54 protein-coding genes (2 of these 54 only partly in view) are annotated in these 55613 nt (G+C 60.9%); 26 read left to right on the plus strand and 28 right to left on the minus strand.

From position 1 onward, the window contains the following. From H7H48_RS17645 to H7H48_RS17655, 3 genes are all read left to right on the plus strand, one after another. Positions 1–2207, plus strand: the 3' portion of a protein-coding gene (locus tag H7H48_RS17645; protein ID WP_229450362.1) for a peptidoglycan-binding protein. Its footprint begins 1510 nt before the window's first position; only the last 2207 of its 3717 coding nucleotides appear in the window; the start codon falls outside the window, past its left edge; it ends in the stop codon at positions 2205–2207. A 313-nt stretch (positions 2208–2520) separates the two neighbouring features. Next, a complete protein-coding gene (locus H7H48_RS17650) occupies positions 2521–3441 on the plus strand; it encodes a sulfite exporter TauE/SafE family protein (protein WP_229450363.1) in 921 nt (306 codons plus the stop codon). 3 nt (positions 3442–3444) lie between these two features. Beyond that, positions 3445–4224: a TIGR02186 family protein gene (locus H7H48_RS17655; protein WP_229450364.1), complete on the plus strand. Its 780-nt coding sequence runs from the start codon at positions 3445–3447 to the stop codon at positions 4222–4224. Here H7H48_RS17655 and pdeM read toward each other — a convergent pair whose 3' ends face one another. From pdeM to phnC, 9 genes are all read right to left on the minus strand, one after another. Beyond that, a complete protein-coding gene (pdeM, locus tag H7H48_RS17660) occupies positions 4225–4932 on the minus strand; it encodes a ligase-associated DNA damage response endonuclease PdeM (RefSeq protein ID WP_229450365.1) in 708 nt (235 codons plus the stop codon). Then, positions 4929–7460: a ligase-associated DNA damage response DEXH box helicase gene (locus tag H7H48_RS17665; RefSeq protein ID WP_229450366.1), complete on the minus strand. Its 2532-nt coding sequence runs from the start codon at positions 7458–7460 to the stop codon at positions 4929–4931. The genes pdeM and H7H48_RS17665 overlap by 4 nt, the downstream gene beginning before the upstream one ends. An 84-nt stretch (positions 7461–7544) precedes the next feature. Beyond that, the gene (phnN, locus tag H7H48_RS17670) at positions 7545–8177 is read right to left on the minus strand and encodes a phosphonate metabolism protein/1,5-bisphosphokinase (PRPP-forming) PhnN (RefSeq protein WP_229450368.1); all 633 of its coding nucleotides are present in this window, start codon (positions 8175–8177) and stop codon (positions 7545–7547) included. Then, positions 8174–9313 carry an alpha-D-ribose 1-methylphosphonate 5-triphosphate diphosphatase gene (locus H7H48_RS17675; protein ID WP_229450370.1) on the minus strand — a complete coding sequence of 380 codons (1140 nt, stop codon included), beginning with the start codon at positions 9311–9313 and terminating at the stop codon, positions 8174–8176. Before H7H48_RS17675 ends, phnN begins: the two co-directional genes overlap by 4 nt. A 2-nt stretch (positions 9314–9315) precedes the next feature. Further along, positions 9316–10023 carry a DUF1045 domain-containing protein gene (locus H7H48_RS17680; RefSeq protein WP_229450371.1) on the minus strand — a complete coding sequence of 236 codons (708 nt, stop codon included), beginning with the start codon at positions 10021–10023 and terminating at the stop codon, positions 9316–9318. Positions 10024–10123: 100 nt separating this feature from the next. Then, positions 10124–11683, minus strand: a complete 1560-nt coding sequence (gene phnE / locus H7H48_RS17685) for a phosphonate ABC transporter, permease protein PhnE (protein ID WP_229450373.1) — start codon at positions 11681–11683, stop codon at positions 10124–10126. A gap of 2 nt (positions 11684–11685) precedes the next feature. Continuing rightward, positions 11686–12654 carry a phosphonate ABC transporter, permease protein PhnE gene (phnE, locus tag H7H48_RS17690; RefSeq protein ID WP_007010501.1) on the minus strand — a complete coding sequence of 323 codons (969 nt, stop codon included), beginning with the start codon at positions 12652–12654 and terminating at the stop codon, positions 11686–11688. Positions 12655–12721: 67 nt separating this feature from the next. Next, positions 12722–13630, minus strand: coding sequence for a phosphonate ABC transporter substrate-binding protein (phnD, locus tag H7H48_RS17695; RefSeq protein WP_229450375.1), 909 nt, complete (start codon positions 13628–13630; stop codon positions 12722–12724). An 87-nt stretch (positions 13631–13717) separates the two neighbouring features. Beyond that, positions 13718–14560: a phosphonate ABC transporter ATP-binding protein gene (phnC, locus tag H7H48_RS17700; RefSeq protein WP_229450376.1), complete on the minus strand. Its 843-nt coding sequence runs from the start codon at positions 14558–14560 to the stop codon at positions 13718–13720. Positions 14561–14771: 211 nt separating this feature from the next. Between phnC and H7H48_RS17705 the strand changes: the two genes are divergently transcribed. Further along, the gene (locus tag H7H48_RS17705; protein WP_229450377.1) at positions 14772–15179 is read left to right on the plus strand and encodes a GFA family protein; all 408 of its coding nucleotides are present in this window, start codon (positions 14772–14774) and stop codon (positions 15177–15179) included. A 12-nt stretch (positions 15180–15191) separates the two neighbouring features. Here the strand turns inward: H7H48_RS17705 and H7H48_RS17710 are convergent, their stop codons facing one another. Next, positions 15192–16148 (minus strand): nitronate monooxygenase family protein, encoded by a 957-nt coding sequence (locus H7H48_RS17710; RefSeq protein WP_229450379.1) that lies wholly within the window; start codon positions 16146–16148, stop codon positions 15192–15194. A gap of 101 nt (positions 16149–16249) precedes the next feature. Continuing rightward, complete coding sequence (locus tag H7H48_RS17715) at positions 16250–17392, minus strand: aminotransferase class I/II-fold pyridoxal phosphate-dependent enzyme (protein WP_229450381.1); 1143 nt, start codon at positions 17390–17392, stop codon at positions 16250–16252. A gap of 154 nt (positions 17393–17546) precedes the next feature. On the opposite strand from H7H48_RS17715, the gene H7H48_RS17720 reads away from it, so the two are divergent. After that, positions 17547–18620 carry a hypothetical protein gene (locus tag H7H48_RS17720; protein WP_229450383.1) on the plus strand — a complete coding sequence of 358 codons (1074 nt, stop codon included), beginning with the start codon at positions 17547–17549 and terminating at the stop codon, positions 18618–18620. A gap of 6 nt (positions 18621–18626) precedes the next feature. Here the strand turns inward: H7H48_RS17720 and H7H48_RS17725 are convergent, their stop codons facing one another. Then, positions 18627–20222 (minus strand): cisplatin damage response ATP-dependent DNA ligase, encoded by a 1596-nt coding sequence (locus tag H7H48_RS17725; protein WP_229450385.1) that lies wholly within the window; start codon positions 20220–20222, stop codon positions 18627–18629. Further along, positions 20222–21232 (minus strand): ligase-associated DNA damage response exonuclease, encoded by a 1011-nt coding sequence (locus tag H7H48_RS17730; RefSeq protein WP_229450386.1) that lies wholly within the window; start codon positions 21230–21232, stop codon positions 20222–20224. The genes H7H48_RS17725 and H7H48_RS17730 overlap by 1 nt, the downstream gene beginning before the upstream one ends. A gap of 113 nt (positions 21233–21345) precedes the next feature. Here H7H48_RS17730 and H7H48_RS17735 point away from each other — a divergent pair, with 113 nt between their 5' ends. Further along, a complete protein-coding gene (locus H7H48_RS17735) occupies positions 21346–22320 on the plus strand; it encodes a methyltransferase domain-containing protein (protein WP_229450388.1) in 975 nt (324 codons plus the stop codon). Positions 22321–22416: 96 nt separating this feature from the next. Here the strand turns inward: H7H48_RS17735 and bfr are convergent, their stop codons facing one another. The 6 genes from bfr to H7H48_RS17765 form a co-directional block, all read right to left on the minus strand. Beyond that, a complete protein-coding gene (gene bfr / locus H7H48_RS17740) occupies positions 22417–22902 on the minus strand; it encodes a bacterioferritin (RefSeq protein ID WP_223019485.1) in 486 nt (161 codons plus the stop codon). After that, the gene (locus tag H7H48_RS17745) at positions 22868–23182 is read right to left on the minus strand and encodes a (2Fe-2S)-binding protein (protein ID WP_229450638.1); all 315 of its coding nucleotides are present in this window, start codon (positions 23180–23182) and stop codon (positions 22868–22870) included. Before H7H48_RS17745 ends, bfr begins: the two co-directional genes overlap by 35 nt. A 293-nt stretch (positions 23183–23475) precedes the next feature. Further along, positions 23476–24090, minus strand: a complete 615-nt coding sequence (locus tag H7H48_RS17750) for a DapH/DapD/GlmU-related protein (protein WP_229450390.1) — start codon at positions 24088–24090, stop codon at positions 23476–23478. Then, on the minus strand, positions 24087–24794 hold the full coding sequence (phnL, locus tag H7H48_RS17755; protein ID WP_229450391.1) for a phosphonate C-P lyase system protein PhnL: 708 nt from the start codon (positions 24792–24794) through the stop codon (positions 24087–24089). The genes H7H48_RS17750 and phnL overlap by 4 nt, the downstream gene beginning before the upstream one ends. Before the next feature lie 2 nt (positions 24795–24796). Next, complete coding sequence (gene phnK, locus H7H48_RS17760) at positions 24797–25573, minus strand: phosphonate C-P lyase system protein PhnK (RefSeq protein WP_229450392.1); 777 nt, start codon at positions 25571–25573, stop codon at positions 24797–24799. Between the two features lie 192 nt (positions 25574–25765). After that, positions 25766–26641, minus strand: coding sequence for an alpha-D-ribose 1-methylphosphonate 5-phosphate C-P-lyase PhnJ (locus tag H7H48_RS17765; RefSeq protein ID WP_229450394.1), 876 nt, complete (start codon positions 26639–26641; stop codon positions 25766–25768). Between the two features lie 68 nt (positions 26642–26709). Between H7H48_RS17765 and H7H48_RS17770 the strand changes: the two genes are divergently transcribed. Continuing rightward, on the plus strand, positions 26710–26877 hold the full coding sequence (locus tag H7H48_RS17770) for a hypothetical protein (RefSeq protein ID WP_223004681.1): 168 nt from the start codon (positions 26710–26712) through the stop codon (positions 26875–26877). A 2-nt stretch (positions 26878–26879) separates the two neighbouring features. Here H7H48_RS17770 and H7H48_RS17775 read toward each other — a convergent pair whose 3' ends face one another. The 3 genes from H7H48_RS17775 to phnG are packed head-to-tail and all read right to left on the minus strand — an operon-like array spanning position 26880 to position 29065. Beyond that, positions 26880–27986: a carbon-phosphorus lyase complex subunit PhnI gene (locus H7H48_RS17775; protein WP_229450396.1), complete on the minus strand. Its 1107-nt coding sequence runs from the start codon at positions 27984–27986 to the stop codon at positions 26880–26882. Between the two features lie 3 nt (positions 27987–27989). Next, entirely contained in the window at positions 27990–28601 is a 612-nt protein-coding gene (phnH, locus tag H7H48_RS17780; protein ID WP_229450639.1) for a phosphonate C-P lyase system protein PhnH, read from the minus strand. Then, entirely contained in the window at positions 28598–29065 is a 468-nt protein-coding gene (gene phnG / locus H7H48_RS17785; protein WP_229450398.1) for a phosphonate C-P lyase system protein PhnG, read from the minus strand. Before phnG ends, phnH begins: the two co-directional genes overlap by 4 nt. Positions 29066–29197: 132 nt before the next feature. Between phnG and phnF the strand changes: the two genes are divergently transcribed. The 9 genes from phnF (at position 29198) to H7H48_RS17830 (ending at position 39563) form a co-directional block, all read left to right on the plus strand. Continuing rightward, complete coding sequence (gene phnF / locus H7H48_RS17790) at positions 29198–29953, plus strand: phosphonate metabolism transcriptional regulator PhnF (protein ID WP_229450399.1); 756 nt, start codon at positions 29198–29200, stop codon at positions 29951–29953. A gap of 123 nt (positions 29954–30076) precedes the next feature. After that, entirely contained in the window at positions 30077–31303 is a 1227-nt protein-coding gene (locus H7H48_RS17795; RefSeq protein ID WP_370633418.1) for an ABC transporter substrate-binding protein, read from the plus strand. A gap of 48 nt (positions 31304–31351) precedes the next feature. Further along, a complete protein-coding gene (locus H7H48_RS17800) occupies positions 31352–33031 on the plus strand; it encodes an ABC transporter permease (RefSeq protein ID WP_229450401.1) in 1680 nt (559 codons plus the stop codon). 6 nt (positions 33032–33037) lie between these two features. Beyond that, entirely contained in the window at positions 33038–33685 is a 648-nt protein-coding gene (locus H7H48_RS17805; RefSeq protein ID WP_229450403.1) for an ATP-binding cassette domain-containing protein, read from the plus strand. Further along, positions 33685–36144, plus strand: coding sequence for an ATP-dependent helicase HrpB (gene hrpB, locus H7H48_RS17810; protein WP_229450404.1), 2460 nt, complete (start codon positions 33685–33687; stop codon positions 36142–36144). The genes H7H48_RS17805 and hrpB overlap by 1 nt, the downstream gene beginning before the upstream one ends. Positions 36145–36182: 38 nt before the next feature. After that, positions 36183–37517, plus strand: a complete 1335-nt coding sequence (locus tag H7H48_RS17815) for an ActS/PrrB/RegB family redox-sensitive histidine kinase (RefSeq protein WP_229450405.1) — start codon at positions 36183–36185, stop codon at positions 37515–37517. A 53-nt stretch (positions 37518–37570) separates the two neighbouring features. Further along, a complete protein-coding gene (locus H7H48_RS17820; protein ID WP_229450641.1) occupies positions 37571–38137 on the plus strand; it encodes an ActR/PrrA/RegA family redox response regulator transcription factor in 567 nt (188 codons plus the stop codon). Between the two features lie 155 nt (positions 38138–38292). Continuing rightward, entirely contained in the window at positions 38293–38940 is a 648-nt protein-coding gene (locus tag H7H48_RS17825; protein WP_229450406.1) for a helix-turn-helix transcriptional regulator, read from the plus strand. Next, positions 38907–39563 carry a thermonuclease family protein gene (locus H7H48_RS17830; RefSeq protein ID WP_229450407.1) on the plus strand — a complete coding sequence of 219 codons (657 nt, stop codon included), beginning with the start codon at positions 38907–38909 and terminating at the stop codon, positions 39561–39563. Before H7H48_RS17825 ends, H7H48_RS17830 begins: the two co-directional genes overlap by 34 nt. Positions 39564–39586: 23 nt before the next feature. Here the strand turns inward: H7H48_RS17830 and H7H48_RS17835 are convergent, their stop codons facing one another. Beyond that, a complete protein-coding gene (locus H7H48_RS17835) occupies positions 39587–41242 on the minus strand; it encodes a lysine--tRNA ligase (protein WP_229450409.1) in 1656 nt (551 codons plus the stop codon). A gap of 146 nt (positions 41243–41388) precedes the next feature. On the opposite strand from H7H48_RS17835, the gene H7H48_RS17840 reads away from it, so the two are divergent. Both H7H48_RS17840 and H7H48_RS17845 read left to right on the plus strand, forming a co-directional pair. Beyond that, entirely contained in the window at positions 41389–41802 is a 414-nt protein-coding gene (locus H7H48_RS17840) for a tellurite resistance TerB family protein (RefSeq protein ID WP_229450410.1), read from the plus strand. 61 nt (positions 41803–41863) lie between these two features. Continuing rightward, positions 41864–42691 (plus strand): sterol desaturase family protein, encoded by an 828-nt coding sequence (locus H7H48_RS17845; protein ID WP_229450411.1) that lies wholly within the window; start codon positions 41864–41866, stop codon positions 42689–42691. Here the strand turns inward: H7H48_RS17845 and H7H48_RS17850 are convergent. Then, positions 42685–43392: a transporter substrate-binding domain-containing protein gene (locus H7H48_RS17850; protein ID WP_229450412.1), complete on the minus strand. Its 708-nt coding sequence runs from the start codon at positions 43390–43392 to the stop codon at positions 42685–42687. The genes H7H48_RS17845 and H7H48_RS17850 overlap by 7 nt on opposite strands. Before the next feature lie 160 nt (positions 43393–43552). On the opposite strand from H7H48_RS17850, the gene H7H48_RS20115 reads away from it, so the two are divergent. Further along, complete coding sequence (locus H7H48_RS20115; RefSeq protein ID WP_305082532.1) at positions 43553–44584, plus strand: autoinducer binding domain-containing protein; 1032 nt, start codon at positions 43553–43555, stop codon at positions 44582–44584. 245 nt (positions 44585–44829) lie between these two features. Then, positions 44830–46767: a glycosyltransferase gene (locus H7H48_RS17865; RefSeq protein WP_229450414.1), complete on the plus strand. Its 1938-nt coding sequence runs from the start codon at positions 44830–44832 to the stop codon at positions 46765–46767. On the opposite strand, the gene ppk2 is transcribed toward H7H48_RS17865, so the two are convergent. Further along, complete coding sequence (ppk2, locus tag H7H48_RS17870) at positions 46744–47643, minus strand: polyphosphate kinase 2 (protein WP_229450416.1); 900 nt, start codon at positions 47641–47643, stop codon at positions 46744–46746. The two genes, H7H48_RS17865 and ppk2, sit on opposite strands and share 24 nt — an antisense overlap. A gap of 122 nt (positions 47644–47765) precedes the next feature. On the opposite strand from ppk2, the gene H7H48_RS17875 reads away from it, so the two are divergent. Both H7H48_RS17875 and phoU read left to right on the plus strand, forming a co-directional pair. Beyond that, positions 47766–48992: an ATP-binding protein gene (locus tag H7H48_RS17875; protein WP_229450418.1), complete on the plus strand. Its 1227-nt coding sequence runs from the start codon at positions 47766–47768 to the stop codon at positions 48990–48992. A 103-nt stretch (positions 48993–49095) separates the two neighbouring features. Beyond that, complete coding sequence (phoU, locus tag H7H48_RS17880; protein ID WP_229450420.1) at positions 49096–49812, plus strand: phosphate signaling complex protein PhoU; 717 nt, start codon at positions 49096–49098, stop codon at positions 49810–49812. Between the two features lie 62 nt (positions 49813–49874). Here phoU and H7H48_RS17885 read toward each other — a convergent pair whose 3' ends face one another. Further along, entirely contained in the window at positions 49875–50261 is a 387-nt protein-coding gene (locus tag H7H48_RS17885; RefSeq protein WP_229450422.1) for a RidA family protein, read from the minus strand. A gap of 119 nt (positions 50262–50380) precedes the next feature. Here H7H48_RS17885 and H7H48_RS17890 point away from each other — a divergent pair, with 119 nt between their 5' ends. After that, complete coding sequence (locus H7H48_RS17890; RefSeq protein ID WP_229450642.1) at positions 50381–51244, plus strand: LysR family transcriptional regulator; 864 nt, start codon at positions 50381–50383, stop codon at positions 51242–51244. 70 nt (positions 51245–51314) lie between these two features. Here the strand turns inward: H7H48_RS17890 and H7H48_RS17895 are convergent, their stop codons facing one another. Then, on the minus strand, positions 51315–51830 hold the full coding sequence (locus H7H48_RS17895) for a GcrA family cell cycle regulator (protein WP_229450423.1): 516 nt from the start codon (positions 51828–51830) through the stop codon (positions 51315–51317). Between the two features lie 374 nt (positions 51831–52204). On the opposite strand from H7H48_RS17895, the gene H7H48_RS17900 reads away from it, so the two are divergent. Genes H7H48_RS17900 through H7H48_RS17910 form a run of 3 tightly spaced genes read left to right on the plus strand, consistent with a single transcriptional unit; the run spans position 52205 to position 55318 of the window. Beyond that, a complete protein-coding gene (locus H7H48_RS17900; protein WP_229450424.1) occupies positions 52205–53398 on the plus strand; it encodes an aspartate aminotransferase family protein in 1194 nt (397 codons plus the stop codon). Between the two features lie 19 nt (positions 53399–53417). After that, on the plus strand, positions 53418–54335 hold the full coding sequence (gene argF, locus H7H48_RS17905) for an ornithine carbamoyltransferase (RefSeq protein ID WP_229450643.1): 918 nt from the start codon (positions 53418–53420) through the stop codon (positions 54333–54335). Continuing rightward, complete coding sequence (locus H7H48_RS17910) at positions 54317–55318, plus strand: Hsp33 family molecular chaperone (protein ID WP_229450425.1); 1002 nt, start codon at positions 54317–54319, stop codon at positions 55316–55318. The genes argF and H7H48_RS17910 overlap by 19 nt, the downstream gene beginning before the upstream one ends. On the opposite strand, the gene apaG is transcribed toward H7H48_RS17910, so the two are convergent. Then, positions 55311–55613 carry the 3' portion of a Co2+/Mg2+ efflux protein ApaG gene (gene apaG, locus H7H48_RS17915; RefSeq protein WP_229450426.1) on the minus strand. It continues 90 nt past the right edge of the window, so the window shows 303 of its 393 coding nt (coding positions 91–393); its start codon lies off the right edge, out of view; the stop codon is at positions 55311–55313. The two genes, H7H48_RS17910 and apaG, sit on opposite strands and share 8 nt — an antisense overlap.

The following is a 55613-nucleotide window of genomic DNA, read 5'->3' on the forward strand; positions in this document are numbered from 1 at the left end:
CCTCAGCAAGCGCTTCCTCAGTTGATCCCGACGTGATTCGGAATCTCGAAGCGCAGGTGCGCAGCCTTTCCGAACATCTCTCGCGCCCGAATACCGACCTGCCGGAGTTCGAGGATCTGGGTCCGCGTCTGGAGAACATTGAACGGTCCATTCACGAGAACCGTGCCGCCGTTGTGGAAGCCGCACGGCACGCTGCGGAACAGGCGATCGGCGCCCTTGGCAACAGTGCACAGGCTGAAGCCTTCGATCGCGAACTGCGCGCGGAACTGCGAGCGCTTGAGGAACTCACGCGCAAGTCGGACGAACGCAACACCAAAACCTTCGAGGCCATTCACGATACGCTTCTCAAAATTGTTGATCGGATCGGCGCTGTAGAGGGATCTGCCAAAGACGGGGGGCGGGGCGACGCTGCAAAGATTGCCGTGGCAGCCGCCCCGTCGATCTCGCCTGATGAAGACGACCCTGCTGCAACAAGTGCTGCAGACTACGAGCCCGCGTCCAACCGCTCTCCCGCCGAAGCCGCCGCAGCCGCAGCACGCGCTGCATTGGATGAGGATGGTGAGAGGGAACAGGCAAAACCTGGACGTACATCTCTGCTCGGTGGCTTGTCCCGTGCCTGGAGCTCCCGAGGGGACAAGCAACACGTTGAATTGGAGGAGAATGCCGAAGGGCCGGTCGATTTCGAAGTCGATGCAAGTCTCGATGCGGTCGAACTTGATGCAGAGCGCATCAATCAGCCGCTTGAACCAGGCTCAGGCGCCCCGGACCTCAACGCGATCCTGCGCCGCGTGCGTGACGAAAAGAAAGCGCCAGCGCGCGCGGAGACTGACGACGCAGCGAAATCGGACTTCATCGCAGCGGCGCGCAGGGCTGCTCAGGCTGCCGCTGCCGAGGCTGAAATCCTCAAAAAACGCCGCGGCGAGACGACAGAGGAACGCGGGGGCTTCGGTTTCGGCCGTCTCCTGAAACGCTCCAAGAAGCCTCTCATGGTCATGCTCGGAGCTGGTATCGTGGTCGCTGGCGGCTACCAGATGACCAAGATTTATCTGTCGAATTCGACCTCCATACCGACGCCGGTTGCCAGCGATAGCTTTTCGCCGGAAGCAGCATCTGTAGTGGCCAAGGCCGAAGATCGGCCCGTTCGCGTCCTTGATGAAAAGCCGTTGGAAGACGCGGCGGTGAGCGAAAGCGCTGACGAGACCGTGAACACTCTGGCCTCCATGCCGGACATGGATGGTCCCGCCGAGGGAAAATTTGAAGAACCGCTTTCGGTTGCTGAAGTGGACAATACACTTCCAGTGCCAATCTCGGAGGCGGTGCAGCCGGTTTCGCTGGATGAGATCCCCATGGATGCAGGGCCAGTACCCCTTCGGGAAGCGGCTGCTGAGGGAGATCCAAAAGCGTATTTCGAGATTGCCAGCCGTTATGCGGAAGGACGCGGAGCGGCGGCCAACATCTCAAAAGCCGTCGAATGGTACACAAAGGCCGCTGAAGCCGGCTTTGCTCCGGCTCAATACCGCCTCGGTGATCTTTATCAAAAGGGAACCGGCGTCGACCGCGACGCGGCGAAAGCGAAAATGTGGTTCCAGCTTGCAGCACAGCAGGGCAATGCCGGTGCGATGCACAATCTGGGCGTTCTCTACGCCATGGGAGCTGATGGACCGGCCGACAACGCTTCCGCAGCTCGCTGGTTTCTGGAAGCGGCGGAGCATGGCGTCAAGGACAGCCAGTTCAACCTCGGCATTCTCTCTGCCAAAGGTATGGGCGTCCCGCAGGATCTGACGGAAGCGTATAAATGGTTCGCCATTGTTGCCAATGGTGGCGACGCAGATGCTGCAAGCAAGCGCGATGAAATCGCCGCCGCTCTTTCGCCGGACAAGCTGGAACAGGCAAAGAACAAAACGGCTCTGTGGAAAGCCAAATCCGTCGATCCTGCTGCAAACATGGTGGATATCCCCGAATCCTGGCGTGAGAGCAGAGAGCTGACGGCCAGCGTGGACATGAAGAAGGCGGTCACGAACATTCAGCTGATCTTGAACCAGCAGGGGTTTGATGCGGGCAAGCCGGACGGCATTATGGGCGCCAAAACAAAAACGGCGATCAGTGCTTTCCAGAAGGCCAACGGTCTGGCACCGACCGGAGAAGTGGATGAGGCGCTGGTGCGCGCCCTTCTGGAAAAGAACAAGGCCGCGGCAGCTGCCCAGTAAGGCAGCCTGGCGCTTTGAACACAGCCGGCTTTAAATCGCGGTGTGGGTAAAGTCGCCCACATCCGGCGAACGCCCGCGATGTATTTCCGTTTGCGGGCGGGCGTTCGGGCAATGCCACCTGTCCGCCCGCCGCATTATGTGTGTCTGAATGGTCGCAGTTCACGTTTGCCGGGCAAGTCGTTCAATCTTTTCCCGATTTGGTGACAACTCGGTTTGACTTCGAGACCGTCAGAGCGCAGAACGGAAGCACGCATAATGCTTCCACATCTCGCCCGGCCTCTTCGCCGGGCAAACAATTATTCGGGTGCCGCGGGTGGGTATTTATCTCCCAATCGCCGAAATGTCCGTCAACGTGTTCGTGCTGCTGGCCATGGGCGGCGCGGTCGGCTTTCTCTCCGGCATGTTCGGCGTCGGTGGCGGATTTCTCATCACGCCGCTCCTGATCTTCTACAACATTCCTCCCGCCATTGCTGTTGCCACCGGCGCCAATCAGGTGATCGCATCGTCTTTCTCTGGCGCACTGGCGCATTTCAAACGCAAATCTCTTGATCTGAAGCTTGGCACCGTATTGCTGGCAGGCGGCATAGTCGGCGCATCTTTGGGTGTGTCCGTTTTTGCCTATCTGCGGCGTCTGGGGCAACTCGACCTGATTGTCTCTCTGCTCTATGTGGCGTTTCTTGGCGTGGTCGGCGGGCTGATGCTGATGGAAAGCCTGCGTGCCATCAGGCGCTCCCGTGGTGGCCAGACAGTGACATTGCGCAAGCCCGGCCAGCACAACTGGATTCACCGTCTACCCTTGAAGATGCGCTTTCGCGCCTCGAAGCTGTTCGTCAGTGTCATCCCTGTTCTGGCGCTCGGCGCCTTCATTGGCTTTCTGGCGTCGATCATGGGTGTGGGCGGCGGTTTCATCATGGTGCCTGCGCTCATTTACCTCCTCAAGGTGCCCACCAATGTCGTGATCGGCACATCGCTGTTCCAGATCATCTTTGTGGCCGCTTTCACGACGATCATTCATTCCACGGCCAACCAGACCGTCGATGTGGTCCTCGCTTTTCTTCTCATGGTGGGTGGAGTTGCCGGTGCCCAATACGGCGCGAGGGTGGGACAAAAGCTTCGCGGCGAGCAGTTGCGTGCGCTTCTTGCACTCCTCGTTCTGGCCGTGGCGCTTCGTCTGGGCTTCGATCTCTTCGTTCGGCCCGAGAGCGTCTATTCGCTCTCAATGGCAGGGGGGTGAGCGATGCGTTTTGCAATGTTGTCCACGCTTGCCCTTTTGATGCCCATGCTGGCTGCGCGGGCGCAGGACCACATCCCGGAGAATATCCAGATCGGCCTGTCCACGGATCAGGTCTCGATTACCTCGGATTTCAGCGGTGCGGAGCTCACGATATTTGGTGCGCTCGACAACGCTGACCCATTGATTTCCCGGCAGGGGCGATACGACGTGATCGTGGTTCTGGAAGGGCCACCGCGTCCCGTGACGGTCCGCAAGAAAACCCGCGTCGCGGGCATGTGGATCAATACGGAATCGGTGATCTTCCGCGATGTTCCCGCCTCCTATTCCATGGCGCTCACGCGCGCACCGCAGGATATCACGGCCCCCGATGGCTATCGGCAATTGGCGCTGGGTGCAGACAATCTTCATCTTCAGCCGCTGGATTCAGATGGCGACCCGAAAACGATCGAGGAATTCACCCGTGCGCTGCGCGAACGCAAGGAAGCCGAGGGACTTTACTCGACGCGAGCGGGCGCGGTGCGGTTCCTGTCGCAAAGCCTTTTCAGGGCGTCGCTCAGGCTCGCCCCCAATGTCGCGGTCGGCACCCACAGGGCACGAGCCTTCCTGTTTCGCAATGGGATGTTCCTGCGTGAAACCTCGGCGCAACTCACCATCCGCAAGGCGGGGCTGGAGCAGCGCCTCTACCAGTTTGCCCATCAGAACAGCATGCTCTATGGCATTCTTTCCGTGCTGATTGCGATCGTTACTGGCTGGCTTGGGCGGCTGTTCTTCCGCAAGGATTGATCACCGCAGCATGCTGCCGGCAATGGCGTAGATTCCCTGCCGCCCCAGCATGTAGGCTGCCAGCTTCTCACGCATGAAAAGGCCGTTGAATGCGCGATCGAGTACGTTCAGCGTGCCGGTCAGACTGCCAAATGCCGGCATGATGAGCCGGCTACCATCACAGGCGAAACAGGCCCGACGCACACCACGCCCGCGTCTTACGATGCGCGCGCCAGGATGCAGGTGTCCGGCGATCTCGCCCGGGCCCGCACCGCGTGCAGGCTCGTGGCGGAAAGTGAGGCCGTCGATAGCGATTTCCTGAGCGCAGCGGCCGGGCAGGTCGGGTGGCGGCGCGGGATCGTGGTTGCCGGCAATCCAGTGCCAGTCGCGCTTGTCGATGATCTGGAAGAGGTGATCGCGAAAAGGGACAGGCATTTCTGCGGCACCCTCTTCATCGTGAAAACTGTCACCGAGACTGATCACCATTTCGGGGTCATAAGTGGCGACAACCTCTTCGAGCCGCTTCAGCGTTGCAGCGGTGTCGTAGGGTGGCAACATGCGCCCCCGCCTGGCATAAGCCGCGCCCTTTTCCAGATGCAGGTCGGAGACCACCATCAGCCCCATCGCCGGAAAGAAGAGCACGCCCCGCCAGTCGCACACGGCCTCATGCCCGGCAATGCGCACCGTCAGCGCCGTGCTTGCATCGGTTGCGGGTGCAAGGCTGTTCATGCCTCAAGTGCCTCCTGCATCAATTCCTCGCCTGAAAGTCGCGACGCTTCGCCAAGCAGCGCCTCATTTGCATCGCCGGCCACCGCTTCCTTGCCGATTTCGAGCATGATGGGCACGGCCAGCGGGGAAATGCGCGTCAGCGCCTTATGCACGATTCGCCCGCGAATGCGCGACAGCATCTCGCCCAGCCTCCTGACATCGAGCAGGCCCTGCGCGGCGTCCGCCCATGTGGCCTGCATGAGAATGTGATCCGGCTCATGGGCCCGCAAAACGTCGTAAATGAGGTCGGCGGAAACGGTCACCTGCCGGCCGGTCTTCTCCTGGCCGGGGTGGCGTTTCTCGACCAGCCCGGAGATCAGCGCACAATTGCGGAAGGTACGCTTCAAAAGCCAGCTATCGGCGATCCACGCTTCGAGGTCATCGCCGAGCATGTCCTCGTCCAAGAGCGCGGCCAGGCTAAGTTTGCGACTCTTAAGCATGGCGCTCATGTCGTTCAGGCCCCAAACGGCGATCGCGTAATCATTGGCGACAAAGCCCAGCGGATGCGCACCGGCGCGCTCGAGCCGGCGGGTCAGGAGCATGCCAAGCGTCTGGTGGGCGAGCCGTCCCTCGAACGGGTAGAGCACCATGTAGAAGCGGTTGCCACGCGGAAATGTCTCGACCAGAAGGTCTTCGCGGCGCGGCAGAATGGATTTGTCGCGCTGGATGGAAAGCCATTCGGCGACCTGTGGCGGCAATGTCTTCCAGCGCTCCGGGTCGGCCAGCATGGCGCGCACTTCCGCTGCCAGATAGGTGGAGAGTGGAAACTTGCCGCCGGCGTAATAGGGCACCTTGGCATCCTCTCCGCCGCCTGCAGACACGAGGCATTCATTCTCGCGAATGCCCTCGAAGCGCAGCACCCTGCCGGAAAACAGGAAAGTGTCGCCCTGCGTGAGGGTTTCGAGGAAATATTCCTCCACCTTGCCGAGCACGGGGCCGCCGCGCGAGGCGTTGCCACGGCCAGGCCGCACCATGCGGATGTTCAGCATCGGGGATTCGATGATGGTGCCGACATTCAGGCGGTATTGCTGGGCGATGCGCGGATTGGCGATGCGCCAGAGCCCGTCCTTCGTCCTGCGGATGCGGGCATAGCGCTCATAGCTCTTCAGCGCGTAGCCGCCGGTCGCCACGAAATCCACGATGCGGTCGAAGGTCGCCCGGTCTAGCCCGGCATAGGGCGCCGCACTCGCCACCTCGCCATAGAGCTCATCGGCGTCGAAAGGGGCGGCGCAGGCCGAGCCCAGCACGTGCTGCGCCAACACATCGAGCGCCCCTTCCACCAGTGGCGGCGTGTCCTGCGCGCCCAGATAGTTCGCTTCAAGCGCTGCACGGCACTCCATCACCTCGAAGCGGTTTGCCGGCACGAGAATGGCGCGGCTCGGTTCATCCATGCGGTGGTTGGAGCGGCCTATTCGCTGCGCCAGCCGGCTCGCTCCCTTGGGTGCACCCACATGCACGACCAGGTCCACATCGCCCCAGTCGATGCCCAGATCCAGCGTCGACGTGGCGACGATGGCCCGCAGGCTGTTGGTCTCCATCGCCTTTTCCACCTTGCGCCGCTGGCCGACATCGAGCGAGCCGTGGTGCAGGGCAATCGGCAGATTGTCTTCATTGGCGCGCCACAATTCGCGGAACAGAAGCTCGGCTTGGCTGCGCGTGTTGACGAAGAGCAGGGTGGTCCGATGCGCCTTGATCGCCTCATAGACCTTGGGAATGGCATAGAGCGCGGAGTGCCCGGCCCAGGGCACACGCTCCTCCGTCTCCAGAATGGTGATGTGCGGCTTTGCGCCACCCGCCACGGTCACGATATCGGACAGGGCGCCGGGCGTGTCCTGTGGCACCAGCCAGCGGCGCAGTGCTTCGGGTTCGGCGACCGTCGCCGAAAGCCCGATGGTCTGCAACTCCGGTCGCAGGCGGCGCAGCCGCGCAAGGCCAAGCGAAAGCAGGTGCCCACGCTTGGAGATCACCAGCGAATGCAACTCGTCGAACACGACGAATTTGAGGTCCGAGAAGAAGCGCTCCGCATCGGGTGAGGCGATCAGAAGCGCAAGCTGTTCGGGTGTTGTGAGCAGAATATCGGGCGGCGCATGCTTCTGCCGCTGGCGCTTGTGAGTGGGCGTATCGCCGGTGCGCGTTTCCATGGTCACCGGCAGCCCCATCTCGGTCACCGGCAGGTTCAGATTGCGCTGAATGTCGACGGCGAGCGCCTTGAGCGGCGATATGTAAAGCGTGTGAACGCCACGCCGCGCTTCGCCGGGCCGAGGTTTTGGCCGGTCCGCAAGATCGGTGAGCGTTGGCAAAAACCCGGCGAGCGTCTTGCCGGCACCCGTCGGCGCGATCAGCAGGGCGGAGCGGCCGGCCTGCGTGCGGGCGAGAAGTTCGAGCTGATGCGCGCGCGGCTGCCACCCACGCGTGGCGAACCATTCGCTGAAGGGCGCTGGCAGGAAAGGCGCGGCAATGCCGTCAATGGGGTGCGTCCGATGTTCCAAGATGGATTAGAACTAAACCAGAACAGACGGCGCGCCAAGAGGGGCTGTCGGCATCAGCCCGGATATCTGAATCAGGGGCGAGGATCAGACGCTGTCGCTCACCGCGCTCCAGGCAGCGGCGCGGCGCAGAATGTCCTGAAACTTTTCACCCGCTTCTTCCAGCGTGCCTGAATTGTCGATGATTGTCGCGTTTTCCACCGCGAGTTCTTTCGCATGCGCCCGTTCGAGACGGGCCAGAACTTCCTCGCGGGTTTCGCGGCCGCGGCTTGAAAGCCGCTCGGCTAGGACCTCGCGCGATGCGGTCACGATCACGGCGATGACATTGCCATAGCGTTCACGCAGGAGCGGGATGACGGCACGCGAAACATTGGCAACAGCCACATGGCCTTCCCGCACGACGTCGTCCACGCTGGCGGGCAGACCGTATTTCAGCCCGTTCGCCTCCCAGCTTACGGCGAATGCGCCCCTGCTTTCCGCGTCGTCAAAACTGGCGCGCGTCAGGCAGTCATGGGCCTCGCCGGCACCGTCCATCTCGCGCGTGATGACACGGCGCACGAAGGTGACGTCGCTGCCCTCGGGCCCGAGTCGCTGGCGCGCATAGTCCATCACCGAATCCTTGCCGGCGCCCGAGGGACCGGCCACAGCGACGAACACGCCATGCCGTATCGGGAAATCCTGCTCGCCGATGACGCGTTCCAGCGTGGCCGAGGACCTCATGCCACTCGCGCTCCTTCGCGCCAGACCGAGCGCACGATCGGCACATGCTCGTCCACGCGCACGCGGATCACATCGCCGCGCCGGCCTTGTTCGAGAATGCCGCGATCATCGAGCCCGACGGCTTCTGCCGGGTTCTTCGAAACCATGGCGACGGCCTGCGGAAGCGAGATGTGCTCTACCGTCTCGCCCAGAGCAAAGGCGGCCTGAACGAGGCTGAACGGGATGTAATCCGACGACAGAATGTCGAGCGTCTTGCCTTCCGCCAGACTGCGCGCCGAAACATTGCCGGAATGCGATCCGCCGCGCACCACATTGGGCGCGCCCATCAACACCTGCATGCCGGCCTCGCGCGAAGCTTTGGCGGCCTCCTGCGTGGTGGGGAACTCGGCGACGCGCACGCCCTGGGTTGCGGCCTCGTTTACATGCTCCATCGTCGCGTCGTCATGGCTTGCCAGGATGATGCCCTTTTCCCGACAGATGTCGGCAATCGCTTTGCGATGTCTGTTGGAATAGGTCTGCGACTGGGAAACGCGTTTGTCGCAGAACTGGCGGAAATCCTCTTCCGTCATGCCTGTCTTGTTCATGTAGTAGACCTTGTAGGTCTCGATGCTGGTGAACTGGCGCTGGCCCGGAGAGTGGTCCATCAGTGAAGCAAGCTTCACCCGGCTGTCATTCCTGAAAAGCTCGAACCCTTCCAGGCAATCGGGCGCGGAGACCTCGCAGCGCAGATGCAGGAAGTGGTCGGCACGTAACCGCCTGGCTTCCACGCTGTTTTCGATGGCGTGGCCAAGCTCGCGCATTTCCGGCGCGCCGAGGTTGCTGTCTTCATCAAGGCCGATGCGCAGCGCGTCGAACACGGTGGTAATGCCGGATGCGGCAATCTGTGCATCATGCGCAAGCACCGAGGCGATCGGGTTCCAGCGCACTTTCGGTCTGGGCGCGTAGTGCCGCTCCAGATGGTCCGTGTGCAGCTCGACCAGGCCCGGCAGGACGTAGTCGCCCTCCATATCTTCACCAACAGCGGAATTGCCGGCGGCAATGTCGGTGATGCGCCCGTCACGGATCGAGATGCTGCCTTCGATCACCTCATCGGGCAGCACGATGCGGGCGTTTTTTAGGACCAGCTCGTTCGTCATTATCAGGCGGTCTTTCTTGTCTTGTTCCAGCCGAGCGTTTCCAGGGATTTCACCTGGAACGGTGCGCCCGGTTCCGGCTCGATGAACAGGGCCAGCGAGCCAATCTCCAGTGGTTCCGACAAAAGCGGCCCGAAGAAGGCGTCGATCGCCCGTTCCATCCGGGGGGCTTCTTCCTGCGGCACGCGGCCGGTCAGGGTCATGTGGAAGCGAAACTCCTCGAACACATAGGGGTAGCCCCATTTGTGCAGATTCTTGAGCTGCGCCGGCGTGAGGTTTTCCGGATTGCGCCTTTCGAGTTCCCCAACGGTCAGCGGAGCGCGAAACGGCTCAAAATACTCGACGATGCCACCGGCCAACGCATCCAGCCGTTCCGAGCGTTCTTCGGGCACAAGTGCGAAAAAGCCGTCCAGCCTGCGCACCACGGCGCGCGGGATCGTTACCGGCTCCATCTGCGCGCAGAACTTTGCCAGCGCCTGGATCAGCGCCTGCTCGCTCTGACCTTCGGCAAGCCGGAACGGGGCCTTCAGCGTCGCATGAAACCCGTAGCGGCGTGCCGCAGCTGTGTGAAATGAGATCTCCGCCGCTGAAAAGGGCCCTGCATCCACCGGCGTGAGCGATGCGCCGGTAAAGGCATCGCGTCCCAGCCAGCGGGCAGCGGCCCGCGTCAGCGGGTCATCCTGTTCGGGTGTGAAGTAGATTGCGTAGCGCATGAGCTTTTCCTCGCCGATTGCGGTGCAATAGGCGATTTGTGTGACAGGTTAACGAATCCCTCGAAAGGACCACAGAAGCTATCAGCCATTTTCCGCCGCGTCATCCTTCGGCTCCTTGCCTGCCGATGAGACGCTGACGCAGCGTGTTGGAGATGTTGTCGAAGATGAAAACCACCAGCAGGATCAGGATCACCATATAGGCAACGTTTTCCCAGTCCTGATTGGTGCGCATCGCCTCCCAGAGCTTGAGGCCGATTCCGCCCGCACCCACAGCGCCGATGATTGTGGCCGAGCGCGTGTTGGACTCCCAGAAATACAGCGACTGGCTCAAAAACACCGGCAGAACCTGCGGCACGACCCCGTAGCGCTGGACCGAGGATGGTGCTGCACCGACAGAGCGCACGCCCTCCCGCTGCTTGTCGTCGATGTTCTCGAGCGCTTCCGAGTAGAGTTTGCCGAATGTGCCGGTGTCGGTGAAGAAGATCGCCGAAATGCCGGCGAGCGGCCCCGGCCCGAACGCGCGGGTGAAGAACAGCGCCCAGATCAGCATGTCCACCGAGCGCAGGAAGTCGAACGAGCGCTTCAAGAGATGGTTGATGAAACGGTTGGGCATGATGTTGCGCGCGGCCGCAAAGGCGAGCGGGAAGGCCAGGAGCGAGGCGAACACCGTGCCCGCAAACGCCATGACGATGGTCTGCAGCAGCTTCAGCCACACATCGCCATGCTGCCAGTCGGCATTGTTGACAATGTTGTCCCAGGCAATGGCCAGATTGGAGCGGCCTTCCTCGATGCGCTCGCCGAAGAAGATCGTGCCCAGAACCTCGCTGACCGGCATGCCCCAATACGGCGAGCGCGTGTCGAAGAAGAAATTCTCCCAGCCGAGGAAGCGGCGGCGTATCTTGACCTCATCGTCTTCGATCTCCGCACGGCCGGCAAAGCCGAAGCGCACGATAACCTTGGCACCGGGTGCACGCTGGCTTGCCCAGTCGGGCAGGGGTCCCCGCGCATTGACCGCGAGACGCTCCTCGATGTCGAGTTCCAGCGTCTCGCCCTTGTGCGTGACGGTCACGAAGCCGGGCTGAACGCGGATATGCGTGTCGCCACCGAACGAAACATCGGCGCTCACAATGGCTTCTTCACGGGTCACCACCGGTTCCGCCGGAGTGGTGTTCGCGGTCGGTGTTTCGGGTGGTGTGGAGGCAGATGGCATGGCACCAAGAAACCCACCGTCGTCTTTCGCAGCAGGCTTCGTGTCCAGCGACCCGAGGAAGCCGGCCCCGCTGGTTGCGCCGCTGCCGGAGCTGGTGGCCTCAGTTGTCCCCGCGCTCCGGCGTTCGACGGTCGCCGTTTCCGTCACCACCCAGTCCGGTTTCGGATCGTCGCCCAGCGGCGAGAAACGGGGGAAGGAAACATCCAGCGCATCGCCGTCATACTCGATGTCCGGGCGCACCTCATAGGAAACCCAGTCGGCCAGATAGCTTCCTGCGATATCCCAATTGCCGTTGGAGATCACCTGCCCCACGGCAAAGAGCCACCAGGCGAAGATCATATAAAGCGCGATGGCTGCGATGATGAGCGCGGCGCGAAAGCGCTCCAGCAGCGGGCGCTGAAAAACATCCGTGTGGCGCGCGACGATGGCGTTGGCTTCTAGCTCGGTCATGGTCAGCCTCCCCGGCCAAATTCAAAAGCTTGTCTGCCGACGATGCGCCCGCGTAGCCAGGCCGAAAGCTGGTCAACCGCGACGATGGTGCAGAACAGGAGAAGGATGATGGCGAGCGTCTTGGCCTCATGCGTGCGGCTGATCGACAGGCGCAGCGCCTCGCCGATACCGCCACCACCGACCGCGCCGATGATGGTGGAGGCACGGACATTGATCTCGAAACGCAGAAGCGCGTAGCTCAGGAAGTTGGGCATGACCTGCGGCACGATGGCGAACCAGACACGCTCGGTCCAGTTCGCACCGGCAGCGCGCAGGCCCTCCTCGGCTTTCATGTCGGCGTTCTCGACCACTTCGAAGAACATCTTGCCGAGCGCACCGACCGTGTGGATCGACACGGCAATGATGGCAGGCACGGCACCGATGGTCAGCACGGCCAGAAAAAAGCCGGCGATGACGATCTCGGGAAAAGCGCGGAGCAGCTCCATGAAACGGCGCACGAAGAAGCGCAGCCAGCGCCGGGTCGTCAGGTTCGATGCTGCCAGAAAGCAAAGGACGAAGCCAAAGCCGAACCCGATCAGCGTGGAAACCAGCGCGATGTTGATGGTTTCCAGCATCTTGTAGAAATATTCGGGCAGATAGAACGTCTCGGTGAGATAGATCCGTCCATCGGGATAATTGTATTTCAGGCTGCCATCGTCATAGGGCGAGGGCAGGTCGAAAAGGGCGCGCCAGATTTCCCAGCCATCGCGCGGCAGCATCTGGCCCACGAAATCGAACAGATAGGGCAGGCGGTCGAAGAACTTGCCGGCGTTCGATTCATTGGCAAACCAGAGCGAACCGCTCATGGCGAGAACCATGAACACGATGCCGCCAATGGTGTAGAGCCGGCGGCGTCCGGCCAGTTCGCGCCAGTGGCGCTCCACGGCCTGGCCGGCTTCGGAAAGAAGCGGGGAATGGGTCGTTGCTGTCATGTCTGGCACGCCTGTGCGACAACGCCGCCGGCACGGACCGGCGGCGTGTCAGATTGCGGGAAAGGGATCAGGAACCGATCTTGGAGCGACGGGCGTCGATGATCGGCTCGTAGAATGCCGGCGTCACTTCGGTGTAGCCCTTGTAGTCGCCGCCCTGGATGGCTGCGAAGCACTCCGGATCGGCTTCCGGCATTTCCATCATGAAGGTCTTGAACTTGTTCTTCATGTCGGCGTCCATGGAGGTGCGAACCACGACCGGACCGTTCGGGATCAGCGGGGACTTCCAGAGCTCAACCAGATCGTCCATGTCGAGAATGCCCTTCTCGACCATCTTGTGCAGGTTGCCGGAGGTGTAACCGTCGGAGAACTCGCCAACGCCCGAAGCCCAGGTCGTGCCGGCGTCGAACGTGCCTTTCACCACTTCGAGAACGAGGTTCTCGTGGCCGCCGCCAAAGCCGGTCTCGCCGAAAAATTCTTCGATGGATGTCCCGACGGCCTTGGGCAGCGTGACAGCGGGAACGAGGTAGCCGGAGGTGGAATCCGGGTCGGCGAAGCCGAGCTTCTTGCCCTTCATGTCTTCCAGCGACTTGATGCCGGAATCCTTGCGGGCGACCATGACCGAATGATAGCCCGTCGAACCGTCGGTCTGCACCGTTGTGAGGATTGGCTCAACGGCCTCCGGATCTTCGAGATAGACCTTCGCATAGCCCGAAGCGCCGAGCTCGGCATAATCGAGCGTACCGCCAAGCAGGCCCTGGATCACGCCGTCATAATCGGCGGCGGGAAAAAGCGAGACTTTTTCGACACCCAGAACCTCGGGAAGCTTGTCGACCATGCAGGAGAAATTGCGCAGGCGGTCGGCTTCGTTTTCGCCGCCGAGAATGCCGATGCGGAATTCCTTCAGGTCTTCGGCCTGTGCGCCGCCGACCATCATTGCGGTGAGCGCTACGGCGCCCATAAGAGCTTTCTTGAACATGACGTCTCTCCATTTGGGTGCCGGCTTTTCCCGCCGGCGGGTTTTCAGGCAGAGCGGCCCGTTACGCGGGCCAGGCGATCCCGTGGGTCAGACGGCGGCGAGCGCCGGTTGAGCCTGACCGGTCGATTTTCTTGCCGGCTGTGGAGCCGGGACATTGATGCTGGTGGAGGTGATGGCTTCGGAAAGCTCCGCGCCTTCCTCGCCGCCGTAAATGGTGCGCACCGCTTCGCTGGTCAGCGCCTCGGGTGGGCCGTCGAAGACCACAGCGCCCTTGGCCATGCCGACAATGCGGTTGCAATAGGCGCGCGCCGTGTCGAGCGTGTGCAGGTTGGTGATGACGGTGATGCCTTCGCGGGCGTTGATGTCGGCCAGCGAGTCCATCACCACCTTGGCGTTAAGCGGATCGAGCGAGGCGATCGGCTCGTCGGCGAGGATCACCTTCGGTTCCTGCATGAGAGCACGGGCGATCGCCACACGCTGCTGCTGACCGCCAGAAAGGGTGCCGGCGCGCTGCAGCGCCGTCTGCGCGATGTCGAGGCGCTCGAGCGCGGCAATGGCGCGGATGCGTTCCTCGCGGGTAAACATGTTCATCAGGTTGAGAACGGTGGAACGATGATTGAGGCGCCCGAGCAGGACGTTGGTCAGCACGTCGAGACGCGGCACCAGGTTGAACTGCTGGAAGATCATCGCGCAGTCGCGTTGCCAGCGGCGCAGCTCCGCGCCTTTAAGAGCCGATACCTCTTTGCCCTGAAATGAGATCGACCCTTCGGACGGATCGATCAGCCGGTTGATCATGCGCAAAAGCGTCGACTTGCCTGCGCCCGAGCGGCCAATGATGCCGACCATCTGGCCCTGTTCGATTTCCAGTTCCACATCGCGCACGGCCGTGTTCTGTCCGAAGCGTCGGGTGACCTGTCGAATTTCAAGCATTTGCTTATCCCGTTAAGCGCCGTATTGCGGCTCTCCCGCAGGCTTTTCGCCCTTGTCGCTCATTCGCCTAATGGGTGTGGATGAAACCTGCATGTCGCTTGGATGACGGTTTCTTGACAGTCCACAGTGCTGCCGCGCGCAGGGTTGCGTCGTGGCAATGGGGTCTTCTTCCTGGATATGCTAAGAGGCATCATCTTTAGGGAGATGATTGATGGGCACAACGCATTCCGGCACCTGCCTCTGTGGCGCGGTGAGATTTGAAATTTCAGGCTCGTTCGAGCGCTTTTATCTCTGCCATTGTTCGCGCTGCCGCAAGGGATCAGGCTCAGCCCATGCCGCGAACCTTTTTTCGAGCGCGGCGGAGATCACCTGGCTTTCTGGGGAAGAGAATACAGCGAGCTACCGGGTGCCGGGGGCGCGGCACCGGAGGAGCTTCTGCCGGTCCTGTGGCTCTGCTCTGCCGAGATCGGAAGCAGGCGGGGCGATGGTCATCGTTCCGGCTGGGTGTCTTGATACACCGGTTTCCATGAAGCCGACCGCACATATCTGCATGTCCAGTCGTGCGGATTGGGATGATGGGCTGAACGAAGTCCCCCGGCTGGATGGCCTGCCGGGATGAAGCGCGGCGGGGTTACCGCGCGCCGCAGATCCGATCCTTCGCTTCGGCGTATTCTGCCGCCAGGCGGTCCACCAGAGCGCCAGCGCTGGTGATCTCGCTCACCGCCCCAATGCCCTGTCCGCTTCCCCAGATGTCGCGCCAGGCCTTTGCGTCAGCGCTTGCGAAATTCATCTTGGAGGGGTCGGCTTCCGGGAGATTGTCGGGGTCCATGCCGGCCTTGACGATGGAGCCCTTCAAGTAGTTGCCGTGTACGCCGGTGAAGAGGTTTGAATAGACGATGTCGGCAGCACGCGAGGAGACAATCATCTCCTTGTAGTCCTCGGTTGCACGCGCCTCCTGTGTGGCGATGAAGGGTGAACCGATATAGGCAAGGTCCGCGCCCATCGCCTCGGCCGCCAGCACCGCGCCGCCATTGGCGATGGCACCTGACAGAAGCAGCGGCCCATCGAACCACTGCCGGATTTCCTGTACGAGAGCGAAGGGCGAAAGCGTGCCCGCATGTCCGCCAGCCCCCGCTGCCACCGCAATGAGCCCGTCTGCTCCCTTTTCGATCGCTTTTCGTGCATGGCGATCGTGAATGATGTCGTGCAGCACGATGCCGCCATAGGAATGAACGGCCTGGTTCACCTCTTCGACGGCGCCGAGCGAGGTGATGACGATCGGCACCTTGTGATCCACACAGACCCTCAGGTCATGCTCCAGCCGGTCGTTGGAACGGTGAACGATCTGGTTGACGGCAAAAGGAGCAGCGGGGCGGTCCGGGTTTTTCGCATCATGCGCGGCCAGCTCCTCTTTGATCTGCGATATCCATTCGTCAAGCTGCTCCTTGGGGCGCGCATTGAGTGCTGGAAAGGAGCCCACAATCCCGGCTTTGCATTGTGCGGTCACCAGAGGCGGATGCGAGATGATGAACAAGGGCGCGCCGACGACGGGCAAACGCAAAGTGTCGAAAACAGCCGGAAGCGCCATGTTAATTCCCTTCAATTGACGTATTCGTAAACGTCAAAACTTTTACAGCATCTTGGTCCCGGTTGAAAACCTCCATCGCCACATTTTGCGCGCTTCTTGTCTCAACCGGGTTTAATGTCGTTGTGCCGCCGCCCGAGAAAGTCTCGCATCGCGGCAAGCCCGGCATCAATCCCCTTGCGCCCAAAGCCGATGCGGAAGCGCCCTGCTGGGCTTTCCATCAGCTCCGAGTGGTAGACGGAGGCGGGCAGCAACAGCACGCCTGCCTGTTCCACGAGATCGTGGCAGAACTGTTCGACCCCATCCCGTCCATTATATCGGGGATAGGCAACACAACCGCCATCCGGGCGCTTCCAGTCGAAGAGATCCGGGTATTCGGCAAAGAATGCGTCCATTTTCTCAAGGTTCTCCGCGATCAGCGAGCGGTTCCGCGTAAGAATGCGGTCGCGCACTGAAAGCGCCATCACCGCCAGCCGCTCGCTCGGGGCAGAGTTGCAGATGGACAGGTAATGCTTGTAGCGCTCCAGCTTCTGCAAAAGCGCCGTGTCACGGCTGGCGATCCAGCCGATACGCAGGCCCGGCAGGCCATAGGCCTTGGACATGACGTTGAGGGAAACGCCCTTCTCATAGGCTTCCGCTGCCTGAGGAAGGCGTTTTTTGTCATCGCTTTCGAGCAGGCGGTAGACCTCATCACTGAAAAGGTAGAGATCGTGCTCGCGGCAAAGCGCCACGAGGGCTGCGAAATCCTCCTGCGGCATCAGGGCGCCGGTCGGATTGTTGGGCAGGTTGACCGATATCAGCTTCGTGTTGGGACGGATCGCGGCACGCACCGCATCGAGATCGAGCCGCCAGTTGTCGTTCTCCAGAAGCGGAACGCCGGTCACCGCGCACAGCCCCAGCGGCACGGTTTCTGCAGCCTGGTAGTTTGGAACAGAAACGATGGCGTGATCCTCGGGTGAGAGCATTACACGCATGGCCGCATAAATGCCTTCCTCGGCGCCGGCGAAGCAGAGAATGTCACGTGCGGAAAGGCCGTCATAAGTAGCGGCAATGGCCTCGCGCAGGTCCGGCGCGCCCCAGGTTTCCGTGTAGCCGAGCCACAGCCTGTCGAGCTCTTCGCGTGCGGAAGGCCCGGCCATCTGTGTCAGCTCACCGAGCGTCATGCTTTCCATGTCGGAGGCGGTCATGTGATGCCGGGCATTGAACTCCCAGCGGGAAAAGTGAACCTCAAGCGCGAAATCCCGCATTCTGAACTCCTCGGGCATGGTTAGGGTGGAGAAAAACCAGGCTCGACCTCATCAGGGCGGAATAGCCTATTGTTCACACCTTGTTATGACCGTTGATTGCATACTCACCAACGGTTAACCATGTGACAAAGACAGGCAAAGAGGGCAGCCAGCCTTGGACGCGATAGAAAATGCGATAAGAAAGGCGTTCGAAAAGGGCGACGCTAGCAAACGGCCCTTCCGTGAAAAGGTGTATCGTTCTGCCTTTGCAGCGCTGGAGCGCACGCTTGAAGCACGCGACGATCTTTCTGAAGAGGCAAAAACTGCCAGGCGCGAGAACCTGAAGACAACGATCACCGAGATCGAGACAGAGTTCGTTCCCGCCGCCCCACAAGCCGGGGGTCCGCAGGTCTCAAAGCCTGCGCCGCGAGAGCGGCCGGCTCCCTCGCCGCAAGTCGAGCCTGAGGCGCGCAGCGCCCCACGCCCCAGAGACAAAAGCGAGGCGTTCGCTCCACGGATTGACCCGCGGGATCGCAGCGGCGTGTCGGATGATCCTTCTTCTGAAGAGGCGAAACGACGCATTCGTGCGGCCCTGCCAAGGCCGCGGCGCTCTTATGCCATGCTCTTTCTGATCGCGACTGTGGTGGCGTTTCTCGGCTTGGGGCTCTGGTGGACCATGTCCAGTGGCATTCTGATGTCCAGCGATGAGCGGGACACCAGTGTGCGCAACCCGCCGCTTGCCCTGGAGGAAGACAATTATTCTGCGGACGAGGAAACAACAGCCTCCGGGTCGCGAGGAAGCCGCGCGGAGGGCGAATGGATCACCATTTTCGACCCAACCGATCCCACCACCGTTTCTGCGCCGGATGGCGGGAACATAGACGTGATGCGCAATGATGATCAGGTTTTTCTCCAAGTCAGCACATCCGGCGGGGCAGGCATTTCCTTTGATGTAGGGCGCGGCGTTCTGGAGACGCTCGCCGGACGCAACGCCATTTTCAGCATCGAGGCCAGAGCGCAGGACGGGGAGGAGACACAGCTTTCGCTCTCCTGCAACTTTGGCGCCCTTGGCGATTGCGGTCGCACCCGCTACGTGGTCGGGCCAACGCGTTCGGACTATCTCTTCGAGGTCGAATTGCCCAATCAATCGCCCAGCAGCGGCGGAACGATCACCATTGTTCCGGATGCCACCGGCCAAGGTCATGCGCTCGACGTCTTCTCCATCCGTGCGGCCATTGCGACGCAATGAGAGGTGCTAATCTTCGAGCATGGAGGTCAGGGCTTCAAGCCGGTCCGCTTCGGCTGCCGGCTTGTCCCAGCGCAGGCGGGAAATGCGTGGAAAGCGCATCGCCACACCTGATTTGTGTCGCGTTGAGCGATTGAGCCCCTCAAACGCGACTTCGAGAACAAGACCGTGATCGCGCTCGGCGCGGACTGATCGGACGGGGCCGAAACGCTCGATCGTGTTGTCACGCACATATTTGTCGATCTGCTTCAGTTCCTCATCGGTAAAACCGAAATAGGCCTTACCGACAGGTACGAGCTCGGGCGCGTCTTCGGGCCCGGTCCATACACCGAATGTGTAATCGGAGTAATAGCTCGACCGCTTGCCGTGACCACGTTGCGCATAAAGCAGCACTGCATCGATGATGAACGGATCACGCTTCCATTTGAACCATGGGCCTTTGGGGCGGCCGGGAACATAGGAGGAATCGCGCCGCTTCAACATCACCCCTTCAATCACGGGATGCGGTGGAGCACGTCGTTTGGCGTCCAGTTCTTCCCAGTTTGTGAAATCGACGAGCGGGGACAGATCGAAACGATCCTGCGACAGCCCCGATATCCGCTCCTGAAGTGCTGCCCGGCGTTGGATGAAGGGCAGTCCGCGCAGGTCTTCTCCTTCCGCCTGCAGCAGATCGTAGCAGCGGAGGAAGACCGGGTACTCGCCAAGCATCTTCTTCGACACCGTCTTGCGGTTGAGGCGCTGCTGAAGGTCCGAGAAGGTGCCGGTCCGCGTATCCGGGTTTCCGACCAGCAGCTCTCCATCCAGGGTCATTTCGGCTTCGAACGATGACAGGAGGTCCGGAAATGCACCGGATATGTCGTCGCCTGTGCGCGAATAGAGCCGTTTGACACCGTCTTCGCACACTGCCTGAACGCGGATCCCGTCCCATTTCCATTCGGCCGCGTAGTCGGCAGGATCCAGCTTTGAAAGCTCACCGTCGCCGACCGGATGGGCAAGCATGACCGGCCGGAACAGCGCTTTCGCAGTGCTGACAGGCTTTTGGGCTTCGCCTTCCAGCCATGCGAAGAGCGTTTCATAGGGTGGTTCGAGCCCGTGCCAGAGTTCTTCTATCTCGCCGATGTCCTTATTGCCGAACGTTGCCAGGGCCTGCTTTGCAAGCCGTGCTGATACGCCGATACGCAAGCCTCCGGTAGCGAGTTTGATCAGAGCAAATCGGGCAGAGGGATCGAGCCGATCGAGGAGATGCGCCATGACCGAAGGCGCTTCAGCCCGCCCAAGCGTGGAAAGCATTTCTACGATTTCGGAGAGCGGCGGCGGGGTTTCCTCACCCGGGGTGCTTGGCCAAACGAGCGATATGGTCTCTGCAAGGTCGCCAACATAATCGTAGGAATAGGCAAAAAGCACCTCGTCCATTCGCCCGCCGATCAGGGTCCGCAGCATGGCTGGTTTCACAGCGGGAAAGTCGAGGCCCCCGGTCAACGCGGCAAGAGCGTAACCACGATCAGGGTCACGCACAGAACTGAAATGGTCCGTGAGCAGGCGGATTTTTCCGTTCCGCGACGGGGTGAGAACCAGACGGTCGAGCAGATTGGCAAAGTCACGCATCACTCGACCTCGTCTTCGTAGCCGACGAGGTTGAGAGGGCGGGCCTTGATGCCGTTCAGTTCACACCAGCGAACGATGGCTTCCTCGCGGCCGTGTGTCACCCACACTTCGCCTGCCTCCGTTTCTCGGATAGTGGCGATCAGCTCATTCCAGTCTGCATGGTCGGAAAGGATCAGGGGGAGTTCGACACCGCGCTGCTTCGCTCTCTGGCGGATGCGCATCCAGCCGGAGGCAAAGACGTTGAGCGGATCGGCGAAGCGCCGCGTCCAGCGTTCGCCGAACACGGATGGAGGTGCGACTATGACGCGGCCCGCGGCGCGATCGGCAAGGCCTCCTTCGACAGTTGCCGGTTCAAGTTCGCCGAGGTCGATGCCCTGGCCTTCATAATAGCGACAGAGTTTTTCCAAGGCACCGTGAATGAGGATCGGTGTATCGTATCCGCTGGTGCGCAAGAGACTGATGACGCGCTGCGCCTTGCCAAGGGAATAAGCCCCCAAAATGTGCGCGCGATCCGGAAATTGCGTCAATGACGCGGTCAGACGCCGGATCTCCTGCAAGGGGTCGGGGTGAACAAAAACGGGGAGCCCAAAGGTCGCTTCGGTGATGAAGACATCACAGCGCACGGGCTCGAAGGCGGCGCAGGTTTGATCGGGATGACGCTTGTAATCGCCAGAGGCGACAATGCGCAGGCCATTTTTCTCCACAGCGATCTGCGCCGATCCCAGCACATGGCCAGCAGGGTGAAAAGAAATGCCAACACCATCAAGTGTCAGCGTTTCGCCGTAATTGATGGCCTGCCGGCTTCGCGCAAAGTCTGTACCGTACCGCAGCGCCATGATGTCGAGCGTTTCTCTCGTCGCCAGAACGTGTCCATGACCCGCGCGGGCGTGGTCTGCATGCCCGTGCGTGATCAGGGCCCGCTCCACCGGACGCACAGGATCGATGTAGAAATCACCGGGCGGGCAATAAAGTCCCGCCGGGCGCGGCTGGAGCAGGTTCTGCGGCTTCATGGAATGAGAAGATAGGTCATTTTTCAGGCAGTGAAAGACAGACTTGTCAGGAGACATTTCCGGGAGCATAAGCGCTCACCGCCCGCATGCGGGCCTCCTGGAAAACATATCGAATGAAGCCGATTTTCTTCACTTCGGGTGATCTGCTCGCCGATCGCCGTGCGGAGTATGCGGAGATGCTGTTCGAAAGCGGGGATTTCAAAGCCGCTGCCGACCTGATGGGCGAGGCTCTGACCCGTGCGCCGGATTGGGCGGCAGGGCATTTCCGCCACGGTGAGATGCTGGCTGAGGCAGGCGAGGTCGCAGCCGCGCTGGACGCCTGGCGAAATGTCCTCAGGCTCGATGAAATGGATCGGCTGGGTGCGGCGTTGAAGCTGGAGCTTTTCGGTGCGCTCGATGGTCTTGGCGCTGTTCCATCGGCTTTCGTCGAAACCCTGTTCGATCAGTATGCCGAAACGTTCGACACGGCGTTGGTGGACAAGCTCGGTTATCGCGTGCCCGAATTGCTGGAGGAAGCGCTTCTGCGGATCGGAAAACATGCTTTCGCTCATGCCGTCGACCTTGGATGCGGCACTGGCTTGATGGGCGAGCGACTGAGAGCCCATGTCAGCTTTCTTGAAGGGATCGATATCTCGGCAAAAATGCTGAAGCGTGCGGATGACAAACAGATCTACGACCGGCTGGAACGGGCCGATCTCTCCGCACTCACCAAGCTGCCCCGCGAGGCCGATCTGGTGACCGCGGCAGACGTTTTCATGTATCTGGGTTCGCTCGACCGGCTTTTTGCAGCGGCCGGAGCCTCGCTTGCGCCGGGGGCCCTTTTCGTTTTTTCAGTCGAACATCATGCGGGACCGGAGGCAATGGTGCTGCGTCCCTCGCGGCGCTACGCTCATTCCGAGGCGCATTTGCGGGCGGTCATGGGAGATGCGGGATTTGAACCGGTACTGCTTGAAAAGGCAGTGATCCGCCGGGATCGTGGCGAACCCATCGAAGGATTGGTGGTCGTCGCCGAACGGAGAGGGATTGGCGCTGCAGCGGCCAAGGTCGCAGTTCCAGACCACCGAAAAGAGCGCCCGGAAGTCCACTAGGGTCCGGCCCTGGGCACTCAAGCGCCCCCGAAGTGCACCAGATCGCCGTGAGGGATGACCGGATCAACACTCTGACCGGTCACCCCCAAAACTTGATTACTCGGCTTCGTCGGCCGGGCCGGCATTGAGCTGGCCGTATTTTTCCACGCCGATTGTCTCAAGGAGTTCAAGCTGCGTTTCGAGGTAGTCGATATGACCTTCCTCGTCTGCGAGCAGCTCTTCGAACAGTTTCATGGAAACATAGTCGCCCGCATCGTGGCAGTCGTCGCGCGCTTCCTTGTAGAGTTTGCGGGCGTCATGCTCACCGGCGAGATCAGCCTCAAGCACTTCCTTGATGTTCTGGCCGATGCGCAGCGGGCCAACAACCTGAAGGTTGGGATGGCCCTCAAGGAAGATGATACGCTCGACCAGCTTGTCGGCGTGGTGCATTTCCTCGATGGATTCTTCGCGCTCCTTCTTGGCGAGCTTGGTAAAGCCCCAATCTTCCAGAAGGCGATAATGCAGCCAATATTGGTTGACTGCCCCCAGTTCGTGGGTGAGCGCCTCGTTAAGCCGCTCGATGACCTTTTTGTCGCCTTTCATTGAACTTCCTTCCAAAACGCTCGCGCAAAGCGCGTACCTGATCGAGATAGGTCACGGTAGCAGCATTCTGGGCAGCATCAAGGCGTGCATGATAGGCTTCGGTGACGCGGATGATTGTTTCCACGACATTCGGAAAGCACCCACAGCAGCGGCCGCGCTTGGACATGGTGTGGTAGACCTTCGCCGGCACAACAAGCTGCCAGGGATCCTCGTCGAGCATGGCGACGATCGTCTCCTCGAGCTCTTTCTGGGTGATCATGTTGCATTGGCAGACGAGCATGGCGACGTCGGAAACTCCGTGGCTTTGCAAGGTCGAGCCCCGATGCAGAGCCAAAACCTTTGTGCCGGAGTTTGTCGGAAAAGGCGCCCAGCGAACAAAAACGTGTCCCGTCAGAACAGACGGCACACAGCTCAATGGGCAACGACAGACGTCCTGCGATCGAAAGGGGTAAAGGCCCAGACATCATGGACGCATCGCGCGGATGCGGAACTATAGAAACCGCAGGTCTTCGATCCTGTCAATAAAAACCTGACGATTATATTCAGGGAATGTTGCGACCAGATGGCGCGGGCTCAATTCTCGTGCTTTTCCAGAAACGCTTGTGCATCGAGCGCACGGAAATCCTCCAGAGCTTCCCTGAGCTTGCCATGGCTCCAATCCCACCAGGCAAGCGCCTGATACCGTTCCGCCGTCCGCCGGTCGAAGCGCTCGCGGATCGTGCGGGCGGGAACGCCGCCGACAATCGTGTAGGGGGCGACATCCTTCGAGACCACGGCACCGGCACCGACCACCGCCCCATCGCCCACGGTCACTCCGGGCAGGATCGTGGAGCCATGACCGAGCCAGGTGTCATGGCCGACCCTGACCATGTTGTCGCGTCGCCAGTCGAAGAACGCGCCGTCATGTTCGGCATCCGGCCAATAGTCGGCGGAGCGATAGGTGAAGTGATGCAGCGTGGGACGCCAGGTGGGGTGGTTCGTGGCATTGATGCGCACGGCGGCTGCGATGTTGGAGAATTTCCCGATCTGCGCGCACCAGGCGCTGCAATCCTGCATCATATAGGAGTAGTCGCCGAGCACCGTTTCATGAAGGCGCGAGCGCTCGGCCACTTCGGTGTAGCGGCCAAGCGTTGAGTCCTTTACCTCTGCAGTCGGATGCACACAGGGTTTCTCGGAGAGCTGCCTCATGCCGCTTTCCTGTTCGGCGCAAATTCGGTGACGTCGATGATCCGGTCGGCAACCACATCGCGCACATCCTGATCGTGGAAGATGCCGAGCAGTGCCACGCCCGCCTTCTTCTTCTCGTCGATCATGGCAATCACGATTTCGCGGTTGGCCTTGTCGAGAGAGGCGGTTGGCTCGTCGAGAAGCAGGACCGGATGATCGGTGATGAAGCCGCGGGCGATGTTCACGCGCTGCTGTTCGCCGCCGGAGAAGGTGGCTGGTGGCAGGTCCCACAGGCGCTCGGGCAGGTTGAGGCGGGCAAGCAGCTTCTCGGCCCTGCCGCGCGCGGTTTCCAGAACTTCGCCGCGTGCGATGAGCGGTTCGGCCACCACATCGCGTGCGGAAACGCGCGGCACGGCGCGCAGGAACTGGCTGACATAGCCAATCGTGTCACGGCGGATGGCGATGACGGTGCGCGGATCGGCGGTGGCGAGGTTCACCAGATTGCCGTCATGGCTGACGATCACCTGGCCGCTGTCGATGGCGTAGCTGCCATAGATCATCTTGAGGATGGAGCTCTTGCCAGCGCCCGAGGGGCCGCCAAGCACGGCGCATTCGCCGGCGGAGAGCGAGAAGGAGACATCGGCCACCACGGGCAGGCGAATGCCGCCCTGGAGATGCATGGTGAAGCTCTTGCAGACTTCGGAGACGACGAGGGGTGTTGCCATGGTCACACCTGCAAAATGGAGGAAACGAGAAGCTGGGTGTAGGGCGCCTGCGGATCGTCGAGCACCCGGTCTGTCAGGCCGCTTTCGACCACGTGACCGTCCTTCATGACGATCATGCGGTGGGAGAGAAGGCGGGCGACCACAAGGTCGTGGGTGACGACAATGGCGGAGAGGCCCAGTTCGTGAACGAGGCCGCGCAGGAGATCGAGCAGGCGGGCCTGCACCGACACGTCGAGACCGCCGGTCGGCTCGTCCATGAAGACGAGGCGCGGGCCGGTGACGAGGTTGCGGGCGATCTGCAGGCGCTGGCGCATGCCGCCGGAGAAGGCGCGGGGCTGGTCGTCGATGCGGTCGCTGGATATCTCAACGCGGCCGAGCCAGTCGGTGGCGGTGGCGCGGATATTGCCATAGTGCCGCTCGCCCACCGCCATCAGCCGCTCGCCCACATTCGCGCCGGCGGAGACCGTCATGCGCAGCCCGTCCGCAGGATTCTGGTGAACGAAACCCCAGTCGGTGCGCATCAGGAAGCGGCGTTCGGCCTCGCTCATGCGGTAGAGATCGTGGAACGCCCCGTCGCGCATGCGGTAGGACACGGTGCCGGACGTGGGCAGGAGGCGTGTCGAGAGGCAGTTCAGGAGGGTGGTCTTGCCGGAGCCGGACTCGCCCACCACAGCCAGAACCTCGCCCGGCCACAGGTCGAAGGAGATGTCGTTGCAGCCGATACGGTTGCCGTAGAATTTCGAGATGGAGCGAACGCGAAGCAGCGGTTCGTCGGTCATTGGATTTCTCCGCGAATTTTCAAAAGTTTGCGCAGCCCCTCAACCGCCTGCCGGCACCTTCTCCCCGCGAGCGGGGAGAAGGAGGATGGCCGCGATCCAGGCGCCAACATCAAGGCCCCCTCTCCCCGCTGGCGGGGAGAGGGTGAGGGTGAGGGGCGTTGCGCGGCGCTGTCATCGATGCGCTGTCGATTCTCATGTCGCAGCCTCTTCGCCGGACAGATGTCCGCGATGGCCCTCGGCGCGGCGCGCCTCGCAATTGTCGGTGTCGGAGCAGACGAACATGCGCCCGCCGCGGTCATCCAGAACCACTTCGTCGAGATAGACATTCGTGCCGCCACACAGTGCGCAGGGCTCATCGAAGGTCTGGATCTCAAAGGGATGATCCTCAAAGTCGAGACTTTCCACCCGCGTGTAGGGCGGAACGGCGTAGATGCGCTTCTCGCGCCCTGCGCCGAAAAGCTGGAGCGCCTTCGACATGTGCATTTTCGGATTGTCGAATTTCGGCGTCGGCGAGGGGTCCATCACGTAACGCCCCTCGACCTTGACCGGGTAGGCGAAGGTGGTGGCGATGTGGCCGTGCTGGGCGATGTCCTCGTAGAGCTTCACATGCATGAGGCCGTATTCCTCAAGCGCATGCATCTTGCGCGTTTCGGTCTCGCGCGGTTCGAGAAAGCGCAGCGGCTCCGGGATCGGGACCTGGTAGACGAGCACCTGACCGGCTTTCAGTGGTTCCTCGGGAATGCGGTGGCGCGTCTGGATGATGGTGGCGTCGGCGGTGTGGGTGGTCACCTCCACATTGGCGACCTTCTGAAAGAAGGCGCGGATGGAGACGGCATTGGTGGTGTCGTCCGCACCCTGGTCGATGACCTTGAGCACATCGTCCATGCCGATGATCGATGCTGTCACCTGCACGCCGCCCGTGCCCCAGCCATAGGGCATTGGCATTTCGCGGCTGGCGAAGGGCACCTGATAGCCGGGAATGGCGATGGCCTTGAGGATCGCGCGGCGGATCATGCGCTTCGTCTGCTCGTCCAGATAGGCAAAGTTGTACTGGGCAATCTCGTTCATCACAGGCCCCAATGTTCTGTTAGGGGTTTTGGTGTAGGGGTGGTCACAGCCTTTGATGGAGCTTCCGAATGGATATGCCGGACATCAAAACGATCGAGAGTCTCGGAATCGTCGCTCTTTGCATCGGCTTTGCCATCCTGATCTGGCGCGCCGCGCATACGGACAGAACCGGCAATGACGACCATATCCCCGGCGGCTACGACGGCGGGTCTGGCGGCGATTGCGGTGGCGACTGAGGTCATTCGGCGGCCTCCGCCATGGTGACCTTGTCCTTCTGACCCTCTTCATATTCTCGACGCATCTGGCGGACCAGACCGAGCTCGGCCTGGAAATCGACATAGTGCGGCAGCTTCAGGTGCTCGACGAAGCCGGTCGCCTGCACGTTGTCACAGTGCGAAATGACAAACTCCTCGTCCTGCGCCGGTGCGGTGATGTCTTCGTCCAGCTCGCCCGCGCGTAGCGCCCGGTCGCACAGCGACATGGCCATGGCCTTGCGCTCCGACTGGCCGAACACCAGCCCGTAGCCGCGGGTGAACTGCGGCGGCACCTTCTTCGAGCCCTTGAACTGGTTGACCATCTGGCATTCGGTGACGCGGATGCGACCGAGCGTGAGCGGGAAATCGAGTTCCGGCACATCGATCTCCACCTCCACCTCGCCAATGCGGATTTCGCCGGCGAAGGGGTGGTTGCGGCCATAGCCGCGCTGGGTGGAATAACCGAGCGCCAGAAGGAAACCCTCGTCGCCGCGTGAAAGCGCCTGGAGGCGCTGGTCGCGTTCCATGGGGAATTCCGGCGGCTCGCGGGTGATGTCACCGGGTTCGCGGTCTTCCGGCAGGGAGCCGTCTTCCTCGATCAGGCCTTCATTGGCGAGAATGTCGGACACGCGCGGCATGGCTTCTTCGGCTTCGCTGCGCGCCTCGGGTGTTGCCGGTTCGGCGTCTTCGGCCAGTTCCGGGTCAAGCAGACGGTGCGTGTAATCGAAGGTGGGGCCGAGAAGCTGCCCGCCGGGCAGATCCTTGTAGGTGGCGGAGACGCGCCGCTCCACCAGCATGGCCGCCGTGTCGACCGGACGCGTATAGCCGAAGCGCGGCAGGGTGGTGCGATAGGCGCGCAGAAGGAAGATCGCTTCGATCATGTCGCCGCGTGCCTGCTTGACGGCCAGCGCTGCAAGGCCCGTATCGTAAAGCGAGCCTTCGGACATGACACGGTCGACGGCGAGCGAAAGCTGGCTGGCGATCTGTTCGAGCGTGATCGAGGGAAGATTGCGGTCACCGCGCCGACGGTCGGCCAGAAGCCGGTGCGCGTTCTGGATGGCGGCTTCGCCGCCCTTGACGGCTACATACATGGCTCAGGCCTCCTGGCTGGTGATGCGGGTGGAGCGGGGCAGGGCTGCAAGGCCCTTACGGCTGACCAGAATGAGGTCGACGCCACGGGGAAACCGGGCATGGTTTTGTGCCCATTGGCGGATGAAATGGCGCGGCATGGGATGGGGTGCGAGCCGCGCCTCGCTCTCGATGCCGGGCCCGGCGAGAACCAGGCCCTCACCGCCCGAAAGGTCGCTTACCTGAAGAACGAGCGTGGCGGAACGGTCCGGATACTCCTGTGAGCCCTGAGCAAAATTCTCGAGCCCGATCAGGTGTTCCGGATCGGCGGAAAAGGCGAAATGCGCATCGGCTGGTGTGTTCGCAAGCGGCGCGCCGGTGTGGAATGCGAGCCATGCACGGACGGCGTCCTCTGCGGCAAGCGATGAATCGAGCCAGACCGGCGTGTCCTGGTCGCAAAGGGCCAGGGCGACAGCGGCTGCCTCCGGCGTCAGCGGGGCGGGTGGTTTGGCGAGCGCCATTCCCCGGTGGATCGTGCCCGGCTCTGCCATGGCCTGCATGATCGCGCGAAAAACGGTCTGTGCGTCAAACACCGGCTTCTGGAAGCCGCCTTCGATGGCGATGGAATCAAGCATCAGTCCTCTCCCCGAACCATGGTGAAGAAGTCGACCTTGGTGGCAGCCGTTTCAGCGCGTCGCTGGGCGTCGGCCTCGGTCTGGCGCGCACGCAAGGGTGCGAGAATCTTTTCTTCGATCTGATCCTGAAAATCCGGTTTTTGCCTCAGAGCATCGATAAGTGCGGCGACCCGCACCTTCATTTTCTCCCGGCCGAGTGCATAGGCGTGCCCAACCTCTCCTGAGGGCAGCTTGACGGTGGCGCGTGTGACGGTGGCTTCGCCGAAATTGAACGGCGCCCCGCCCCCTCCCATGCGCCCGCGCACAGTCACGAGCCCGGTTTCCGGGCCGCGAAGCGTCTTGGCGTCCTCGGGAAGCCCGGCTTCTTTCCAAAGCGCAAGCAGCTCAGATCCACCGGCCATTGCCAATATTGCCATGGCTTCGCGGCGTTGCTCGGTAAGGGCTTGTCGTTCCTGTCGTGAGACCATGATGGATCCAATCTCGTCATCGCTGAATTTGTCTATTGTTCTAGACAACCAAACATATTATGACTCCTGCCTATCGAGTGTCCATGACGTGTTGATGACAATGCGGGCGAAGCAGGTAGAAAAGCGGTGCAGATGGCCGAAGCGATAATCGAACGACGCAGTGGTGTCGCACTCTGGCGGCAGATCGCCGACCGTATGCGGCGCGAGATCAGCCAAGGGACGCTTGGCAGCGAGGGGCGTATGCCCCCCGAGATGGCTTTGGCCGAACGGTTTGGTGTGAACCGGCACACGGTGCGCACCGCCATTGCAGCTCTGGTGCAGGAGGGCGTTCTAAGAGCCGAGCAGGGGCGAGGCACCTTCGTGGAGGGGCGAAAGCGGCTTGCCTATCCCATCCGCAATCGCACGCGCTTCTCCGAGGGATTGGCCGGCCAGTCGCGCGGGCTGGCGGCCGACCTGCTCGATCATGCGGTGGAAGCGGCACCGATTGATGTCGCGCGCGCTTTGAAGCTTGCTCCTGGCTCGCCCGTTATCCGGCTTGAAACACGCTCGCATGCTGACGGGCGGCCGGTCTCCCGGGCCAGAAGCTGGTTTGATGCGCACCGGTTTTCCGGCATGGCGGAGGCATTTGAGGGCACGCGCTCGATCACCGCGTCGTTCAGGAAACTGGGGCTTGTCGATTACCTTCGTCAGAGCACGACCGTAACGGCGCGGCACGCCGACACCGGTGACCTGAAGGACCTGAAGCTCTCGCCCGGTGCAATCGTCCTCGTCACCATCGCCATCAATGTCGACACCGAGGGCTCTCCCGTGCAGTATTCCGAGACCCGTTTCGCCGCCGACCGGATTGAATTGCACATCCCTGGAGCGGGGACAGAGGCTGGCGGCTGATACCTCGTTTCACCTGACGCTCACCGTGAAGTGACCGTAGCGCGAGGTGGTTTGCGTTGATTTGCAAAGAGCCCACGTGCTCTATCGTCAAGATTTCAATTCTGGGCGAGTCAGGGGATTTGCGTGAGGTCACTTGTTTTTTCAACGGCCATTCTGGCGCTCGGTGCCATTTCAGCAAGCGCTGGTCAGGGCGACCCCAGTCCTGACGACTGGGCTTCCGTTCTCGCAGATGCACGCGGCGAAACAGTCTATTTCAACGCCTGGGGAGGGTCGCAGAACATCAATGCCTATATCGAGTGGGCCGGTGCGGAACTGAAGGAACGCTACGGCGTCACGCTCAAACACGTGAAGCTTGAGGACACCGCAAGCGCGGTGGCCACCGTGGTGGCGGAAAAAGCCGCCGGGCGCGATGAGAGTGGGACGGTCGATCTCATCTGGATCAATGGCGAGAATTTCGCCGCCATGAAACGGCAGGGGCTGATCCTGTCTCCTGGCTGGGCGGAGAAGCTGCCCAACTGGGCCTTTGTCGATGTCGAAAACAAGCCGACCATTCGCACCGATTTCACCGTTCCTGTCGAGGGACTGGAAAGTCCGTGGGGCATGGCGAAGCTCGTCTTCTTCTATGATTCAGCCCGCGTCGAGGTGAGCGACCTGCCGCAGGACTCGGACAGTCTGTTGAAATGGGCAAAGGAAAATCCGGGACGTTTTTCCTACCCGCAGCCGCCGGACTTCATAGGCACTTCGTTTTTGAAACAGGTGCTTGCCGAAACTGTCGAAAATCCCGAAATGCTCCAGAAGCCGGTCGATGAAGAAACATTCGACCAGGTGACCAGTTCTCTGTTCGACTATCTGGACGAGCTCAACCCTGTCATGTGGCGTTCAGGCCGTGCCTACCCACAGAATTACCCGGCGATGAAGCAGCTTCTGGCCGATTCCGAACTCGACATCATTTTCGCTTTCAACCCGGCTGAAGCTTCAAACGCCATCGCCAACGGCGAACTGCCGGACACGGTGCGCTCCTTTACCTTTCCCGGCGGTACGCTTTCCAACACACATTTTCTGACCATCCCTTACAATGCGCCGGCCAAGGCAGGTGCGCTGGTCACAGCCAATTTCCTGTTGTCACCACAGGCCCAGGCCCGCAAGCAGGACCCCGCTGTCTGGGGTGATCCGACGGTGCTGGCAATCCACAAGCTGCAACCGGAAGACCGTGCCCGCTTCGATGCCATCGATCTCGGCGTTGCAACATTGCGGCCTGAAGAACTAGGCCCGGCGCTGGATGAGCCACACCCAAGCTGGATGGAGCGCATCGAAACCGAGTGGAAGCGCCGCTATGGAGTTGGCAATTAGTCTGTTCGCTGGGCGGGTGCCACGGTCGCAGCTCAGGTCCTGGGGCCCATGCTGACGCACCTCGGTCCCATTCTCGCCATAGGGCTCCTGACGGTTCCGGTGGTGTTCGGCCTGGCCGGTACGTTGCTGCCGGCCTTCGGCTATCTGCCGGCCCTGGGCGGAACGTCGTTTGACCTCGAGCCGTTTCGAAGGTTGTTCGCAGAGCCTGCCATCCTCATGTCGGCGCTTATGAGCCTTGCGACCGGGCTCGTCACAGCCGCGTTTTCACTTGTGACCGTGATGCTTTTCACGGCCGCATGGGGCGGCACACGCATGTTTGCGCGCATACAGCATCTCTTGTCACCGCTCCTGTCCGTGCCCCACGCGGCCACCGCATTCGCGCTGGCTTTCCTCATCGCGCCGTCCGGCTTGATCGCGCGCGTTCTCTCGCCGGAGCTGACCGGTTGGGAGCGTCCACCCGACCTCCTGATCGTGCACGACCCGCTTGGTCTTTCCATGATGGCAGGACTGATCGTGAAAGAAATTCCGTTCCTGCTGCTCGTCACGTTGGCAGCACTGCCGCAGGTCAAGCCGAAGCGCATGCGGGCTTTGATCGCATCAATGGGATACGGACGCATCTCCGGCTTCGCATTCGGCCTATGGCCCTCCATCTATCGGCAGATACGTCTCCCTGTGTTCGCCGTCATAGCATTCGCCACCTCGGTGGTGGATGTCGCCGCCATCTTGGGCCCCACAACACCGGCGCCGCTCGCGGTGCGGCTCGTCACCTGGATGAACGACCCGGACCTCTCCATGCGTTTTCTCGCCTCGGCAGGCGCCATTCTGCAACTGGGTGTCACGGCGTTGGCAATCGCCATCTGGATCGGCGTGGAGAAACTTGGCGCGCTCGTGCGCGAGCGTCTTGCCTGTGCCGGGTGCCGGTTTCGACGCGATAGAGCTCTGCGGCTCGGCGCGCTGGCCGTGATGCTCGCGTCGGCGGGAGCGATCTTTGCCGGCATCGCGGCGCTCGCGCTTTGGTCTGTTGCTGGGCTATGGCAGTACCCGGACGTTCTGCCGGCGCGGTTCGAACTGCGCAACTGGATGCGCGTCTTGCCCAATCTCATGGAGCCGTTGGCGACCACGCTGTCGGTTGCGCTCGTCTCCACGATAATCGCCGTGGTGCTTGCCATACTTTGCTTCGCACGAGAGGACCAGATCGCGAGACCGCCGGGGCGGGGGGCACTCACCGTGCTCTATCTGCCGCTGCTCGTACCGCAGGTGGCCTTTCTGTTCGGGCTTCAACTGCTTTTCATTCTCGCAGGTATCGAGGCCACGTGGACCGCACTTGTCTTCGCGCATCTCGTCTTTGTTCTGCCCTATGCCTGGTTGAGTTTGAGAGACCCGTGGCGGGCCTTCGATCGTCGCTATGATCAGATCGCGGCGGGGCTCGGCAAGGGGCCGATGCGGCGGTTCTTTCAGATCCGCCTGCCGATGCTGGCGCGGCCATTGCTCGCGGTCGCCGCAATTGGGTTCTCCGTCTCTGTCGGGCTTTATCTGCCCACCGTTTTGGTGGGAGCAGGCCGACTGACAACCATCACCACCGAGGCCGTGGCGCTCGCTTCGGGCGGCAATCGTCGTGTGATCGGTGTCTATGCCTTCATGCAGATGGTGTTGCCGGCCGCAGGCTTTGCCGTTGCCACGATCGTGCCGGCGCTGATATTCCGCCGGTATCGCGACATGCATGTTTGAACGGAAATGGAATTGGCGGAACCAGGGCTCTTCATCGATGGGGTAACGATTACGCTGGAAGGTCGAGAGATCGTCTCGCTTACCAGGAAGGTCGCGCCCGGAAGCGTGTTGACCGTAATGGGGCCTTCGGGTGTGGGGAAGTCCACCCTGCTTGCCTATATTGGCGGGTTTCTCGATCCGGTTTTTTCGGCGCGCGGCAGGGTTTTTGTCAATGGAACCGAGGTAACGGCGCTCAAACCCGAGGACCGGCATATGGGCGTGCTATTTCAGGACCCGCTTTTGTTTCCGCATATGAGCGTCGGTGCCAATCTGATGTTCGCGCTGCCCGAAACGCTGCGCGGGCGAGAGGCGCGGGCTAAGCGTGTCGCTCAGGCGCTTGAGGGCGTGGGCCTTGCGGGGCTTGAGGCGCGCGACCCGGCAACGCTCTCCGGTGGTCAGAAGGCGCGTGTGGCGCTGGCACGCGTGCTCGCCTCCGCACCCCGCGCCCTGCTTCTGGACGAGCCCTTTTCCAAGCTCGATGCGGACCTGCGCGCGCAGACCCGTGAACTCGTCTTTTCCAAAGCACGCGAAAGCGGATTGCCGGTGCTTCTGGTGACGCATGACGCGGCGGATGCGGAGGCGGCTGGTGGCGACATCGTGCGGATCGGCGCCTGATGGAGAGACTTGAACTTCCCGACCTGCCGGTAACGGAAGTGCTGCCGGCGCTGAGCGCGGCGCTGGAGACGCAGGGCAAGGCAGTGCTGGTCGCGCCGCCGGGAGCAGGTAAGACGACGCTTGCGCCGCTTGCGCTTCTGGAGGCTGAATGGGCATCTGCTGGGCGCATCGTGCTTCTGGAGCCGCGCCGGCTTGCCGCGCGGGCGGCTGCCCGGCGCATGGCGGCGATCCTTGGTGAGGAGCCGGGCCAGACCGTCGGCTACGCGATGCGCATGGAGCGGAAGATTTCCGCCAGAACGCGCATTCTCGTGGTGACGGAAGGCGTTCTCGCGCGCATGATCGTCGATGATCCGGAGCTTTCCGGCATCGCGGCGGTGCTGTTTGACGAGTTCCACGAGCGCTCGCTCGATGGTGATTTCGCGCTGGCACTGGCGCTTGATGCGCAGGCAGCACTGCGGCCGGACCTGCGGCTTCTGGTCATGTCCGCCACGCTCGATGGCGCGCGGGTGGCGGCGCTTCTCGGCGATGCGCCGGTGATCGAGAGCAAGGGACGCAGCTTTCCGGTTGAACTTCGCTACGCGGAACGGCCCGCTGGCGAGGCCATCGAGGACACGATGGCGCGGGCGGTGCGCACGGTTTTGGCGGAGGAGGAGGGCAGTGTGCTCGCCTTCCTTCCCGGTCAGCGCGAGATCGAGCGAACGGCGGAACGCCTTGCCGGACGGCTGCCCGCCGATGTGGACATCACACCGCTTTATGGCGGTCTCGACGGGCGCGCCCAGGATGATGCCATCAGGCCCGCCGCCCAAGGTCGGCGCAAGGTGGTTCTGGCCACGGCCATTGCTGAAACCTCGGTGACCATTGACGGCGTGCGGGTGGTGATCGACAGCGGCCTTTCGCGCCTGCCGAAATTCGAGCCTTCAACGGGTCTGACGCGGCTTGAAACGGTGCGCGTGTCGCGCGCTTCCGCCGATCAGCGGGCGGGCCGCGCGGGGCGCACCGCGCCGGGCATCGCGCTTCGTCTTTGGCGCGCCGAACAGACAGCGGCATTGCCCGCCTTCACGCCGCCGGAAATTCTGGAGGCGGATCTGTCGGGCCTGTTGCTCGATTGCGCCGCCTTCGGCGTCAGCGACCCGGCGTCGCTTTCCTTTCTCGATGCCCCGCCGGCCCCGGCGCTTGCCGAAGCGCGCAGCCTTTTGCAGCGGCTCGGAGCATTGGGCGCGAGCGCTCGTCTCACACCGTCGGGCGAGGCCATGCGCCAACTCGCACTCCCGGTGCGGCTGGCGCATATGGTGGCGCGTGCGGCTGAAGATGGTCATGCGCTTGCCGCAGCGGAACTCGCGGTTCTACTCTCCGAGCGCGGGCTGGGTGGTCGATCCACCGATCTGGATGAACGGCTGCAGCGCTTCCGCCGGGAAAAGGGCGCGAGAGCGGAACAGGCGCGCGGGTTGGCCGCGCGGCTCGCCAGGACCGCAGGTGGCGCGCGCTCCGGCAGTGCCGTCTCTGCGGGCCGCCTGCTCATCCACGCCTGGCCGGACCGCGTTGCCAGGGCACGCGGCGCGCATGGGCATTTCGTGATGGTCAATGGGCGCGGCGGCGTGGTGGCACCGGACGAGCGGCTTGCCGGTGCTGACTATCTCGTGGTGGCTGATCTCCAGGGGCGAGCCCAGAACGCGCGCATTGCCCAGGCCGCCGCCATCGGGGAAGACGAGATCATTGCCGCGCTTGGGGATCAGGTCGAGGAAATCACGGAGACGCGCTTCGACCGGGCCTCGGGATCATTGCGGCAGCGACGCGTCCGCCGTCTGGGCGCGCTGATTTTCGCCGAGCAGGCGCTGCCATTGCCATCAGGCCCCGAGGCCGACCGTGCCATGGTCGAGGCAGTCAGGGCCAACGGCCTTTCGCTTCTGCCTTGGGACAGGGAGGCAAACGCCCTGCGATCCAAGCTTGCGTGGCTCCACACCGCGAAAGGCGCCCCTTGGCCGGACATGTCGGATGAAGCCCTTCTTGAACGGCTTGACGATTGGCTTCTCCCTTTTCTCACGGGAGAAGCGTCGCTTTCAAAGCTGGCGTCTCACAGCTTGCGCGAAGGGCTGACTTCGCTGGTGCCGCACGCGTTCCAAAGACGCATCAGCCAGATGGCGCCCAGCCATTACGATGCGCCTTCGGGCAGCCGCGTACCCATCCGATATGAGGCGGAAGGGCCGGTGCTGGCGATCCGCGTGCAAGAGCTTTTCGGCCTGAAAGAACATCCAACAGTCGCCGATGGCATCCCGCTGAAGCTCGAGCTTCTGTCGCCTGCCCATAGGCCGATCCAGACCACGCGTGACCTGCCTGGTTTCTGGGCTGGCTCGTGGTCGGATGTACGCGCCGACATGCGCGGGCGCTATCCGAAGCATGTTTGGCCGGAAGATCCGGCGAATGCAGCCGCGACACATCGCGCCAAACCGCGTAAAAAATAACGCTTGGAGTGCGGGCGGACTTCCCCCATAACCCCGCCATGCTTGAAGATATCAGGGCCCACGATCCGAGCCACGGCCTGCGGCTCAACACGTTGATCAAACTGCGCTGGCTGGCCATCATTGGCCAGAGTGCAGCGGTGATCGTCGTCGCCTTCGGGCTCGATTTTCCGCTGCCGGTCGGCCTTTGTTTCGCGCTGATCGCGGCTTCCGCATGGCTCAATGTGCATCTGGCCATTCGCTATTCGGTCGCACACAGGCTGGCGCCTCTGGCAGCGCTTGGCATTCTCACCTTCGATGCTTTCCAGCTTGCCGGTCTGTTGTACATGACGGGCGGCCTCACAAACCCGTTCTCGCTTCTTATGACAGTGCCTGTCGTGATCTCGGCGACATCGCTGCCGCTGCGATGGACCGCACTTCTCGGCTCTCTCGTGGTGGCCCTGACCACAGCGCTCGCCGTCTTCCATCGGCCGCTTCCGTGGTTTCCTGGCACAGAACTGGTGATGCCTCTCGTCTATATCATCGGCGTCTGGATTGCCGTGGTGTCGAGCATCGCCTTCACCGGGGTCTATGCCTATCGGGTGGCGAAGGAAGCCCGGCTTCTGGCCAATGCGCTTGCCGCTACAGAACTGGTGCTGCAGCGCGAACAGCACATCTCTGCACTGGATGGTCTGGCGGCGGCCGCTGCCCACGAGCTCGGCACTCCGCTGGCCACCATCGCCCTTGTGGCGCGTGAGATGGAGCGTGCTCTCGGTAAGGACGAGCGCTTTAGCGAAGATGTTACCCTGCTGCGCACGCAGAGCGAACGATGCCGTGAGATTCTGCGTCAGCTGACCAGCCTGTCGTCGGAAGGCGAGGCCCATATGGCGCGCCAGCCCTTTACGTCGCTGATCGAGGAAACAGCCGCCCCGCACCGTGATTTCGGCATCGAAATCCGCCTGGAGCCCGGCGCGACGGAAGGGCCGGAGCCGGTGGGACGACGCAACCCGGGCGTCATCTACGGGTTGGGCAATCTGGTGGAAAACGCGGTGGATTTCGCGCGGGAAAGCGTCACCATCCGCTGGCACTGGGACGCGGACACTGTCGGGCTTCTTGTGGTCGATGACGGCCACGGCTTCCCTGCTGAAATCCTGGATCGGATCGGTGAGCCCTATATGTCGAAGCGCTCGTCCGATGGCAGCAGTGGTGGCGGGTTGGGACTTGGGCTTTTCATCGCCAAGACTCTCCTTGAGCGTTCCGGCGCCCAGATCCGCTTCGGCAATCTCGCCGAAAAGGGCAAGGGTGCATTTGCAGAAGTCATCTGGCCGCGCTCGATCTTCGTCGTGCCGGAGGACAATCTGGATTCAGGCGAAAAGAGTCCTAAATTGGAAAGCTGACAGATTTCGGTTAGAAACATTCCAGGAAAATTAATGTGCTGAACGTGCTGGATATGACAAGCAACACCGTGGAAGACCCGGAAGCGGCCCTGGGTGAAGACCGCTCCCTTCTCATCGTCGATGATGACAAACCGTTTTTGACGCGTTTGGCGCGGGCGATGGAGAGCCGTGGCTTCACGGTAGAAACGGCTGAAAGCGTGGAAGAAGCCATCGCGCGCGCCAAGGCGGCCCCGCCCGCTTTCGCCGTTGTCGACATGCGGCTTGCCGATGGCAATGGTCTGGACGTGGTGGCCACCATCCGGGAAAAGCGCAAGGATTCCCGTACGATCATCCTTACAGGCTATGGCAATATTGCGACTGCCGTCACTGCGGTAAAGCTCGGTGCGGTCGATTATCTGGCAAAGCCAGCTGATGCAGACGACATTTACGCGGCGCTCACCCGGCAAGCCGGTGAAAAGGTGGCGCCCCCGGAGAATCCCATGTCCGCCGACCGGGTGCGCTGGGAGCACATCCAGCGGGTCTATGAAATGTGCGATCGTAATGTTTCGGAAACGGCGCGCAGGTTGAACATGCACCGGCGCACCTTGCAGCGTATTCTTGCCAAGCGCGCGCCACGCTAGGGCTTCTCGGGCAGATACTGATGCCGGAACCGAGCTGAGCCCGGGATATTGCCTCCAGTAGGCAAGCATGGGTTTATGGACAAGTTCCAGAACCAGCGGTAAAACAAGAAACAGGTATTTTTTCCTGTTTCCAAGGTCCCGGAAGGATGGGTAGCGTGCTTTCGCACGACAAGGTTTGGGCAGCCATAGACGCACTGGCTGTGCGTCACTCGCTTTCCGCCTCCGGCTTGGCCCGGAAGGCAGGTCTGGATTCGACTGCCTTCAACAAATCCAAGCGGCTTTCGGCGGATGGCCGCCCGCGCTGGCCTTCGACAGAATCCCTATCGAAGATCATGGAGGCGACCGGCACCACGATCTGGGAGTTTGTCGCGCTGTTACAGCACGAGGGCAAACCATCCGAACCCTATGAACAGCCTTCATCCAGCGTTCCCCTGATTGGCTTTGCACAGGCCGGAGCAGGCGGGTTTTTCGACGATGCGGGTTTTCCGTTGGGAGAAGGTTGGGAGCATGTCGATTTGCCTGGGCCGGCACATGAGGGAGCCTACGCGCTCCAGGTGCAGGGCGAATCCATGATGCCGTTGTATCGCGACGGCGATACGCTGATCGTGGACCCGACCGCGCGCCTGCGCCGTGGCGATCGCGTGGTGGTCAAGACTGCCGATGGCGAGGTGATGGCAAAGGTTCTTTTGCGTCAGACGAACCGGCAGGTGGAACTGCTTTCGCTCAATCCGGATCATCCCAATCGCGTTCTGGAAAAATCGCAGATGGAATGGATGGCACGCATCATCTGGGCAAGTCAGTGATGCGCGGGCCGGTGCGTCGCCGCATTCGGCTTATGGTCGCCGCCGTGATGCTTGCGTCCCTGGGGCTTGGTTCCGCAGCAGCTCAGGACTCGCGGCAGCCGCGTATCATCGCGCCCGAACTCGTGGCCCCACCCCCAATCGATGCCACCGGATTGAAGCGTACAGAGCCGCGCACACCCTTGAGTGAGCTGGGAGCGCCCGCACCTGAACCAAAGCCTCAGGACACGCTTTACTATCGGCCGATCGCAATCGCCGCGGGAATGTTTGAATCCGAGGGACACACCATCACCGTTGCCGGCATCCGCGTCATCGCTCCCGATCAGGTCTGTGATGCAACGGATGGCGGCGCTTGGCCCTGTGGCAAGCGTGCCCGTACGGCGTTTCGGTACTGGTTGCGCGGGCGCGCAGTGGAGTGCCACATTGGGGAGAATGCAGAAGAGGCGGCCGCTGGGGAAGAGAGCGAGAGGCCGATGCGCTGTTCGCTTGCAGGCTATGATGTCGGGACGTGGCTGGTGGAAAACGGCTGGGCGCTGTCCCAGGCGGAAGGCCCTTACGCGGAAGAGGAAAAGGCGGCCCGCGATGCCGGCAAGGGCATCTTCAGCGGCGGGCCGTCTGGTTCCTGATCTGGCGCTGCGGACGACTTCGCCTACAGCCCGCCGTCCAGCGCTGCAGTGATCAGGGCACGCGTTTCCGCGATCCCGTAAAGTGCTGCGAAGGAGCCGAAGCGCGGGCCTCGTTCCTGACCCAAAAGGACCTGGTAGAGCATCTGGAAGAAAGCAACCGAAACACCGGGGCCCCCATTCGGACTCTTGCGCTTGTGGTCCTGATAGCGCTCGATGCCGCGGGCCACATCCAGTATGGCGTTCTGGATCGCTTCGCCGTCGGCATCCGAGGGCAGGGCGGCAAGGGCATCGTTGATCCCGGCCAGTGCTTCTCGTTCGACCTCATCAGGCGCACGGAATGCCTTGGATGGCTTTACGAAATCCTCGAAATAGCGCAGCGCGTAGCCGGTAAGGCGGTCGAGCTCGGGATGTGTCTGCGGTGTGACACCGGGCGCATAGCGAGAGATGAAGCCCCAAAGGACATCCGTATTCTGCGCGTTGGATGCGCTGACGAGATTGAGCAGCAGCGCAAATGGAACAGGGAGTTCTGTGGCCGGCGGATTGCCGTCATGAATGTGCCAGACGGGATTGCCGAGCCGGTTCTTCCAGTCCTGACGGTCATAGGCTGACAGGAAGGTGTAATACTCGTCCACCGCGCGCGGGATCACGTCGAAATAGAGCTTCTTGGCCGCCTTCGGCTTCTGGAACATGTAGAGCGAAAGGCTCTCGGTCGGCGCATAGGAAAGCCATTCGTCGATGGTCAGACCATTGCCCTTGGATTTGGAGATCTTCTGACCGTTCTCGTCCAGGAACAGTTCGTAGTTGAAGCCTTCCGGCGGCGCCTTGCCCAGTGCCGTGCAGATCTGCGCCGCCAGCTTGACGCTGTCGATCAGGTCCTTGCCGGACATTTCATAGTCTACGCCCAGGGCCGCCCAGCGCATCGCCCAGTCGGGCTTCCACTGCAGCTTGCAATGGCCTCCGGTCACGGGCGTTTCGAAGAGTTCGCCGCTCTCGGGGTCGCGCCAGACAATGCTGCCTGCATCGACCTTTCGCTCCTCAAGTGGGACCTGCATCACCACGCCCGTCTTCGGATGGATCGGCAGGAAGGGCGAATAGGTCTGCGCCCGTTCCTCGCGCAGCGAAGGCAGCATGATGTCCATCACCGCGTCGTAGCGCTCGAGCATGGTGAGGAGCATTTCGTCAAAACGCCCCGAAGCGTAATACTCGGTCGAGGATGCAAACTCGTAGTCGAAGCCAAACTGATCGAGGAAAGCGCGCAGCCGCGCATTGTTGGCGGCACCGAAGGATGGATATTCGTTCGAAAACGGATCCGGCACCTGAGTCAGTGGCTTGCCCAGGTGGGAGCGCAGCATTTCCTTGTTGGGCACGTTGTCCGGGACCTTGCGCAGCCCGTCCATGTCGTCGGAAAAGCACAAGATCTTGGTCTTGACCTTGCCCTCGGTAAGCACGCGAAACGCGTGCCGCACCATGGAGGTGCGGGCCACCTCTCCGAAGGTGCCGATATGCGGCAGGCCCGAAGGGCCGTAGCCGGTTTCAAACAGGACGGTTTCAGGGAAGCTGCCGCCTTCGTAGCGTTTGACGATTTTGCGCGCCTCTTCGAAGGGCCATGCTTTGCTCTCGGCTGCGGCCTCCATCACTTCAGGCGTCAATTCAAGCGCGTCTTGGCTTGCCGTCGTCATGTCGCTTTCCAGGGTTCGGGTTTCATCAAAAGCAATGCCTGTAAGGCGGCTCAGGCGGTGCGTCAATCGAAGCGGCGATTTTTCATTGCGACATGACGCCCGGCTACCTACCTTCAGGCTCCATTGTTTTGCCAGCGGAGATTGATATGGCCGAGCCGACCGCCCAGGAAGCCCTGATCTATTTGATGGTTGTCATGTCGGCCGCTGACCGAGACATGACCGATGCGGAGCTGGCGATTATCGGAGACACGATTCGCTCCTGGCCGGTATTCAGGGATTTTGATGACAACCGCATTATCGAAGTGGCGCGCCAGTGTCAGCAGATACTTCAGGAAGACAGCGGGCTCGAGCGTATCCTGAATGCGGTTCGCGACACCGTGCCGGCGAAACTGCACGACACGGCTTATGCGCTGGCGGTCGAGGTCGCGGCTGCCGACATGCATGTGGAGCCAGAAGAAAAGCGCATGCTCCACATCGTGCGCAGCCGGCTGCATCTGGAGCCGCTCGTGGCCGCCGCCATCGAACGAACGGTTCAGGCCCGCAAACGGGTACTTGCCTGACGTGATGCCCACTCAAGCGCATGTGACTGGCGTTTGATCGGCATTGCGGAATAATGGCGCCATGACCTCGTTTCTGTTCTCCGAAGCAGCAATCCGTCTTTTCGCTTTCATCGGCATATTCGCGGCCATGGGGCTTTACGAGTTGTGGTCGCCACGTCTGGAACGGCCGGAAATGACAGGCGCGCTGAAATCGCGCCGGTGGTTTGCCAACCTCTCCATGGTTCTCATCTCTTCGGTGATGCTAAGGGTGGTTTTCCCGGCGGCAGCCGTGGGCGCTGCGCTTTGGGCGGAAACCCGCGGCATGGGGCTCTTCCACGGCATTGTGGCCATCGATCCGCTTCTCGCGGGACTGATCTCGTTTGTCGTGCTGGATTTTGCGGTCTGGCTCGAACATGTGGCAAGTCACAAAATTCCTGTTTTGTGGCGTATTCACCGCATGCATCATGCCGACAATGGTTTTGACGTGACCACAGGTCTGCGTTTCCATCCGCTCGAAATCCTTCTGTCGATGGTATGGAAGGCGATCATTGTGGTTCTTCTTGGCGCGCCAGTTCTCTCCGTTCTGTTGTTCGAAATCGTCCTGAATGGCATGTCGATGTTCAACCACTCGAACGTGAAGCTTCCGCTCAGGCTTGATCGCCTTGTCCGGAGGTTTGTGGTGACCCCGGATATGCATCGGGTCCATCATTCTACGATAAGGCAGGAGACGGATTCCAATTACGGTTTCAATTTCCCGTTTTGGGACCGCTTGTTTGGCACCTACATCGCCCAACCGAAGCGGGGCCATGAAGGCATGGATATCGGGCTCTCCGCCTATCGTGGTGCCTTTACCGCGACCCTTGTCTGGATGCTTGCGCTGCCATTCCGCTCATTGGGTCGGGGTCAGTAGAAACCAACAGGAAAATAGCGCAGATAGATATCGGTGAAACGACCGCTCGCATTGATGCTGTGGAGGGCGAAATCAATGGCTTGCGCAAGTTGAGGCATATCGCGTGGTACGGCGATCGCCAGACCCTGCCCCAAATATTCGGGCGCGAGATACGGTCCACCCGCAAAAGTGCAGCAATTTTCGGAATTCTGGCCCGCGAGCCAGAAACTCAGTTTTACCCCATCGCCGAAGACGGCATCGATACGGCCCGATTTCAAATCGTCGAACAGCCAGCCGGTCCGGCTGTAAACGACACTCTGCGCCTCTGGAAAGAGATCGCGCAACAGCATTTCGTGAGCGCTGGCGCCGAGAACACCAACCCGTTTGCCGGCGATGGCCGTGTGAAGCGGTTCAGTCAGTTTCTCTCCGCGTCGCGTGACAAGCCGTGCAGGAAAGCGCAGATAAGGGCGTGAAAACAGGTAGCGCTCTCGATTTTCGGCTGTGATCGCCATCCCCGCGATAATCGCTTCGCCCTGTCTGTTCTCGAGGGCTGTATCGAGCTCATCCCAGGGTAGAGCCTGGACCTGGCAACGCTCCATGATCTCAAGCTCGGCGCAAATCTCCCGCGCGAGATCGACATGAAGCCCGCTGAGACGGTTTTCAGCGTCCAGATAGTTGAAGGGGAAAAAATCGACTGTGGTCAGGAAGCGCAGCCTCGCCAAGGCAGAAAGGTCCGGCCTTGATTGCCGTTGCTTGGGCTCCCAAAAACCCGGAGGAGCGGCGTCCTCTGCTGAAGTGGTCTGCGTCGGATACAAGAAGAATAAGGCAAGCGCGAGCTGAAGAACGAATAGTTTCATTTCCTTTACCGTATAGCCGGCAAATATGTTGAAAGTTTTTTGCGCGCAAAGTTTTGTGGGCCGCTCTTTAACATCGTTATATTCTTCCTTCACAGCGGTATATAGTCGTCAAATGACGCGTGAAAATTCTGCGCGGGGGACGGTAAGACGGCGGGGACGAATACATATGTTCGATTTTGGAAGGACACGGGCCTTTGTTCAACAAATTCAGAAAGCCCGCAGCCCGTTGGCCATTTGCAATACACTCATCTCGTTTACGGAAAACTACGGTCTTCATGCTGTTTGCGCGGGCACACTTCCCGCGAAGGGGAGTACAGCTGGCGATCAGGTCGGGCACATCGTGCTCAGCAGTTGGCCGGCGGAATGGATCGACCGCTATGTTTCGTGCAACTACATCTTTCATGATCCGATCGTAGACCATGCGCGTCAAAGCGGAAATGCCATTTTGTGGCGTGATATTCTGAAGAAGCATGATGCCTCCCGCAAAACCTCGAAATTCTTGAGCGAGGCGCGGGAGTTCAAGCTTGCTGATGGCATCGCCATGTCATTCACCACGCTGGAGGGAACGCAGGTCGTCATGTCCTTTGGCGGCGAGCAGGTGGAGCTGTCGCCGAGTGAGATGCAGATGCTCTCATTCGCCTCTTCCTACGCGATCGGCCACGCGCTGAGTTTACGTGGCAAGGATCGTTTCGCCGAACTGGAAAGGTTGGAGAAAGAGTGCCTGCAATTGGCGATCCGTGGCCGATCAGTCACGGAAATTGCCGAGCGGCTCGGCGTGACCGAAGATGAGGTGAGCGACAAGATCCGGCGTGCGAGGCAGAAGATCGGACCTGGACATGCACTGTATCGGCAAGGGGGAGCGCCGCGCCTGACGCCGCGCGAGAAGGAATGCCTTCAATGGGCGGCATTTGGAAAATCCGAATGGGAGGTCTCTCAGATACTTGGCATCTCAGAGCATACGGCGGAAAAGCATCTGCTCAATGCCAAGACGAAACTTGGGGCTTCAAATCGAGTTCATGCAGTTGCAGAGGCTATACGATGCGGCGTTCTGGACTGAAGTCGAACTTCAGGCGAGATCTCCTTCTTTATATATTCTTACATAAGTTGCGAAAAATAAGGTATTGTGATGCTATAGTTGAAATCTAGCGGGGAGTTGGGGGTTATGGGGCGTAATTTCCTACTGGTGCGTGAGATGTCGTATGGCAGCTTCCGGAATGGTGCGCGAGCTGCTGTCGGCAGAACAGATTTTAGCGAAAACAGTGCTTTGAACCACAGGTCGGTCGTTTGATGGGATGATCGGTCATGGGTCATCTCTCCGCAGGCCGGACGACTCCAAATAATGCCAAGGGCGCAAGCGAAGGGGATGAGTTAGCCAGCGTCGCAGCGCCGTCTGCTGTTACGGACTGGCTTCCGATCCTGAAAATCCTCTCAATCGATGAAGAAGAGGCCTACCGGGTGGAAGCGCGGGCCAAAATGGCCGGTGTGTGTTTCCAGACGGAACTCTTGTCGTCCGGGCTTGTGTCCGAGCGGACTTTGTTCATGGCGCTTGCTCAACATCTCGGACTTGCCTTTGTGCAACGCGTGGATCCCAATGCGCTTGTCATGCGTGAGAAACAGGGCCTCGCCGCGCTCGGGCGGCGCGGAGGGGCCCGTGTGAGCCTCATTGTCGACGAGCGTGGACTGTCTGTAGTGCTTATTGCTCCGGACAAGCTGAACATTCCGGCCTTGAGATCGTTTGTACAGCGATATCCCCGCGCTTCGACACGCATCCGGGTGGTTCAACCCACCGTATTGAGAGACGCTATTTCAACGCGGTCTCAAAAGGCGCTTATGCGCATTGCCACGGAAGAACTGTTTTCCATTGCGCCGGACATGTCGGCGCGCTTTGTCGCCAATGCCTGGCAGGGCGCGGTGCTGGGGGCGGCACTTGTTTCTTTGGTCTTCGCTGCCTTTTATGCGCCTTGGCCAACGCTTCTGGTGTTGCATGGTCTGTTTTCACTGGCGTTTTTCTCGTGCGTTCTCCTGAGAGTTGTCATCCGTCTTGGCGGGCGCACACGTGCCGAAGCGTCTTTCGCAACCGTCCACCCGGCGGAAATGCCCGTCTATTCGGTGTTGATCGCCCTCTATAAGGAAGCAGAGATCATCCCCGATCTGCTGATCGCTCTCGGCAAAATTGTCTGGCCTCGCGCAAAGCTTGAGATCAAGCTGGTCTGTGAACAGGATGACGGCGAGACACTGGCGGCACTCCGTGCTCAGGAACTGCGTCCCTATATCGAGGTGATAGAAGTGCCCGCGGGTGGCCCGCGCACAAAGCCGAAAGCTTTGTCCTATGCGCTTCCAATGACGTCGGGAACCTTCGTTGCCCTCTATGATGCCGAGGATCGCCCACACCCGTTCCAGCTTGTCGAAGCCTGGCATGCCTTTCGCAATTCCGACGAGCATCTTGCCTGTGTGCAGGCACCTCTAAGCATTTCCAATCGACGTGAAAGCTGGGTGTCATCGATGTTCGCGCTCGAATACGCAGCACTTTTTCGTGCCGTGCTGCCATGGCTGGCGCGACGCGGTTTCATGATGCCGTTGGGTGGCACGTCAAACCACTTCCGCCGATCAGCGCTTGAGGCAGCGGGCGGGTGGGATCCCTATAATGTGACGGAAGATGCGGATCTCGGTGCTCGCCTTTGTCGGTTCGGGTACCGGACGGACGTCATCTGGAATGCCACCCAGGAGGATGCGCCGACAGACATTCGCACCTGGCTGCCTCAACGCACCCGGTGGTTCAAGGGGTGGGTTCAGACCTGGCTTGTCCATATGCGCAATCCGTTCGCGACCCTTCGAGAGCTCGGAATGCCCTCCTTTCTGGTCATGCAGGTGCTGTTTGCAGGCATGGTTCTGTCGGCGCTGGCCTATGGTGTGTTCTGGGCGACCACCATCGGGATCGGTGCCTACTGGATTTTCGGTGGCGTCTTCAGGCCTGCGGAAAGCCTGTTGTTGATCATCGATACCGCGAATGTCGTTTTAGGGCATGCGGCCTTCTTGATGCTGGGCTGGTCGACGCTTCATAAAACTGAAAGACCGGGTTTCTGGAAGCGCGTTTTATGGACGCCTGCTTACTGGTGCCTGATGTCGGTCGCCGCCTGGCGTTGTGTCTGGCAGCTCTACTGGAATCCTCACCACTGGGAGAAGACGCCACACAAAAGGCGCCATCAGGCGCCGGCATCACTCCAGAAACCCAGGGCCTGATCCAATGATCAGCTGATCCTCCTGCCCTATGGCCTCAAGGTCACGACCGTCATAGGGGATTGCCAGGAGCATGCGGCGGATGACCGCCAGGCGTGCCCGTCGCTTGTCGTTGGCGCGCACGATTGTCCATGGCGCATGGGCGCTATGCGTACGCTCGAGCATGAGATCGCGCATACGGGTATAGTCGTCCCACTTTTTTATCCCGGCAACATCCATGGGCGAAAACTTCCAGTATTTGAGCCGGCTGTGCCGTCGGTCATGGAAGCGTCCAAGCTGCGTCTCCTGGCCGATATTCAGCCAGAATTTAAAGAAATGAATCCCGTCATTGACGATTGCGCGCTCGAAATCGGGCGTCTCATCCAGAAATTGCTCGTGTTGGGCGGGCGTGCAGAAGCCCATCACCGGCTCCACACCGCCCCGATTGTACCAGGACCGATCGAAGGTGACCAACTCTCCGCTGGTGGGGAAATGCGCAACATATCGCTGAAAATACCATTGGCCCCGCTCCGTTTCGCTGGGTTTGGGCAAGGCAACATTGCGCGCGCTGCGAGGGTTGAGATAGGCGCGAATGCGCGAAATCGTGCCGCCCTTGCCCGCAGCGTCCCGCCCCTCAAACAGAGCCATGACACGGGCGCCGCTTTTCTGCATCCAGGCCTGGAGCTTGACGAGTTCTACTTGAAGCGCCTCTAGCTGCTCCTCATAGATGTCCTTGTCGAGCTTTTCGTCATAAGGATATCCGCCGGCCGTCAGTTCCTTGTCCTTGATCCAGTCTGGCAGGTCCGGATCGTCTATGTCGAACTCCCGTTTCTTGCCGGACAGTGTCAGCTTGAAGGGTTCGATTTTTTCCAGGGCGGGGTTATCCAGAGGCTTGTTCATAAAATCGATCCTGAACCGTGGGAGTGTCCATGCTATTTGCAGCTTGATACAAGGTCCAGCGGCGAAGGCAAAGCGACAACAGGTCTGCATGACACGAACCCGGGAACGGCAGGCAGGCCCCCGTGGAAACAAAATTGGTTGGCGGCATGAGCGATGAAGAGCGGGAAGTAGGGCAGGGGAAGGTGTTGCGGCGTATCACGCAGAGCGGAACACCTTTCGCGCGGGCCCTCCATGCTTTTGTGAAGCGCGATTCCCCCGAGGAGCGCGGCGAGAAACGTTTGACCGCGCGCGGCGACATTGACTCCCTGCCTGCAGTTTATCTGGCGGCGGCAGTGCTTGATCCGCTCTATATTTTCGACGCCGGTGGAAGCATTCTTTACTCCAACGAAGCTGCGGACCTGGCCTTTGGTCCTGTTGCAAAGAGTGTGTCGTTGCGGCTGAAATTCCGCGCGCCAGAGATGCATGAGCTGGTTAGCCGGGTCATATCGGGCGAGGAACAATCGACCGCGATCAACTACGCTGAGCGGGTGCCGGTGGAGCGGGCCTACCGTGTGGTGGCAAGCCGGATCGGAAATGACACCGGCCTGTATGTGCTGATGTTCAAGGATCAGAGTGAAGCGCGCCGGATCGATAGGATGCGGGCCGACTTCATCGCGAATGCGAGCCATGAGTTGCGCACGCCGCTCGCCTCTGTCGCTGGTTTTATTGAAACGCTGCGCGGCCCTGCCCGGGATGATCCTGCAGCACGGGATAATTTCCTGCAGATAATGCAGAACCAGACTCAGCGCATGGCTCGCCTGATTGATGACCTGCTTTCGCTTTCACGACTGGAAATGAAGCCCTACCAGAAGCCGAACGTTCAGCTCGACGTGGTGGCGCTGGTGAAGGGTGTGATCGAATCCATGCGTCATATCGCCAGCGAAAACGGGGTCGACATCGTCTCCGAGCTCGGTGACACGCCGCTGTTGGTGGCGGGCCATTCCGATGAACTGGTTCAGGTGTTTGAAAACCTGCTGGAGAACGCCTGCAAGTATGGCAGTTCAGGTGAGCGGATTGTGGTTTCGGCGGATCAGGCAAGCCCCATGGACGAAGTGCGGGTTACGGTTCAGGACTTCGGGCCGGGTATCCCCGAAGAACATATTCCTCGCATAACCGAGCGTTTTTATCGCGTTGATGTGGAAACCAGTCGCACGCAGAAGGGGACAGGCCTCGGTCTGTCCATCGTCAAGCACATATTGACGCGGCATGATGCGCGATTGTCAGTCAAATCAGGAGTCGGCAAAGGAGCGATGTTCATGGTGCACTTTCCACCGGTCCCACCCTCTCCTGTCGGTGTCGAGCGCGCTTGAGCGGCACTCATACAGGGTTCACGACTTTCATTTTCCCGCCATCACGATCACATAGTAGAGGTGGGAGACAACAAAGCCGGTTTGGCTGAAGAGGAACGATATCATGCAGAACCAGCACACCATGCGGTCCTTCGACGATGAGTTGAACTACCTGTCGGATCAGATCGCAGCGATGGGTGGATATGCTGAGCGCATGGTCGCGGAATCCGTCGCAGCGCTGGTGCAGTCGGATTCAGGTCTTGCCCGAAAGGTGGTGGAAGACGACGCATTTCTCGACGCCAAGGAACGGGAGATCGGCGAACGGGCTGTCATCATCATCGGCAAAAGGCAACCGGTTGCCGACGATCTGCGCGAGATTGTCGGCGCGATCCGCATCTCTTCGGATCTGGAGCGTATCGGTGACCTTGGCAAAAACATCGCAAAGCGTGTTGTTGCCGTCACGGAAGGCAAACAGCCGGTTCGCCTCTTCCGCGGATTGGAGGCGCTTGCCAGTCTGGCGCTCACCCAGCTGAAGGAAGTGCTCGATGTTTATGCGTCCCGATCGGTTGAGCGGATCGGGTTTGTTCGCGACCGGGACGAGGAAATCGATGCGATGTACACATCGCTCTTCCGGGAACTTCTGACCTACATGATGGAAGACCCGCGCAACATCACCGCCTGTACTCATCTTCTGTTCTGCGCCAAGAACATCGAGCGTATCGGAGATCATGCAACCAACATCGCCGAGACCGTGCACCACATCGTGACAGGGCGCCAGTTGCCTCTGGAGCGTCCCAAGGAAGACCAAAGCCACAGCGTCGTTGCGGAACCCGAGGCATAGGAATGTCTTGAAACCGGGAGTGCACTGAGGCGCACCCCCGGAGGGCACGGCGGAAGGCTGCGCTATGCGTTGGCGACAGCGATGGCTTCGATTTCGATCAACGCTTCGGGAGTGTAGAGAGCCTTCACCTCAATGATGCTGTCGGCGGGGTAGGGGGCGGAAAAGAACTCCCGCCGCAAAGTAACCACGTCGGCGAAATTCCCCATGTCGGTCACGAAAATGGTCACTTTGGCGATATTGCCAAACTCCAGGCCCCCACTCTTCAGCGCCCGTTCCAGGTTCTTGAAAGCGCGGCGCCCCTGGGCCAGAAATCCGCCTTCCACGATCTTGCCATCCTCGTCATAGCCAGCCTGCCCGGAAATGAAGACGAGATTGCCGGCCTGAATTCCTTGAGAAAGGAGATAGGGGGCATAGGGATCAGGCTCGGTGTGGATTTGCTTGAGGATCATAGCTGTTCTCCATTTGAGTTGGCGGTCAGCTATGACGCAGTTAATCCACTGTTACAAAAGGCGAATTCTCAGCATATAAATGAATTTTATTCATCCATAAGGAGCTCGCCTTGTCCTGGATGCCGTTGCCCGCGTTACGCACTTTCGTCGAGGTTGCACGTTTGGGAAGCTTCAAAAAAGCAGCCCATGAACTCAATGTGACGCCAACAGCCGTCAGTCATCAGATCAGGAAGCTGGAAGAGCAACTGGGGTGTGATCTTTTCGAGCGCCAAGTGCGGCGCATTGCGCTGACCCGGGAAGGCGCTCGTCTTTATCCGGTGCTGGAGGAGGCATTTGGGCGGATCAGCGATGCATTGGATGCGGTCCAGCGGGATCTTTCTCGCAGCTCTCTGGTGGTTTCGGCAACCATGGCCGTCTCGACCTTCTGGATTGCGCCGCAGGTGGGTGCGTTCCGAGCGGCGTTTCCGGAGCTGGGCTGGCGTATTCTGGCGTCGGACGATGTGGTCGACCTTTCGGGCGGAGAAGCCGATCTCGCGGTTCGGTTCCAACGAAGCAGCGATCCGGACCTGGATAGCTTCGATCTTGCCCCCGGCAGGTTTGCGCCTGTGGCGGCGCCATCTCTTCATCCGCTCACCATTCGCAATGCGCCTCTACTTGCGTTTGAATGGATGTCACCGCACCCCGAAGCGCCCGACTGGGAAATGTGGTGGCGGGAGGCCGGCCTTGGGCGTCTCGATACCGGTCGGATTGCATGGTTTTCGGATGAAGCGCATGCCGTTCAGGCGGCAATTAGCGGTCAGGGAGTTCTTCTCGCGAATATGAGCCTGCTTGGGCGAGAGCTGGCTGCGGGTCTTCTGCATAGACTGGATGGGCCGCTTCTGCCCTATGGGCAGTTTCGCCTGGTTCGTGCCCGCAAACGACGGAGCGCCGCCGAGGAATCCGCCTGGCAATGGTGGTGTGCGGCGCTTTCGAAGATGGCCTGATCAATCGACAAAGAAAACCCGGCCGCAGGATATGCCGGCCGGGTTAGTCCAGAGGAGAGATAAGATGGGATCAGCGGCTCCTGCGCCGCTCCGAGGCAGGCTGATATGCCAGGCGCGAATGGTAGGTGCAGTAAGGCCCGCTTTCGCCCGCTTCATTGCCGCAGAAGCTGAAATCCTCAGAAAGAGGATCACCGTTCGGCCATTTGCAGGTGGTTTCGGTCAGTTGAACCAGCTCAAGCTTGCGCGAGATCGGCACCACCACATTTTCCGTCGGGCGGAGATAGGTCCGGGCCACCGGCTCCTCGTCGAACTGCGCCTGCAGGGCCGTCGCGCCAACGCTGACCGTGGTCGGCCGGGTATTGCGGGGGCGACGCGTCGTCGTCGTGCCCTGGGTCGCGGGCGCGGCCTTTTTCTGGCGCGTGCGCGGGCTTGTGGCTCGGCCCCGGCTGGACAGCTTGAGGCGGTGGACCTTGCCGATAACGGCATTGCGGCTAACGCCGCCCAGCTGTGCGGCGATCTGGCTTGCGCTCAAGCCTTCCGCCCACAATTTTTTCAAGGTTTCGACTCTTTCGTCAGTCCAGTTCATCGGGACACGCTCCTGTCCAGCGTGCGGAATCCGAATCCAGTCTCGCCCGGCCAAAGCCGAGGGAGCACCATATGATCATGGTAGATGTGGTCCGCCGCACAAAATGTAGTCTTTTTGCTTGGGCTGAAACTACCTTATCGCAAGACTCCGTGACAAGAGTCCTTACCGTAAGCTGATTCGCTTTTTGGGGTTTTCCCCAATTTGCTGGTTTTTGCTGTCACTGAGCTGTCGTGCCTGCCTGCGTTGACAGCCAAGCTGAAACAACCGATAAATCGCTCGAGTGCCGCCCCTTGGGCGGCATTTTGATTTCATTCTTCCGTGCCCGTATGTGCTCGGACCGAAAACCAATCTCAGGCTCAGCGGAGACCGTGTGGATGCGTGAATCTGCGCTTTATGGAACTTATGCTCGCCAGCCACTGGCGTTTGAACGTGGCGAAGGATGCTGGATAGAGACCGCCGAAGGCGAGCGCTATCTGGATTTCGCTGCCGGTATCGCGGTCAATTCGCTGGGGCATGCCCATCCGCATCTTGTCGCCGCGCTGACTGAACAGGCAGGCAAACTATGGCACGTCTCCAATGTCTACGAGATCCCCGGCCAGGCTCGGCTTGGAGAGCGGCTCGCTGAAAACAGCTTTGCCGACAAGGTGTTTTTCACCAATTCCGGCGCAGAGGCGCTGGAGTGCGCCATCAAGACAGCGCGCCGCTACCATCATGTGAACGGTCAGCCCGAGCGCTATCGCGTGATCACTTTCGAAGGCGCGTTCCATGGACGTACGCTGGCAACCATCGCCGCTGGCGGGCAGGCGAAATACCTTGAGGGTTTTGGCCCGAAGGTCGAAGGCTTCGACCAGGTTCCGTTTGACGATACCGAAGCCCTTTTGAAAGCGATCGGCCCCGAGACGGCCGCGATCTTGGTCGAGCCCATTCAGGGCGAGGGCGGGGTTCGCCCGATCCCCAATGCATCCCTGAGACGGCTGCGTGAAATTTGTGATCGCCATGGGCTGCTCCTTATCCTGGATGAGGTGCAGAGCGGTGTCGGGCGAACCGGCAAGCTGTTTGCGCATGAGTGGGCGGAGATCACGCCCGACCTCATGGCCGTGGCGAAGGGCATTGGCGGAGGCTTTCCGCTGGGTGCGTGTCTTGCCACAGCGGAAGCCGCAAAAGGCATGACCCCCGGCACCCACGGCACCACGTTCGGTGGCAATCCGCTCGCAATGGCCGTGGGCAATGCGGTTCTGGATGTGGTCCTCGCCGATGGCTTCATGGAAAGCATCAGCAGGAAAGGGCTTCAGTTCAAGCAGAGTCTCGCTGCCGTTGCCGATGAGTTCCCGGACATTATAGAGGGCGTCCGTGGCGAAGGCCTCATGCTCGGCATCAAATGCAAGGTTCAGAATCTGCGTCTGCTGGAAGCTCTGCGTGATCAGAAGATGCTGGTGGTGCCCGCTGGCGACAACGTGCTTCGGCTGTTGCCGCCATTGATCATCACCGAAGATGAGATCCGCGAAGCGGTGAAACGCATCCACGATGCTGCCGCTGCCGTTAGGGCGACCGAAAAAGCCGATGCTTGAGAAAACCAGGGAGACGGGCATGGCCAATGGTCTGCGCCACTTCATTGATCTGTCGACCGTTGATCCCCAGGATCTGCGTTCCATGCTCGACGATGCGCGAGCGCGCAAGGCGCGCCTGAAGGCCGGTGAACGCGAAAGGCCTCTGGAAGGCAAGGCGCTGGCGATGATCTTCGATAAGCCGTCCACCCGGACCCGCGTCTCTTTTGATGTCGGCATGCGCCAGCTTGGCGGTGAAACGATCATGCTCACCGGCACCGAGATGCAGCTTGGCCGCTCCGAGACCATCGCTGATACGGCGAAGGTGCTCTCGCGCTATGTGGATGCAATCATGATCCGCACAACGGCGCACGAGCGTCTCATCGAACTGGCGGAGAATGCTACCGTTCCGGTGATCAACGGGCTGACGGATGACACGCATCCGTGTCAGATCATGGCCGATGTTCTCACCTTCGAGGAGCATCGGGGGCCGGTCAAGGACAAGCTCTTTGCCTGGACCGGCGACGGCAACAACGTTCTGCATTCGTTAATCGAGGCTTCTGCCCGCATGGAGTTCCGGCTGAACATTGCAGTGCCCCCCGGCAGCGAGCCTATGGCGCAATATGTCGACTGGGCCCGTGCGAATGGCGGGCGGATCACGTTCACGAAAACTGCCGAGGAGGCCGTCGCCGATGCTGATTGCGTGGTGACCGACACCTGGGTGTCAATGGGGCAGGAGCATCGTGCGCGCGGCGACAATGTTTTCAAGCCCTTCCAGGTGAACGAAGCGCTGATGAAGCACGCCAAATCCGATGCACTGTTCATGCATTGCCTGCCCGCTCATCGCGGCGAGGAAGTGACTGACGAGGTGATAGACGGGCCGCATTCGGTGGTGTTCGATGAGGCGGAAAACCGCCTTCACGCGCAAAAAGCGGTTCTTGCATGGTGTTTCAACAGGTGACGAGCGAAACAAGACAATTGGGCGAATTTGGTTTCGCCGGAGACGACCACGTCGTTCCTTTCGACGTCGACCCGCTGGATGTGCGCGGTCGCGCGGTTCAGCTCGGGCCGATGCTCGATCAGATCCTCGCGCGCCACACCTATCCCGAGCCGGTTGCACGCCTGCTTGCAGAAGTCATCGTTCTGACGGTGCTTCTGGGAAGCTCGCTCAAATTCGAGGGCAAGTTCATCGTCCAGACCCGCTCCGATGGTCCGGTCGACATGCTGGTTGCCGATTTTTCCACGCCCAGCTCCATGCGGGCTTACGCGCGCTTTGACGAGACACGTCTGGAAGAGGCGATTGCAGCCGGCAAGGATGCCCCGGAAGATCTGCTTGGCGCCGGTGTTCTGGCTCTCACCGTGGACCAGGGCGCCGATATGCAGCGTTACCAGGGTATCGTGCAGCTCGATGGAGCGACGTTGGAAGACGTCGCGCGCACCTATTTCCGCCAGTCCGAGCAGATACCGACCGAGGTTCGTTTGGGTGTGGCCAAGATGGTTCTGCCGGGCGGCGAGAGCGGCGAGGAACATTGGCGCGCGGGCGGTTTGCTTATGCAGTTCCTTCCCAGCTCGCCCGAGCGTATGCGCGGCTTGGATCTTCCCGGCGGCGATGGTGACGAGGGGCACGAAGGATCCACGCATCCGCAAGACAATGCGTGGCAGGAAGCGCGGATGTTGCTTTTCACTGCGGAGATGACGGAACTCGTCGACCCCACGGTCGGTGCCGAGCGCTTGCTTTACCGTCTGTTTCACGAGCACGGTGTGCGCGTCTACGAAGGCTCCGACGTGCGCGATGACTGCTCATGTTCGCGAGACAAGATCAAGGCCGTTCTGGACGGCTTTACACCGGATGAAGTGGCCGACAGCATCGAGGATGGCGTCATACGCGTCACCTGTGAGTTCTGTTCGACCGAATATGTCTTCGATCCGAAGGATTTCAGTTGATCCGGGCCGCGGCGCCGGGGAGATCGAGCGAAAATGCGGGAATGTCAATCTCGAACAGCGCCCCGCGCGGTCCCCGCATCGTGTAGCGCCCCACCATGATGCCGGAGGGAGCGGTCAGCGGGCAGCCAGACGTATACGTGTAGCTGTCGCCCGGTTGCAGGACCGGCTGCTCTCCCACCACGCCTTCTCCACGCACCTCCTGAACCCGGCCTGTCTCGTCGGTTATGTGCCAATATCGCGCGACAAGTTGAACAGTCTCGGGCGAATGGTTTGTGATCGTGATCCGATAAGCCCA

Origin of the sequence: Nitratireductor sp. B36 (assembly GCF_020833685.1) — a bacterium.
In the GTDB taxonomy this organism is placed as follows: domain Bacteria; phylum Pseudomonadota; class Alphaproteobacteria; order Rhizobiales; family Rhizobiaceae; genus Nitratireductor.

Excerpts from the sequence above, each read along its gene's own strand:
- H7H48_RS17655 (WP_229450364.1), top strand. The coding sequence starts at position 3,445 with ATGCGTTTTGCAATGTTGTCCACGCTTGCCCTTTTGATGCCCATGCTG.
- pdeM (WP_229450365.1), bottom strand. The coding sequence starts at position 4,932 with ATGAACAGCCTTGCACCCGCAACCGATGCAAGCACGGCGCTGACGGTG.
- phnN (WP_229450368.1), bottom strand. The coding sequence starts at position 8,177 with ATGAGGTCCTCGGCCACGCTGGAACGCGTCATCGGCGAGCAGGATTTC.
- H7H48_RS17675 (WP_229450370.1), bottom strand. The coding sequence starts at position 9,313 with ATGACGAACGAGCTGGTCCTAAAAAACGCCCGCATCGTGCTGCCCGAT.
- H7H48_RS17680 (WP_229450371.1), bottom strand. The coding sequence starts at position 10,023 with ATGCGCTACGCAATCTACTTCACACCCGAACAGGATGACCCGCTGACG.
- phnE (WP_229450373.1), bottom strand. The coding sequence starts at position 11,683 with ATGACCGAGCTAGAAGCCAACGCCATCGTCGCGCGCCACACGGATGTT.
- phnE (WP_007010501.1), bottom strand. The coding sequence starts at position 12,654 with ATGACAGCAACGACCCATTCCCCGCTTCTTTCCGAAGCCGGCCAGGCC.
- phnD (WP_229450375.1), bottom strand. The coding sequence starts at position 13,630 with ATGTTCAAGAAAGCTCTTATGGGCGCCGTAGCGCTCACCGCAATGATG.
- phnC (WP_229450376.1), bottom strand. The coding sequence starts at position 14,560 with ATGCTTGAAATTCGACAGGTCACCCGACGCTTCGGACAGAACACGGCC.
- H7H48_RS17705 (WP_229450377.1), top strand. The coding sequence starts at position 14,772 with ATGGGCACAACGCATTCCGGCACCTGCCTCTGTGGCGCGGTGAGATTT.
- H7H48_RS17710 (WP_229450379.1), bottom strand. The coding sequence starts at position 16,148 with ATGGCGCTTCCGGCTGTTTTCGACACTTTGCGTTTGCCCGTCGTCGGC.
- H7H48_RS17715 (WP_229450381.1), bottom strand. The coding sequence starts at position 17,392 with ATGCGGGATTTCGCGCTTGAGGTTCACTTTTCCCGCTGGGAGTTCAAT.
- H7H48_RS17725 (WP_229450385.1), bottom strand. The coding sequence starts at position 20,222 with ATGCGTGACTTTGCCAATCTGCTCGACCGTCTGGTTCTCACCCCGTCG.
- H7H48_RS17730 (WP_229450386.1), bottom strand. The coding sequence starts at position 21,232 with ATGAAGCCGCAGAACCTGCTCCAGCCGCGCCCGGCGGGACTTTATTGC.
- H7H48_RS17735 (WP_229450388.1), top strand. The coding sequence starts at position 21,346 with ATGAAGCCGATTTTCTTCACTTCGGGTGATCTGCTCGCCGATCGCCGT.
- bfr (WP_223019485.1), bottom strand. The coding sequence starts at position 22,902 with ATGAAAGGCGACAAAAAGGTCATCGAGCGGCTTAACGAGGCGCTCACC.
- H7H48_RS17745 (WP_229450638.1), bottom strand. The coding sequence starts at position 23,182 with ATGCTCGTCTGCCAATGCAACATGATCACCCAGAAAGAGCTCGAGGAG.
- H7H48_RS17750 (WP_229450390.1), bottom strand. The coding sequence starts at position 24,090 with ATGAGGCAGCTCTCCGAGAAACCCTGTGTGCATCCGACTGCAGAGGTA.
- phnL (WP_229450391.1), bottom strand. The coding sequence starts at position 24,794 with ATGGCAACACCCCTCGTCGTCTCCGAAGTCTGCAAGAGCTTCACCATG.
- phnK (WP_229450392.1), bottom strand. The coding sequence starts at position 25,573 with ATGACCGACGAACCGCTGCTTCGCGTTCGCTCCATCTCGAAATTCTAC.
- H7H48_RS17765 (WP_229450394.1), bottom strand. The coding sequence starts at position 26,641 with ATGAACGAGATTGCCCAGTACAACTTTGCCTATCTGGACGAGCAGACG.
- H7H48_RS17770 (WP_223004681.1), top strand. The coding sequence starts at position 26,710 with ATGGATATGCCGGACATCAAAACGATCGAGAGTCTCGGAATCGTCGCT.
- H7H48_RS17775 (WP_229450396.1), bottom strand. The coding sequence starts at position 27,986 with ATGTATGTAGCCGTCAAGGGCGGCGAAGCCGCCATCCAGAACGCGCAC.
- phnG (WP_229450398.1), bottom strand. The coding sequence starts at position 29,065 with ATGGTCTCACGACAGGAACGACAAGCCCTTACCGAGCAACGCCGCGAA.
- phnF (WP_229450399.1), top strand. The coding sequence starts at position 29,198 with ATGGCCGAAGCGATAATCGAACGACGCAGTGGTGTCGCACTCTGGCGG.
- H7H48_RS17800 (WP_229450401.1), top strand. The coding sequence starts at position 31,352 with ATGCTGACGCACCTCGGTCCCATTCTCGCCATAGGGCTCCTGACGGTT.
- H7H48_RS17805 (WP_229450403.1), top strand. The coding sequence starts at position 33,038 with ATGGAATTGGCGGAACCAGGGCTCTTCATCGATGGGGTAACGATTACG.
- hrpB (WP_229450404.1), top strand. The coding sequence starts at position 33,685 with ATGGAGAGACTTGAACTTCCCGACCTGCCGGTAACGGAAGTGCTGCCG.
- H7H48_RS17815 (WP_229450405.1), top strand. The coding sequence starts at position 36,183 with ATGCTTGAAGATATCAGGGCCCACGATCCGAGCCACGGCCTGCGGCTC.
- H7H48_RS17820 (WP_229450641.1), top strand. The coding sequence starts at position 37,571 with ATGACAAGCAACACCGTGGAAGACCCGGAAGCGGCCCTGGGTGAAGAC.
- H7H48_RS17830 (WP_229450407.1), top strand. The coding sequence starts at position 38,907 with ATGGATGGCACGCATCATCTGGGCAAGTCAGTGATGCGCGGGCCGGTG.
- H7H48_RS17835 (WP_229450409.1), bottom strand. The coding sequence starts at position 41,242 with ATGACGACGGCAAGCCAAGACGCGCTTGAATTGACGCCTGAAGTGATG.
- H7H48_RS17840 (WP_229450410.1), top strand. The coding sequence starts at position 41,389 with ATGGCCGAGCCGACCGCCCAGGAAGCCCTGATCTATTTGATGGTTGTC.
- H7H48_RS17845 (WP_229450411.1), top strand. The coding sequence starts at position 41,864 with ATGACCTCGTTTCTGTTCTCCGAAGCAGCAATCCGTCTTTTCGCTTTC.
- H7H48_RS20115 (WP_305082532.1), top strand. The coding sequence starts at position 43,553 with ATGTTGAAAGTTTTTTGCGCGCAAAGTTTTGTGGGCCGCTCTTTAACA.
- H7H48_RS17865 (WP_229450414.1), top strand. The coding sequence starts at position 44,830 with ATGGGTCATCTCTCCGCAGGCCGGACGACTCCAAATAATGCCAAGGGC.
- ppk2 (WP_229450416.1), bottom strand. The coding sequence starts at position 47,643 with ATGAACAAGCCTCTGGATAACCCCGCCCTGGAAAAAATCGAACCCTTC.
- phoU (WP_229450420.1), top strand. The coding sequence starts at position 49,096 with ATGCAGAACCAGCACACCATGCGGTCCTTCGACGATGAGTTGAACTAC.
- H7H48_RS17885 (WP_229450422.1), bottom strand. The coding sequence starts at position 50,261 with ATGATCCTCAAGCAAATCCACACCGAGCCTGATCCCTATGCCCCCTAT.
- H7H48_RS17890 (WP_229450642.1), top strand. The coding sequence starts at position 50,381 with ATGCCGTTGCCCGCGTTACGCACTTTCGTCGAGGTTGCACGTTTGGGA.
- H7H48_RS17895 (WP_229450423.1), bottom strand. The coding sequence starts at position 51,830 with ATGAACTGGACTGACGAAAGAGTCGAAACCTTGAAAAAATTGTGGGCG.
- H7H48_RS17900 (WP_229450424.1), top strand. The coding sequence starts at position 52,205 with ATGCGTGAATCTGCGCTTTATGGAACTTATGCTCGCCAGCCACTGGCG.
- argF (WP_229450643.1), top strand. The coding sequence starts at position 53,418 with ATGGCCAATGGTCTGCGCCACTTCATTGATCTGTCGACCGTTGATCCC.
- H7H48_RS17910 (WP_229450425.1), top strand. The coding sequence starts at position 54,317 with ATGGTGTTTCAACAGGTGACGAGCGAAACAAGACAATTGGGCGAATTT.